This is a genomic window from Streptomyces sp. NPDC029151, assembly GCF_055564315.1.
This window is the reverse complement of record NZ_JBVHWQ010000011.1, coordinates 1-57671: the sequence shown is the minus strand read 5'-3', so window position 1 is coordinate 57671 and position 57671 is coordinate 1. Positions and strand designations below refer to the sequence as shown.

44 protein-coding genes (1 of these 44 running past the window's edge) are annotated in these 57671 nt (G+C 72.3%); 30 read left to right on the top strand and 14 right to left on the bottom strand.

Annotated elements, in window-relative coordinates; genetic code table 11:
- Positions 1-502, top strand: the end of a protein-coding gene (locus ACZ4VF_RS32105; RefSeq protein ID WP_467930410.1) for a proline--tRNA ligase. The gene continues 1202 nt to the left of window position 1, outside the view; only the last 502 of its 1704 coding nucleotides appear in the window; the start codon falls outside the window, past its left edge; it ends in the stop codon at positions 500-502.
- A gap of 570 nt (positions 503-1072) precedes the next feature.
- Here ACZ4VF_RS32105 and ACZ4VF_RS32100 read toward each other — a convergent pair.
- From ACZ4VF_RS32100 to ACZ4VF_RS32090, 3 genes are all read right to left on the bottom strand, one after another.
- A complete protein-coding gene (locus tag ACZ4VF_RS32100) occupies positions 1073-1972 on the bottom strand; it encodes an aminoglycoside phosphotransferase family protein (RefSeq protein WP_467930408.1) in 900 nt (299 codons plus the stop codon).
- A gap of 427 nt (positions 1973-2399) precedes the next feature.
- Positions 2400-2924 carry a ferritin-like domain-containing protein gene (locus tag ACZ4VF_RS32095; RefSeq protein ID WP_467930407.1) on the bottom strand — a complete coding sequence of 175 codons (525 nt, stop codon included), beginning with the start codon at positions 2922-2924 and terminating at the stop codon, positions 2400-2402.
- Entirely contained in the window at positions 2921-3421 is a 501-nt protein-coding gene (locus ACZ4VF_RS32090) for a hypothetical protein (protein WP_467930406.1), read from the bottom strand. The genes ACZ4VF_RS32095 and ACZ4VF_RS32090 overlap by 4 nt, the downstream gene beginning before the upstream one ends.
- A gap of 220 nt (positions 3422-3641) precedes the next feature.
- Here ACZ4VF_RS32090 and rimP point away from each other — a divergent pair, with 220 nt between their 5' ends.
- From rimP to ACZ4VF_RS32045, 9 genes are all read left to right on the top strand, one after another.
- Entirely contained in the window at positions 3642-4172 is a 531-nt protein-coding gene (gene rimP, locus ACZ4VF_RS32085) for a ribosome maturation factor RimP (protein ID WP_467930405.1), read from the top strand.
- Between the two features lie 2 nt (positions 4173-4174).
- Positions 4175-5161 carry a transcription termination factor NusA gene (gene nusA / locus ACZ4VF_RS32080; protein WP_467930403.1) on the top strand — a complete coding sequence of 329 codons (987 nt, stop codon included), beginning with the start codon at positions 4175-4177 and terminating at the stop codon, positions 5159-5161.
- A gap of 121 nt (positions 5162-5282) precedes the next feature.
- A complete protein-coding gene (locus tag ACZ4VF_RS32075) occupies positions 5283-5579 on the top strand; it encodes a YlxR family protein (RefSeq protein ID WP_467930402.1) in 297 nt (98 codons plus the stop codon).
- A 145-nt stretch (positions 5580-5724) separates the two neighbouring features.
- Positions 5725-8805, top strand: a complete 3081-nt coding sequence (infB, locus tag ACZ4VF_RS32070; RefSeq protein ID WP_467930401.1) for a translation initiation factor IF-2 — start codon at positions 5725-5727, stop codon at positions 8803-8805.
- Positions 8806-8969: 164 nt separating this feature from the next.
- The gene (locus ACZ4VF_RS32065; protein WP_069778419.1) at positions 8970-9263 is read left to right on the top strand and encodes a DUF503 domain-containing protein; all 294 of its coding nucleotides are present in this window, start codon (positions 8970-8972) and stop codon (positions 9261-9263) included.
- 54 nt (positions 9264-9317) lie between these two features.
- Positions 9318-9773 (top strand): 30S ribosome-binding factor RbfA, encoded by a 456-nt coding sequence (gene rbfA, locus ACZ4VF_RS32060; protein WP_467930400.1) that lies wholly within the window; start codon positions 9318-9320, stop codon positions 9771-9773.
- Positions 9770-10675, top strand: a complete 906-nt coding sequence (truB, locus tag ACZ4VF_RS32055; protein WP_467930398.1) for a tRNA pseudouridine(55) synthase TruB — start codon at positions 9770-9772, stop codon at positions 10673-10675. Before rbfA ends, truB begins: the two co-directional genes overlap by 4 nt.
- A 254-nt stretch (positions 10676-10929) precedes the next feature.
- Positions 10930-15399, top strand: a complete 4470-nt coding sequence (locus ACZ4VF_RS32050) for a trypsin-like peptidase domain-containing protein (protein ID WP_467930397.1) — start codon at positions 10930-10932, stop codon at positions 15397-15399.
- Positions 15400-15529: 130 nt separating this feature from the next.
- Complete coding sequence (locus ACZ4VF_RS32045; RefSeq protein ID WP_467930396.1) at positions 15530-16477, top strand: bifunctional riboflavin kinase/FAD synthetase; 948 nt, start codon at positions 15530-15532, stop codon at positions 16475-16477.
- Between the two features lie 91 nt (positions 16478-16568).
- Here ACZ4VF_RS32045 and ACZ4VF_RS32040 read toward each other — a convergent pair whose 3' ends face one another.
- The 3 genes from ACZ4VF_RS32040 to eccE form a co-directional block, all read right to left on the bottom strand.
- A complete protein-coding gene (locus tag ACZ4VF_RS32040) occupies positions 16569-19997 on the bottom strand; it encodes an SCO5717 family growth-regulating ATPase (RefSeq protein ID WP_467930395.1) in 3429 nt (1142 codons plus the stop codon).
- Positions 19998-20298: 301 nt separating this feature from the next.
- The gene (locus ACZ4VF_RS32035; protein ID WP_467930599.1) at positions 20299-21069 is read right to left on the bottom strand and encodes a hypothetical protein; all 771 of its coding nucleotides are present in this window, start codon (positions 21067-21069) and stop codon (positions 20299-20301) included.
- A 14-nt stretch (positions 21070-21083) separates the two neighbouring features.
- The gene (gene eccE / locus ACZ4VF_RS32030) at positions 21084-22421 is read right to left on the bottom strand and encodes a type VII secretion protein EccE (RefSeq protein WP_467930393.1); all 1338 of its coding nucleotides are present in this window, start codon (positions 22419-22421) and stop codon (positions 21084-21086) included.
- A 197-nt stretch (positions 22422-22618) separates the two neighbouring features.
- Between eccE and eccB the strand changes: the two genes are divergently transcribed.
- The 3 genes from eccB to ACZ4VF_RS32015 are packed head-to-tail and all read left to right on the top strand — an operon-like array spanning position 22619 to position 26033.
- On the top strand, positions 22619-24148 hold the full coding sequence (gene eccB, locus ACZ4VF_RS32025) for a type VII secretion protein EccB (RefSeq protein WP_467930392.1): 1530 nt from the start codon (positions 22619-22621) through the stop codon (positions 24146-24148).
- An 11-nt stretch (positions 24149-24159) separates the two neighbouring features.
- Complete coding sequence (gene mycP / locus ACZ4VF_RS32020; RefSeq protein WP_467930391.1) at positions 24160-25428, top strand: type VII secretion-associated serine protease mycosin; 1269 nt, start codon at positions 24160-24162, stop codon at positions 25426-25428.
- The gene (locus ACZ4VF_RS32015) at positions 25428-26033 is read left to right on the top strand and encodes a hypothetical protein (RefSeq protein WP_467930390.1); all 606 of its coding nucleotides are present in this window, start codon (positions 25428-25430) and stop codon (positions 26031-26033) included. Before mycP ends, ACZ4VF_RS32015 begins: the two co-directional genes overlap by 1 nt.
- 78 nt (positions 26034-26111) lie before the next feature.
- On the opposite strand, the gene ACZ4VF_RS32010 is transcribed toward ACZ4VF_RS32015, so the two are convergent.
- From ACZ4VF_RS32010 to ACZ4VF_RS31995, 4 genes are all read right to left on the bottom strand, one after another.
- Positions 26112-26744: a hypothetical protein gene (locus ACZ4VF_RS32010; protein WP_467930388.1), complete on the bottom strand. Its 633-nt coding sequence runs from the start codon at positions 26742-26744 to the stop codon at positions 26112-26114.
- Positions 26731-27039 (bottom strand): hypothetical protein, encoded by a 309-nt coding sequence (locus ACZ4VF_RS32005; RefSeq protein ID WP_467930387.1) that lies wholly within the window; start codon positions 27037-27039, stop codon positions 26731-26733. The genes ACZ4VF_RS32010 and ACZ4VF_RS32005 overlap by 14 nt, the downstream gene beginning before the upstream one ends.
- Before the next feature lie 251 nt (positions 27040-27290).
- On the bottom strand, positions 27291-29588 hold the full coding sequence (locus tag ACZ4VF_RS32000) for a DUF6571 family protein (protein ID WP_467930386.1): 2298 nt from the start codon (positions 29586-29588) through the stop codon (positions 27291-27293).
- Between the two features lie 66 nt (positions 29589-29654).
- Positions 29655-30170 (bottom strand): hypothetical protein, encoded by a 516-nt coding sequence (locus ACZ4VF_RS31995; protein ID WP_467930385.1) that lies wholly within the window; start codon positions 30168-30170, stop codon positions 29655-29657.
- Between the two features lie 473 nt (positions 30171-30643).
- Here ACZ4VF_RS31995 and ACZ4VF_RS31990 point away from each other — a divergent pair, with 473 nt between their 5' ends.
- The 8 genes from ACZ4VF_RS31990 to ACZ4VF_RS31955 all read left to right on the top strand — a co-directional run bounded on the left by ACZ4VF_RS31990 (position 30644) and on the right by ACZ4VF_RS31955 (position 40497).
- Positions 30644-31111 carry a hypothetical protein gene (locus ACZ4VF_RS31990; protein WP_467930383.1) on the top strand — a complete coding sequence of 156 codons (468 nt, stop codon included), beginning with the start codon at positions 30644-30646 and terminating at the stop codon, positions 31109-31111.
- Complete coding sequence (locus tag ACZ4VF_RS31985; protein WP_467930382.1) at positions 31104-32918, top strand: WXG100 family type VII secretion target; 1815 nt, start codon at positions 31104-31106, stop codon at positions 32916-32918. The genes ACZ4VF_RS31990 and ACZ4VF_RS31985 overlap by 8 nt, the downstream gene beginning before the upstream one ends.
- A gap of 67 nt (positions 32919-32985) precedes the next feature.
- Positions 32986-34251 carry a S8 family serine peptidase gene (locus tag ACZ4VF_RS31980; RefSeq protein ID WP_467930381.1) on the top strand — a complete coding sequence of 422 codons (1266 nt, stop codon included), beginning with the start codon at positions 32986-32988 and terminating at the stop codon, positions 34249-34251.
- 113 nt (positions 34252-34364) lie between these two features.
- Positions 34365-34706 carry a WXG100 family type VII secretion target gene (locus ACZ4VF_RS31975; protein WP_356150413.1) on the top strand — a complete coding sequence of 114 codons (342 nt, stop codon included), beginning with the start codon at positions 34365-34367 and terminating at the stop codon, positions 34704-34706.
- 38 nt (positions 34707-34744) lie between these two features.
- Positions 34745-35047, top strand: a complete 303-nt coding sequence (locus ACZ4VF_RS31970) for a WXG100 family type VII secretion target (protein ID WP_356150410.1) — start codon at positions 34745-34747, stop codon at positions 35045-35047.
- 107 nt (positions 35048-35154) lie between these two features.
- Entirely contained in the window at positions 35155-36099 is a 945-nt protein-coding gene (locus tag ACZ4VF_RS31965) for a protein kinase family protein (RefSeq protein WP_467930379.1), read from the top strand.
- Between the two features lie 8 nt (positions 36100-36107).
- Positions 36108-38321, top strand: coding sequence for a protein kinase domain-containing protein (locus tag ACZ4VF_RS31960; protein WP_467930377.1), 2214 nt, complete (start codon positions 36108-36110; stop codon positions 38319-38321).
- A 52-nt stretch (positions 38322-38373) separates the two neighbouring features.
- On the top strand, positions 38374-40497 hold the full coding sequence (locus tag ACZ4VF_RS31955; protein WP_467930375.1) for a serine/threonine-protein kinase: 2124 nt from the start codon (positions 38374-38376) through the stop codon (positions 40495-40497).
- 105 nt (positions 40498-40602) lie between these two features.
- On the opposite strand, the gene eccCa is transcribed toward ACZ4VF_RS31955, so the two are convergent.
- The gene (gene eccCa / locus ACZ4VF_RS31950) at positions 40603-44568 is read right to left on the bottom strand and encodes a type VII secretion protein EccCa (protein ID WP_467930374.1); all 3966 of its coding nucleotides are present in this window, start codon (positions 44566-44568) and stop codon (positions 40603-40605) included.
- A 303-nt stretch (positions 44569-44871) separates the two neighbouring features.
- Between eccCa and eccD the strand changes: the two genes are divergently transcribed.
- Entirely contained in the window at positions 44872-46374 is a 1503-nt protein-coding gene (gene eccD / locus ACZ4VF_RS31945; protein WP_467930598.1) for a type VII secretion integral membrane protein EccD, read from the top strand.
- A 90-nt stretch (positions 46375-46464) separates the two neighbouring features.
- Here eccD and ACZ4VF_RS31940 read toward each other — a convergent pair whose 3' ends face one another.
- Positions 46465-46758 (bottom strand): DUF397 domain-containing protein, encoded by a 294-nt coding sequence (locus ACZ4VF_RS31940; protein WP_467930373.1) that lies wholly within the window; start codon positions 46756-46758, stop codon positions 46465-46467.
- Positions 46759-47024: 266 nt separating this feature from the next.
- Between ACZ4VF_RS31940 and rpsO the strand changes: the two genes are divergently transcribed.
- The 5 genes from rpsO (at position 47025) to ACZ4VF_RS31915 (ending at position 52521) form a co-directional block, all read left to right on the top strand.
- The gene (gene rpsO / locus ACZ4VF_RS31935) at positions 47025-47312 is read left to right on the top strand and encodes a 30S ribosomal protein S15 (RefSeq protein ID WP_030177470.1); all 288 of its coding nucleotides are present in this window, start codon (positions 47025-47027) and stop codon (positions 47310-47312) included.
- A gap of 365 nt (positions 47313-47677) precedes the next feature.
- Entirely contained in the window at positions 47678-49900 is a 2223-nt protein-coding gene (locus tag ACZ4VF_RS31930; protein WP_467930371.1) for a polyribonucleotide nucleotidyltransferase, read from the top strand.
- Positions 49897-51276 (top strand): M16 family metallopeptidase, encoded by a 1380-nt coding sequence (locus ACZ4VF_RS31925; protein WP_467930370.1) that lies wholly within the window; start codon positions 49897-49899, stop codon positions 51274-51276. The genes ACZ4VF_RS31930 and ACZ4VF_RS31925 overlap by 4 nt, the downstream gene beginning before the upstream one ends.
- A 26-nt stretch (positions 51277-51302) precedes the next feature.
- Entirely contained in the window at positions 51303-52055 is a 753-nt protein-coding gene (gene dapB, locus ACZ4VF_RS31920; RefSeq protein ID WP_467930369.1) for a 4-hydroxy-tetrahydrodipicolinate reductase, read from the top strand.
- Positions 52056-52068: 13 nt separating this feature from the next.
- Positions 52069-52521, top strand: coding sequence for a hypothetical protein (locus tag ACZ4VF_RS31915; protein WP_467930368.1), 453 nt, complete (start codon positions 52069-52071; stop codon positions 52519-52521).
- 81 nt (positions 52522-52602) lie between these two features.
- Here ACZ4VF_RS31915 and ACZ4VF_RS31910 read toward each other — a convergent pair whose 3' ends face one another.
- Both ACZ4VF_RS31910 and ACZ4VF_RS31905 read right to left on the bottom strand, forming a co-directional pair.
- Complete coding sequence (locus tag ACZ4VF_RS31910) at positions 52603-53157, bottom strand: hypothetical protein (RefSeq protein ID WP_467930367.1); 555 nt, start codon at positions 53155-53157, stop codon at positions 52603-52605.
- Positions 53158-53270: 113 nt separating this feature from the next.
- The gene (locus tag ACZ4VF_RS31905) at positions 53271-53507 is read right to left on the bottom strand and encodes a hypothetical protein (protein WP_467930365.1); all 237 of its coding nucleotides are present in this window, start codon (positions 53505-53507) and stop codon (positions 53271-53273) included.
- Between the two features lie 185 nt (positions 53508-53692).
- Between ACZ4VF_RS31905 and thyX the strand changes: the two genes are divergently transcribed.
- The 3 genes from thyX (at position 53693) to ACZ4VF_RS31890 (ending at position 57417) form a co-directional block, all read left to right on the top strand.
- Positions 53693-54442, top strand: coding sequence for an FAD-dependent thymidylate synthase (thyX, locus tag ACZ4VF_RS31900; protein WP_467930363.1), 750 nt, complete (start codon positions 53693-53695; stop codon positions 54440-54442).
- Positions 54443-54651: 209 nt separating this feature from the next.
- Positions 54652-55551: a 4-hydroxy-tetrahydrodipicolinate synthase gene (gene dapA, locus ACZ4VF_RS31895; protein ID WP_467930362.1), complete on the top strand. Its 900-nt coding sequence runs from the start codon at positions 54652-54654 to the stop codon at positions 55549-55551.
- 180 nt (positions 55552-55731) lie between these two features.
- On the top strand, positions 55732-57417 hold the full coding sequence (locus tag ACZ4VF_RS31890) for a ribonuclease J (protein ID WP_467930361.1): 1686 nt from the start codon (positions 55732-55734) through the stop codon (positions 57415-57417).
- Positions 57418-57671 lie beyond the last annotated feature (254 nt).

Here is a 57671-nt window from a genome sequence, read left to right as displayed (position 1 = left end):
CGGCACCGGCCTGAGGATGGACCGCGCCATCGAGATCGGCCACATCTTCCAGCTGGGCCGCAAGTACGCCGACGCCCTGAAGCTGGACGTCCTCGGCCAGAACGGCAAGCCGGTCCGCGTCACCATGGGCTCCTACGGCATCGGCGTCTCCCGCGCCGTCGCCGCGCTCGCCGAGCAGACCGCCGACGAGCACGGTCTGGTCTGGCCCAAGGAGGTCGCCCCGGCCGACGTGCACGTGGTGGCCGCCGGCAAGGCGCTCCAGACCGAGCTGGCGCTGGACGTCGCCGAGAAGCTCGCCGCCGCGGGCGTCCGCGTCCTGGTGGACGACCGGGCCGGCGTCTCCCCGGGCGTGAAGTTCACGGACGCCGAGCTGATCGGTGTCCCGCAGATCCTGGTGGCCGGCCGCCGCGCCGGCGAGGGCGTCCTGGAACTGAAGGACCGCAAGACCGGCGAGCGCGAGGAACTGACCGTCGAGGACGCGATCACCCGCCTGACGGCGTAGCCCCGGTCCGACCGACGACGAGCCGACGCCCCCGGGAACCTCCCGGGGGCGTCGCCGCGCCCGGCCGGCAGCCGCGCCCGGCCGGCAGCCGCGCCCGGCCGGCCCGCGGCGTCTCGGCGAGCCGCTCGACCCGTCGAGGGTGGTGGCCGGGAGGCGGGCGGCGCTGTCGGGGGTTCCGGGCGGAGGATTCGGTCGGGGGCTCCCGAGGGCGTCGTCACGGCCGGCCGGCAGCCGTGCCTGGCCGGCCCGCGGCGTCTCGGCGAGCCGCTCGACCCGTCGAGGGTGATGGCCGGGAGGCGGGCGGCGCTGTCGGGGATTCCGGGCGGAGGATTCGGTCGGGGGCTCCCGAGGGTGTCGTCACGGCCGGCCGGTGAACTCCGGCAGGAGTGGTGTGTCCCGGGCGACCCGTCGAGGGTGGTGGCCGGGGCGGCCGACGGCGCTGTCGGGGGCTTCGGTCGGGGCGTCCGGTCGGGGGCTTCCGCCGACGAGGCCTCAGCGGAGGCTTCCGGTCGGGGGTCTCGGGTCGGGGGCTTCCGCCGGAGGCCCCAGCGGAGGCCTCCGAGGGCGTCGTTACAGCCAGCCCGCGAACTCCAGCAGGAGTTCCGCGTCCTTGGGCCGGCCCACGCGCAGCGCGCGCACGCCGGATTCCACGGCGCGGAAGAGGGTCCAGCCCCGCAGGCGCTCCTGGTCGACCTCCAGCGACTCGGCGAGCCGCTTGATGCGGCGCCGGGTGGTGGACGGGCCGGAAGGGGTCGCGATCAGGTCCTCCACCCGGTCCCGGACCAGCCGGGCCAGGTCGAAGGCGCTCTCGCCGACCACCGGGTCGGGGCCGACCGCGAGCCAGGGCATCCGCTCCCCGGCGAGGACCTTGCTCTGCCGGAACGTGCCATGCAGCAGCAGCTGCTCGGGCGGCGCGGCCAGCAGCTCCTCGCGGGCGGCCAGCGCCGCGTCCACCAGGGGAGCCGTCTCGGGGTCGGCCTCGGCACTCGCCCGCATCGCCGCCGCCTGCCGTCCGGTGCGCTCGGCGACCGTCTCGAAGGCGTGCCCCGCCGGCGGCGCCACCCACAGCCGGCGCAGCGTCCCCGCCGCCTCCAGCAGGGCCTTCGCCTCCGGCAGCGACCGCACCGACACATCCGGGTGCAGCCGCTCCAGCAGCAGCGCCCCGTCCTCCGCCGCGGCCTCCAGCAGCTGTACGGCGCCCAGCCCGCCCCAGTGCGCCAGAGCCGCGCGCTCGCTCTCCGGGCGGGCCCGGGGCGGCGCGAGCTTCAGCACGGCCGGGGTGCCGTCCGCCCGTCGTACCAGCACCACCAGGCTGCTGCGCCCGCCGGGTACCTGCACCCGCTCGACGGTCAACTCGCGCCGGGCGACGGCTCCCTCGGCCGTCGCGGGCAGCCGCGCCAGCCAGTCGTCCCCGGCCGGTGCCGTCTCACCGAGCGCCCGCTCCAGTCGCCGCGGCGCTTCGAAAGCCATGCGCGAGTCGTTCCCTTCCTGTCGCCTGCTGCCGGGCCTGCCCGTCCCGGGTTCCCCGTTCGGGCCATGTCGGCGCGGTCCCCTCCGGGTCCCGTCCCCTCCGGGTCCCGTCCCGTCCGGTGCCGTCCTGCGGCCCCGCCGTCAGCGGCTGCCGCCGTCGTCCTGGCCGCCGGCGCCTGCCCGCCGTTCTTGCCGTAACCCGCCGTTCTTGCCGTACCTGCCGTTCTGCCGTGCCTGCCGTTCTGCCGTGCCCACCGTCCTTGCCGCCGGGCGCCTGCCCGCGTTTCTGCCCGTGCACGCCGTGCTCGCCGTGCTCGCCGTTCTCGTCGCGCTCGCCGTGCTCCCCGCGCGCCGTCGTCGCCGTACGCGCCTGCCCGGCGGCCGCCGGACCGGCGCCGGTCCGCGCCGCCCCCGTGGCCGGCCGCGGCTAGCGACTCGCGGGCGCGGACGCCGACGGGGTCGTACCGGCCGCCCCCGCCTGCTCACCTGCCTGGTCGCCCGCCTGTTCACCGGACCGCTCGGCGAGCCCAGGGAAGGCTACGCTCCCCCCGCTCCAGCGCACCGCCCGCACCGCGGCCTCCCGCAGCGCCCCGGCCGCGTCCGCCCGACGCGCGCCGCTCGCCGCCCGCACCAGGTCCGAGTACACCCCCGCCACCCGCTCCTCCAGCCGCGCGGCCAGCCGCACCGCCGCCGCCCCGTCCTGGACCGGGAACGGCAGCGCGTACCCGGCGCTCGCCGCGACCGGGGTGCCGCCCAGGTCCCGCACGGCGCGCACCAGCGTGTCCCGGCGCGCCCGGTGGGCGTCGTACGCCGACCGCGCCTCGGCCCGGCGCCGCTCGCCGATCCGGCCGCCGACGACGCCGTAGCCGTACACCGCCGCGTGCTCCGCGGCCAGCGCCGCCTGCAGCGCGGTCAGCTCCGCCTTCGCAGCCCGCTCCGTGCCCTCGCTCACCTGGCTCCCTCCGTCAGCAGGTACGCGTGCGCGGCCCCGGCCGCCGCGACCGACGCCAGCAGCCGCGCCAGTTCGCCCGGCACCTCCAGCAGTTCCTCGGCGCGCCGGTCGGCCAGCGCGCGCTCGGCGGCGGCCAGCCCGGCCACGGCGTCCCTCTCACCGGCCGGCACGGGATCCGGCGCGGACGAGGACCTCGCCGCCGCCGGCGTCGGCGTGCCGTCCTCGAAGGCCGCCGCGTGCGCGGCGACCTGCTCCCGCAGCGGGCGCAGCCGCCCCGCCAGCCCGGGATGCGCGGCGAGCACGGCGTCGTAGCGCTCCAGCAGCCCCCGGCTGTCCCGCGCCGCACGCGCGCGTGCCCGCGTCGTGGCCGACGGGCCGTCGTCGCCGGACCCCGCCCCGTCCGAACAGCCCGCCAGCAGGGCGACACCGGCGGCCGAGACGAGCAGGGATCTTCTGCGCGGCCCCGAGGGCGAGCGCGGGGGCGGGGGGTACGGCACGGCTGACGTCCTCGGGGGCTCGTACGAACACACAGGCGGGAACGCCACCCGCCGCTGATCACGGTACCCGCGCATCCGCTCGCCTCATGTCACCGGCTCGGTGGACCCGCCCAAGGGGCGCGGGGAGTCTCCTGCGAACCGCCCACCTCCGGAGGCAGTACCCTTTGACCAGACACGCGACCCATCCCACAACAGCACACGCGGCCGAGGAGTCACCCGGATGAGCACCACCCAGAGCGAGAGGCTGCGAGAGCTGCTCGAACCGCTCGTCACCTCCCAGGGGCTGGATCTCGAAGAGATCGCCGTGGACTCCGTCGGACGCAAGCGGGTGCTGCGCGTGGTCGTGGACTCCGACACCGGAGCCGACCTGGACGCCATCGCCGATGTGAGCCGCGCGCTCTCGGCGAAGCTGGACGAGACCGACGCGATGGGTGACGCGGCTTACGACCTGGAGGTCGGAACCCCCGGCGCGGAGCGCCTCCTCACCGAGCACCGGCACTTCGTGCGCGCCACCGACCGGCTCGTGAAGTTCCAGCTCACCGAGGGCGGCGAGCTGGTCGCGCGGATCCTGGAGGTCGACGACGAGGGCATCGACGTCGAGGTGCCCGGGGTGAAGGGCCGCAAGGCCACCGCCCGCAGACTGGGCTTCCCCGAGATCGCCAGGGCGCGCGTGCAGGTCGAGTTCAACCGTAAGGACAGCGCCGGCGGCACGGCCGGCACGAAGGACAAGAAGGAAGCGGAGGAGGCGTAGCCGTGGACATCGACATGAGCGCCCTGCGGGGCTTGGTTCGGGAGAAGGAGATCTCCTTCGACCTGCTGGTCGAGGCGATCGAGTCGGCCCTCCTCATCGCCTACCACCGCACCGAGGGAAGCCGCCGACACGCGCGCGTGGAGCTCAACCGGGAGACCGGACATGTGACCGTGTGGGCGAAGGAGGACCCCGACGACCTCGCGGACGGCCAGGAGCCCCGTGAGTTCGACGACACCCCGTCCGGCTTCGGCCGCATCGCCGCCACCACCGCCAAGCAGGTGATCCTGCAGCGGCTGCGCGACGCCGAGGACGACGCGACGCTCGGCGAGTACGCCGGCCGCGAGGGAGACATCGTCACCGGCGTGGTCCAGCAGGGCCGCGACCCGAAGAACGTGCTCGTGGACATCGGCAAGCTGGAGGCCATCCTGCCGGTGCAGGAGCAGGTGCCCGGCGAGACCTACCCGCACGGCATGCGCCTGAGGTCGTACGTCGTCCGGGTCGCCAAGGGCGTGCGCGGGCCGTCCGTCACGCTCTCCCGTACGCACCCCAACCTGGTGAAGAAGCTCTTCGCCCTGGAGGTGCCGGAGATCGCCGACGGCTCGGTCGAGATCGCGGCGATCGCCCGTGAGGCAGGTCACCGCACCAAGATCGCCGTGAGGTCCACCCGTTCGGGCCTGAACGCCAAGGGCGCCTGCATCGGCCCCATGGGCGGCCGGGTGCGCAACGTCATGGGCGAGCTGAACGGCGAGAAGATCGACATCGTCGACTGGTCGGACGACCCGGCCGAGATGGTGGCGAACGCGCTGTCACCCGCTCGGGTGAGCAAGGTGGAGGTCGTGGACCTGGCCTCCCGCTCCGCACGGGTGACCGTGCCGGACTACCAGCTGTCGCTGGCGATCGGCAAGGAAGGCCAGAACGCCCGCCTCGCCGCCCGGCTCACCGGGTGGCGCATCGACATCCGGCCCGACACCGAGCAGGCCGGGGAGTAGACCGGAGCAGATCCGGTGGGCCGGGGAATAGATCCAAGCCGCCCGGCGCTGAGATCACGACAACAGCCGTTCGATTTTTGCCCCAAAGGGGTGAGGTCGGTACGGGGAGGTAGACTTAGCTGTGTCTGGCCGGACGCACACCCGAGCACGCCCTGAACGCACCTGTGTGGGGTGTCGGGAGCGGGCGGCCAAGAACGATCTCCTGCGGATCGTGAGGAGTGAGGACGCATGCGTCCCCGATCCTCGCGGTACGCTGCCCGGCCGGGGTGCCTACGTGCACCCCGCCCTGGTCTGTCTCGACCAGGCGGTACGCCGCCGGGCGTTCCCGCGGGCACTGCGCGTCCCGGGAGCGCTCGACACAAAGGCGTTGCGCCAGTACGTCGAGCAGACGACAGTTGCCGAGCAGGCAACGCTGTAAGACATGCCGTACGGAACCCCGTGCGGCTTGGTACCTCGCGAGTCGAAAGCAGGTCGAGATTGCGATGAGCACTCGATGAGTACGCGATGAGTACGCCCATGAACTAGCGACGGTCCGGCTTCAACCCGGACCTCAAAGGAGCGAAGTGGCTAAGGTCCGGGTCTACGAACTCGCCAAGGAGTTCGGTGTCGAGAGCAAGGTCGTCATGGCCAAGCTCCAGGAACTCGGTGAATTCGTCCGTTCGGCGTCTTCGACCATCGAAGCGCCGGTTGTACGCAAGCTGACCGACGCCTTCCAGGGCGGTGGCAGCGGCAAGTCCGCGAAGCCCGCCCCGCGCAAGGCCGCCCCCAAGCCCGCCGCGCCCTCCCCGGCGCAGGCGGCACGTCCGGCTGCCCCGGCCCCCAGGCCGGCTGCCCCCAAGCCTCCGACGGCGCCCGCTGCCCAGCAGCCGGCCGCCCCGTCGGCCCCCTCGGCGCCCGCGCCGGCCGCTCCCGGCCCGCGTCCGGTGCCGGGTCCCAAGCCCGCGCCGCGCCCGGCACCGGCCGCCCCGGAGTTCACCGCTCCGCCGGCCCCCCCGGCCGCGCAGACCCCGCAGGCTCCGGCCGCCCAGGGTCAGCGCCCCGGCGGCGGTCGTCCCGGTGCCCCGAAGCCCGGCGGCTCCCGTCCGGCTCCCGGCCAGGGCCAGGCGCCCCGTCCGGGTCAGGGCGGTCAGCGTCCCGGCGGCCAGGCCGCGCGTCCGGGCGCCCGTCCGGCCGGTCCGCGTCCGGGCAACAACCCCTTCACCTCCGGCGGCAACGCCGGCATGGCCCGTCCGCAGGCCCCGCGCCCGCAGGGCGGCGCGCGTCCCGGCCCCGGCGGTGCCCCCGGCGCCGGTCCCCGTCCGCAGGCGCCCGGCGCCCAGGGCGGCGGTCCGCGTCCGCAGGCTCCGGGCGGTCCCCGTCCGACCCCGGGCTCGATGCCGCGTCCGCAGGGCGGTCCCCGTCCCGGCGGCGGCCCCGGCGGCCCGCGTCCGAACCCCGGCATGATGCCGCAGCGTCCCGCTGCGGGTCCGCGTCCGGGCGGTGGCCCCGGCGGCCGTGGCCCCGGTGGCGGCGGTCGTCCCGGTGGCGGCGGCGGTCGTCCGGGTGGCGGCGGCTTCGCCGGCCGTCCGGGTGGCGGTGGCGGCGGCTTCGCCGGTCGTCCCGCCGGTCCCGGTGGCGGTGGCGGCGGTTTCGCCGGCCGTCCGGGTGGTCCCGGCGGTGGCGGCGGTGGCCGTCCCGGCTTCGGTGGCCGTCCCGGTGGTCCGGGTGGCCGCGGTGGCACGCAGGGCGCCTTCGGCCGTCCCGGTGGTCCCGCGCGTCGTGGCCGCAAGTCGAAGCGGCAGAGGCGCCAGGAGTACGAGGCCATGCAGGCCCCGAGCGTCGGCGGCGTGATGCTGCCGCGCGGCAACGGCGAGACCATCCGTCTCTCCCGCGGCGCGTCGCTCACCGACTTCGCGGAGAAGATCAACGCCAACCCGGCGTCCCTCGTCGCGGTCATGATGAACCTCGGCGAGATGGTCACGGCCACGCAGTCCGTCTCCGACGAGACGCTGCAGCTCCTCGCCGGCGAGATGAACTACGCGGTTCAGATCGTCAGCCCCGAGGAGGAGGACCGCGAGCTGCTCGAGTCCTTCGACATCGAGTTCGGCGAGGACGAGGGCGACGAGGAGGACCTGGTGGTCCGTCCGCCGGTCGTCACCGTCATGGGCCACGTCGACCACGGTAAGACCCGACTGCTCGACGCGATCCGCAAGACGAACGTCATCGCGGGCGAGGCCGGCGGCATCACCCAGCACATCGGTGCCTACCAGGTCGCGACCGAGGTCAACGACGAAGAGCGCAAGATCACCTTCATCGACACCCCGGGTCACGAGGCGTTCACCGCCATGCGTGCCCGTGGTGCGAAGTCGACCGACATCGCGATCCTGGTCGTCGCGGCCAACGACGGCGTCATGCCGCAGACGGTCGAGGCGCTCAACCACGCCAAGGCGGCCGACGTCCCGATCGTCGTCGCGGTCAACAAGATCGACGTCGAGGGTGCCGACCCGACCAAGGTGCGCGGTCAGCTGACCGAGTACGGCCTGGTGGCCGAGGAGTACGGCGGCGACACGATGTTCGTCGACATCTCCGCCAAGCAGGGTCTGCACATCGACTCGCTGCTGGAGGCCGTGATCCTCACGGCCGACGCCTCGCTCGACCTGCGGGCCAACCCGAACCAGGACGCGCAGGGCATCTCGATCGAGTCCCGTCTCGACCGCGGCCGTGGTGCCGTGGCGACGGTCCTCGTCCAGCGAGGCACGCTGCGGGTCGGCGACACGATGGTGGTCGGCGACGCCTACGGCCGAGTCCGCGCCATGCTCGACGACAACGGCAACAACGTCGCCGAGGCCGGCCCGTCGACGCCGGTCCAGGTCCTGGGCCTGACCAACGTCCCGGGTGCGGGCGACAACTTCCTGGTGGTCGACGAGGACCGTACGGCCCGTCAGATCGCCGAGAAGCGCGCCGCCCGGGAGCGGAACGCCGCGTTCGCCAAGCGCACGCGCCGCGTGTCGCTGGAGGACCTGGACAAGGTGCTCAAGGCCGGCGAGGTCCAGCAGCTGAACCTGATCATCAAGGGTGACGCTTCCGGCTCCGTCGAGGCCCTGGAGTCCTCCCTGCTCCAGCTGGACGTCGGCGAAGAGGTCGACATCCGCGTCCTGCACCGCGGCGTCGGTGCGGTCACGGAGTCCGACATCGACCTGGCGATGGGCTCCGACGCCATCGTGATCGGCTTCAACGTCCGCGCGGCCGGCCGCGCGGCGCAGATGGCCGAGCGCGAGGGTGTGGACGTCCGGTACTACTCGGTCATCTACCAGGCGATCGAGGAGATCGAGGCGGCCCTCAAGGGCATGCTCAAGCCGGAGTACGAGGAGGTCGAGCTCGGTACGGCGGAGATCCGCGAGGTCTTCAAGTCGTCCAAGCTGGGCAACATCGCGGGTGTTCTCATCCGCTCCGGCGAGGTCAAGCGCAACACCAAGGCCCGCCTCATCCGCGACGGCAAGGTGGTCGCGGAGAACCTCAACATCGAGGGTCTGCGTCGCTTCAAGGACGACGTCACCGAGATCCGCGAAGGCTACGAGGGTGGTATCAACCTCGGAAACTTCAACGACATCAAGGTCGACGACGTCATCGCGACGTACGAGATGCGGGAGAAGCCGCGGGCGTAACGCCTGAGGTTCGTGCTGGCCGGCGGGACTGCGGTCCTGCCGGCCAGCGCGCCGTTTTCCGCCCCCGGCCGCGGCGCCGGGAAACCCGGTCGAGCCGCCGACGGGCAAGGGGTACGGTGGCTCCAGGCCATCGATCCCGTACCGGCGGGTAAACCGGCATCGACATGTACGTGGGGACTCTGTCCTTCGACCTCCTCCTCGGCGACGTCCACTCGCTGAAGGAGAAGCGCTCCGTCGTCCGCCCGATCGTCGCCGAGCTCCAGCGCAAGTACGCGGTGAGCGCGGCCGAGGTGGACCACATGGACCTCCACCGGCGAGCGGTCATCGGCCTCGCCCTGGTCTCCGGCGACGCGGCGCACCTCACCGACGTACTGGACCGGTGTGAACGACTGGTCGCCGCCCGCCCGGAGGTGGAGCTGCTGTCGGTCCGACGCCGCTTCCACGGCGAAGACGACTGACCACGACCAGACCACAGAACGACACGAGCAAGAGAAAGAACGGGAGACGGACCAGTGGCCGACAACGCGCGGGCGAAAAGGCTGGCGGACCTCATCCGAGAGGTGGTGGCCCAGAAGCTGCAGCGCGGGATCAAGGACCCGCGGCTCGGCTCACACGTCACCATCACGGACACCCGGGTCACGGGTGACCTGCGGGAGGCGACCGTCTTCTACACGGTCTACGGCGACGACGAGGAGCGGAAGGCCGCGGCCGCCGGCCTGGAGAGCGCCAAGGGCATCCTGCGCTCCGAGGTGGGCCGTGCGGCCGGGGTGAAGTTCACCCCGACCCTGACCTTCGTCGCGGACGCCCTGCCGGACACCGCCCGGACCATCGAGGACCTCCTCGACAAGGCCCGGCAGTCCGACGAGAAGGTGCGCGAGGCGGCCACGGGCGCCACGTACGCCGCCGGCGCCGACCCCTACAAGAAGCCGGCCGACGACACCGACACGGACGGCGACGCCACCGAATGACCCAGAAGCACACCACGCCCGACGGCCTCGTCATCGTCGACAAGCCGTCGGGCTTCACTTCGCACGACGTGGTCGCCAAGATGCGCGGGATCGCCAGGACCCGCCGCGTCGGCCACGCCGGCACCCTCGACCCCATGGCGACCGGCGTCCTGGTCCTCGGCATCGAGCGCGCCACCAAGCTCCTCGGGCACCTCGCGCTCACCGAGAAGGAGTACCTGGGCACCATCCGCCTGGGCCAGAACACCCTCACCGACGACGCCGAGGGCGAGATCACCTCGTCCACCGACGCCTCCAAGGTGACCCGGGACGCCATCGACGCCGGCATCGCCAAGCTCACCGGCGACATCATGCAGGTGCCGTCCAAGGTCAGCGCCATCAAGATCGACGGCGTGCGCTCGTACAAGCGGGCCCGCGAGGGCGAGGAGTTCGAGATCCCCGCCCGGCCCGTGACGATCACGTCCTTCGCGGTGTACGACGTCCGCGACGCGGTCGCCGAGGACGGCACGCCCGTGCTCGACCTGGTGGTGTCGGTGGTCTGCTCCTCCGGCACCTACATCCGCGCCCTCGCCCGCGACCTGGGCGCCGGCCTCGGCGTCGGCGGCCACCTCACCGCGCTGCGCCGGACGCGCGTCGGGCCGTACAAGCTGGACGCGGCCAGGACGCTGGACCAGCTCCAGCAGGAGCTGACCGTGATGCCGATCGCCGAGGCGGCCGCCGCCGCGTTCCCGCAGTGGCAGGTCGACACCCGGCGCGCCCGGCTGCTGCTCAACGGCGTCCGGCTGGACATGCCCGACGAGTACGCGGGCGCGGGCCCCGTGGCCGTCATCGACACCGACGGCCGCTTCCTCGCGCTCGTCGAGCAGCACCGGGGCAAGGCGAAGAGCCTGGCCGTCTTCGGCTGAGCCGGAGCGGGGCCGTCCGCCATGAAGCGGCGGCCGGTCACGGGGTCGTGCCCCTGCCGCCGCTCCACGGTCCCCCTCGGTTCCCCCACCCCTAGGCTTATCCAGCGGCCCCCGCCCATTCACCCGACCGGGCAGGCGCTCGGAGTGAACCGGGGGAGCGGAAGGGGGCGCGTTCCGTACCCGTCCTGTCCCGCCGATCATCCCGCGCCTACCGTCGAGGACAGGTTCACGGGGACGGGCGGGGAGGTACGGCCATGGAGGGACGGGGCCCGCGCAGCGGAGGCGGGCACCGGGAGCGGGAGCGCGCGTACGGCGGACCGGGTGCCGGCGGCACCGACGCCGGCCGCGCCGAGGCCGCGCTCGTGCGGATCCGGGACACGGCCGGGCGCCCCCGCGGGGTCGGCTTCCTCGCCGACCACGAGGGCACCCTGCTGACCAGCCACGAATCGGTCGACGGCCTGTCCCGGCTGGTGCTGCACGTCCCCGGGGACGGTCCGCGCGGTGACCGCACCTGCGTGGTCCCCGCCGACGCGGTCACCCCGCTGCCCGCCCTCGACCTCGCCCTGGTGCGCACCGAGGGCCTGGGCGTGGACCCGCTGCCGCTGACCGTGCGGGAGCGGATCCCCGCCGGCACGTACGTCCGGGTCGCCGCCGGCTGCCTGCGCGAGGCACGGGTGCTGGCCGCCACCGAGGTGACGTACACGGCCACGGACGGTTCCCGCCTGCTGGACGACGTCCTGGAGCTGGCCATCGGCACGGCCGGCCGGGACGCGCTCCGGCCCGGCGGCGGAGCGGCCGGCGGACCGGTGCTCGACGCCCGCACCGGCGCGGTCCTCGGCGTCCTCGGCACCGCCCTGCACACCGCCGAGCGCGACGCGGCCTTCGCGGTGCCCCTGCGTCCCGCCGACGGCGCCCTCGCCGCGCTGCTCGCCCGCAACGCGGCCACCGTGCCCGCCTACGGCGCCGACCTCAACCTCGCCGGCATCCTCCAGCTGACCTCCACCTCGCTGGGCCAGGACGGCCCGGGTGTCCGCGAGCCGCTCGAACGCGCGGGCGTCACCGGGGAGCTGGCCGCCTTCACCACCGGCGACCGGCCGGTGCTGGGCCTCGTCGGCGCCCCGGGCAGCGGCCGTACGACGGAACTCGCGGCCCTCGCCGACCGCCGAGCCCGTGGCGAGTGCCCCGCCCCCACCCTGTGGCTGCGCGGTGCCGACCTCAAGGACACCGACGACTCGCTGGCGGACGCCGCCCGCCGTGCCCTGGAGCGTGCCGCCCGGATCGTCGCCGCGTCCCGCCGCGTCCAGCCCGAGGACCTCGGCGACATCACCCCCGGCCACCTGGCCCGCCTCGCCGCCCGGGCCGGCCGCCCGCTCCTGCTCCTCCTCGACGCCCCCGAGGAGATGCCCCCCGCCCTGGCCCACCGCCTCCCCGCCTGGACCCGGGCCACGACCACCTGGCTGAGCGAGACCGGCACCCGCCTGGCGACGGCCTGCCGCGAGGAACACTGGGAGCGCGCGGGCAGGGCGTTCCCCGAGCACCTGCTCCACGTCCCGGGCGCCCTCGCGGCTCCGGTGGCCGGTTCCGTGGGCTTGCCGTACGAGTCGGCGGGGGCGCCGGGAGCGGCCGGGGAGGGGGAGCCCCGCGGCGGCCCGACCGGCTCCGCCGCCCCGGCGGGCAGCGGTACCGAGGCGAAGCGCACGCCGAGCGGTCCTCGCGTCCCGGCCGCCGGCGCGTGCAGGGGCCGGGTGGGCCGGGGTGTCCCCGCGGCTCCGGCGGCCGGTGACGAGCCGGTCGGTGGGCCGGCCGGTGAGCCGGACCGGGTGCCGGGCGGCCTTGTCGCCGGGGTGAACGCGGATCGCGGGGCCGGCCTGGCTGCCGATCCTGCCGTCCCCGCCGTCCCCGCCGACCCTGCCGACCCTGCCAACTCCGCCCGCTCTGCCGCCTCCGCCTCGGTGGAGGGACGCGGGTCTGTGCGCGCCCCGGTCACCCTCGACGACCTCGCCGGTGCCGCGGGTCCTGCCGGCCCTGCCGGTCCTGCCGGTCCGGGGGGTGCCGCCGGTTCTGTGGGTCCTGCGGGTGCCGCCGGTGCCGTGGGTCCTGCCGGTCCGGGGGGTGCCGCCGGTTCTGTGGGTCCTGCGGGTGCCGCCGGTTCCGTGGGTCCTGTCGGTCCTGCCGGTTCCGTGGGTCCTGCCGGTCCCGTGGGTCCTGCCGGTCCCGTGGGTCCTGTCGGTCCCGCGGGTGCCGCCGGTCCCGCCGGTGCCGTGGGTCCTGCCGGTCCCGCCGACTTCGCCGGTCCCCCCGCAGTCTCCGGCGCCCCCAGCGACGGTCACCCCGGCGTACCCCATCGCCCCATGGCCCCCCGTACCCCCGCCCCCCGCACCCCCGGCGACCGCCTGCCCCCCTGTCTGCGGATCGGTGACTTCACCGGCGAGGAGGCGTGGCGGGCTCGGGAGCGGTACGGGATCCCGGAGGGGGTGCTCGGCGACCGGGACGCGGGGCATCCGCTCGCGCTGCGGTTGCTGGGCGAGGTGCGGGCGGCCGCCCCCGACGCGCCGGTGGCCGGGACGCTCGGCCGGGACGACGTGTTCGCGGCGTACCTCGACCTGATGTGCCTGCGCATCGCGGTCCGGCTCGCCGCCGCCGGCGGACTGCGCGGCACGGCCGTACGGCGGCTGGCCGCGCGGGTGGCCGGGCAGGTGCACGAGGCCGCCCGGCGCAGCCTCTGCCCGGGGCAGGGGCTGCTGGACCGGGAGTCGTTCGAGGCGCTGTTCCCCTGGGGGCCCGCCCCCGCCCGGCTCGGCGGCGGCACCGGCTGGGCCTCCGCCGTACTCACCGAGGGCCTCCTCGTGCCGGCCGGCGGCGGCTACCGGTTCGCCCACGAGGAACTGGCCGACTGGATCCAGGGCATGCACCTGGACCTGGACGAGGCCCTGCGCGCCCTGGTGCCCCACCCCGGCGAGCCGCACCCGACCCACCGTCCCGCCCCCGTGCCCCACCACCGCGTCGGCCCCGTCGTCCAGGCCCTGCTGCTCCTCGACCGCCAGCACGGCCCACGGCGACTGTCCCTGCGCCTGCGGGAACTGGTCGAGGCCCTGGACCGCGACACCGGCTCCTGGTGGGCCGCCCGGCTGCTCGCCCGCACCCTGCTCCAGGTCCCGGACGCCACGCCGTACACCGAGGTCCTGCGCCTCCTCGCCGACCGTGTCGTCGCCTGGCACCGCGACCGCCGACCCGTACCGGCCGACTTCCGCCCCGCCTTCTGGACCGCCCTGCCCGTCTCCGACGCCGAGCGTCTGGAGCTGCTGCGCCGCCTCGTGCTGGCCGACCCGGCGCCGCCCACGGCCGGCGACCGCTACCTGGACGCCGTGGCCGGTCTGCTCGCCGCCGCCCCCAGTGCCGTACAGCCCCTGCTCACCGGATGGTTCGCCGACGAGCAGCCGCTCCCCGCGACCCCGCACGCCACTGTCGCCACCGCCGCGCAGGCGCTGCTGCACACGCACCGGCACGCCGCCCTGGACGGCCTCGTCGAGGCGCTGGTCGCCTGCGCGCACCCCCGTGCCGGCGAACTGCTCGCCGTCCTCGCCGAGGAGGAGCCGGCGGCCGTCTGCCGGGCCGTCGACCGCTGGGCGCACGACGAGCGCCCCGCCCGCAGAATGCCGGCGGTGACTTTCGGGCTGCTCGCCGCCCCCCACGTCCGTTCGGGCCCGGACCGCGAGCTGCTGCGCCACGCCGCCCTCACTGTCCTCGCCCGCCCCGCCGACCGCGCCCTGCACGGCGGCGCCCTCGCCCTCCTGGTCCGCGACCCGCTCACCCGCGACCGCCACCTGCCCGCGGCGCTGCGCCACTTCGCCGACGGCGACCCTCAGCTCCCGCCGACCGCCCTGCTCCCGGCCCTGACCACGCACCCGGAGCCGGTCCTGGAGGCCGTCCGGGACCGGCTGTGCGCGCCGGACGCCGGCGGGCCGCGCACCGACGCGGTCCTGCGCGGTCTCGTCGAGGCCACCACCCCGGCCCTGGCCCGCCGGGTCGCCGCCCTCGTCCAGGAGGCGGTGCGGCTGCGCCCGGACACCGCCGGGCCCCTCGCCGGCGCCATCGACCGCCGTCTGGCCCAGGGCCCCACCGCCCGCCCCGTCCTGCTGCCCCTCGTCACCGGCCTGCTCCACGGCGGCCCGCAGCCCCTGCGGGCGGCCCTCGCCACCGTCCTCGCCGCCCCCGGTGCGGCCGCCTCCGGCCCGCTCCGCCGCGAGCTGCTGGAGGTGCTGCTCGCGGTGGAGCGGGACCCGGCCGTCCTGGAGGCCGTCCTGTACGCGGCGGTGGGGCGGGGTACGGCGGGGGAGGAGGCCGCGGGAGAGGACGGGGAAGAGGCCGCGAACGAGGAAGCGGAAGGGGAACTGGGGGAGGAAACGGGGGAGAAGACGGGGGAGGAAGCGAAAGGGGCCGCGGGAGGGGGGCCCGAAGACGACACCGGGGCGGAGCTCCGGGAGGAGGCCGGGGAGGCGGAGGTCCGGGGGCTGGTGCACCGTACCGGGCTGCTCCTCGTCCGCACGCCCGAGGGCGCCACCCGCTTCGACCGCGGCCTGGTCGACCTCGGGCGCCGCGTGCCCGGCTTCGCCGCCCGCCTGGCCCGCTGGCTGACCGACGCACCGGACGACTGGGCCGTCGTGGTCGGCCCCAGCACCCGCCGCATGATCGAGAACCTGGCGGGCGTCCGCGTACCGGCCTGAGCGGCGCCGGGAACGTGCGCCCCGTCACAGCCCCCATGCCGATGCTGGCGCCGGGCACCCGGCATGGCACCCTTAGACCTGCACAAGAGGTCATCGATAGACACGGACACGGGTTCGAGGAGCGGTCACAGTGCAGCGCTGGCGTGGCTTGGAGGACATCCCCCAGGACTGGGGGCGCAGCGTCGTCACCATCGGTTCCTACGACGGCGTCCACCGCGGCCACCAGCTGATCATCAAGCACGCCGTCGACCGCGCCCGCGAGCTGGGCGTCCCCGCCGTCGTGGTCACCTTCGACCCGCACCCCAGCGAGGTCGTCCGTCCCGGCAGCCACCCGCCGCTGCTCGCCCCGCACCACCGCCGTGCCGAACTCATGGGCGAGCTGGGCGTGGACGCGGTCCTCATCCTCCCCTTCACCACCGAGTTCTCCAAGCTCTCGCCCGCCGAGTTCGTGGTGAAGGTCCTGGTGGACAAGCTGCACGCCAAGGCGGTCGTGGAGGGCCCGAACTTCCGCTTCGGCCACAGGGCGGCCGGGAACGTCGAGTTCCTCGCCGAGCAGGGCAAGGTCTACGACTTCGAGGTCGAGATCGTCGACCTGTACGTCACCGGTGAGGCGGGCGGCGGCGAGCCGTTCTCCTCCACGCTGACCCGCCGCCTGGTCGCCGAGGGCGACGTCGAGGGCGCCCGCGAGATCCTGGGCCGTCCGCACCGTGTGGAGGGCGTCGTCGTCCGCGGCGCCCAGCGGGGCCGGGAACTGGGCTTCCCGACGGCCAACGTCGAGACGCTCCCGCACACCGCGATCCCCGCCGACGGCGTGTACGCCGGGTATCTGCACGCCCAGGACGAGATCATGCCGGCCGCGATCTCCGTCGGCACCAACCCGCAGTTCGACGGCACCGAGCGCACGGTGGAGGCGTACGCCATCGACCGCGTCGGCCTCGACCTGTACGGCCTCCACGTCGCCGTCGACTTCCTCGCGTACGTGCGCGGCCAGGCGAAGTTCGATTCGCTGGAGGCCCTGCTGGAGCAGATGGCCGCGGATGTGCAGCGGTGCCGGGAGATCGTGGCGGCGGACAGGTAGCGTCCCGCCGAACGGTTCTGTCGCTCCACGACACGACACGACGCGAAAGGGCGGCCGGTGCGAGAAGCACCGGCCGCCCTTTGCCGTGGCCCTACTGCTGGGGCGGAGCCTGCGGGGGCTGCTGCTGCGGCTGCTGCTGCGGAGCCTCCTGGCCCTGCTGAGGCTGCGGTTGCTGCGGATACGGCTGCGGCTGCGGCTGCGGGTAGCCGGGCTGCTGGGGCTGTGCCGGGTACGGCTGCGGCTGGCCCTGCTGCGGCGGGTACGGCTGCTGCGCCGGGGCGTACGGCTGGCCGGGAGCCTGCGGGTACGGCTGCCCGTACAACTGCTGGCCGGGCACGGGCTGACCGGGCATCGGCTGGCCGGGGAGGGGCTGGCCCGGCATGGGCTGGCCGGGCACCGACTGACCGGGCATGGGCGGCGCGGCCACCGGAGGCGGGTTGCCGTCGCTCGTCCACAGGCCGTGCGCCTGCTGGTGGCGGGTGAAGTCCTCGGCGACCATCGCGGCGAGGTTGAAGTACGCCTCGCGCGTCTTCGGCCGCATCATGTCGAGGTCGACCTCGGCACCGGCGGCCAGATGCTCGTCGAAGGGCACGACGACGACCCCGCGGGTGCGGGTCTCGAAGTGCGCCACGATGTCCTCGACCTTGATCATCTTGCCGGTCTCGCGGACCCCGGAGATCACGGTGAGGGACCGGGAGACCAGGTCGGCGTACCCGTGCGCGGACAGCCAGTCCAGCGTCGTACTGGCACTGCTCGCGCCGTCCACGGACGGCGTGGAGATGATGATGAGCTGGTCGGCGAGGTCCAGCACCCCGCGCATGGCGCTGTACAGCAGGCCGGTGCCCGAGTCGGTCAGGATGACCGGGTACTGCCGGCCGAGCACGTCGATCGCGCGCCGGTAGTCCTCGTCGTTGAACGTGGTCGAGACGGCCGGGTCCACGTCGTTGGCGATGATCTCCAGACCGGAGGGGGCCTGGGAGGTGAACCGCCGGATGTCCATGTACGAGTTCAGGAACGGGATGGCCTGGACGAGGTCACGGATGGTGGCCCCGGTCTCCCGGCGCACCCGCCGCCCGAGCGTACCGGCGTCCGGGTTGGCGTCGATGGCGAGGATCTTGTCCTGCCGCTCGGTGGCCAGGGTGGAACCGAGCGCGGTGGTGGTCGTGGTCTTCCCGACACCGCCCTTGAGGCTGATGACCGCGATCCGGTAGCAGGACAGCACCGGCGTCCGGATCAGCTCCAGCTTGCGCTGCCGCTCGGCCTCCTCCTTCTTGCCGCCGAGCTTGAACCGGCCGGCCGCCGCCGTGGGCCGCCCGCTCTTCGCCTTCTGCCTCTTGTTGTTGAGCAGCCGGTCCGCGGACAGCTCGACGGCCGCGGTGTAACCGAGCGGCGCGGCACCGGGGTTGGTGGGCTGCCGCTGGTCGTGCTGGACGGGCTGCGGCCAGGCGGCCCCGGCCCGGGGGTCGACCGGGGCCTGGGGCGCCTGGGGCGCGTGCGGGGCCTGAGGAGGCTGCGGGGCGCCGGGGGCGGAGGGCGGGGCCTGCGAGGGCTGCGTGGTGTGCGGGGTCTGGGGGAAGCCGTAACCGCCCGGCTGGGCAGGGATGTTGGGCGCGCCGGGCTGCGGGAAGCCGTAACCGCCCTGCTGGGCCTGCGGGGCGGGGCCGCCCTGCTGGGGGAAGCCGTAACCGCTCGGCGGAGTCGGCCCGTTGGGGGCCGGCTGGGGTCCCGGGGACTGCGGGAAGCCGTAACCACCGGGGGCCGGCTGCGGGACCGGTGCCGGTGCGGCGGGCGCACCCGGCTGGTTGGGCAGGTGCGGATGACTGCCCTGGTGGGGCTGGTGGGGCTGGTTCCATGCGGCGGGTGCCGGCTGCGGAGCCTGCGGCTGGAACGGCGGCTGCTGACCGGGCACACCGCCCGGGACCTGGCCGCCCGCCTGCTGCGGCTGCTCGCCCGGCATCGGCCCGGGCTGCTGCGGGACACCCTGCGGCGTTCCGGGCTGCGCGGGCCACTGGGCCGCGGGAGCCGGCGCGGCGGGCTGGTACGACGGCGGCAGCGGCGGCAGCCCGTTCTGCGGAGGGGGCGGCGGGGTCCAGCCGGGCTGAGCACCCTGGGGGACCGGGCCGGCGGACGGTACGCCGGGCCGGCCGGGGTAGGGCTGTCCCGGGGCGGGCTGCTGTGCGTCGGCGTGGGCCGGGGCGGGCTGAGGTGCGCCGGCGCCGGGCTGCGGCGAGCCCGCACCGGGCGGGAAGCCGTAGCCGCCGGGCTGTCCGGGGCCGGGCTGTCCGGGGACGGGCTGCGGGGCGTCCGCGGTGGGCGAAGTGGGCTGCGGGGCGGTGGTGTCCGAGGGACCGCCGTCCGAGGGGGCGTTGCCCGAGGGGGCGCCCGGGGCGCTGTCCTCCGGTGTGCCCTGCCGAGGAGCGCTGCCCTGGACCTCGGCGCCCGCGGGGACGGCGTCCGTCACGTCGGCCTCCGCGGAGACGGCGTCTCCCGCACCGGCGCCCGGAGCCTCCGCCGCGTCGGTCTGCGCGGCAGCGTCGGCGGCACTTTCCTCGCCGATGCCCTGCCCGGCACCGCCGTCCTCCACCGAAGCCACAGCGTCGGCGTCGGCGTCGGCCGGAGCCTTCTCGGCGTCGGCAGCGTCGGCGGCACCCGGTGCGACCGGGCCCTCGGCCCGCGCCTCCTGCCCGTCGGAAGCGGAGCCCTCGGCAGCGGAGCCGTCGGGCGCGCCGGTCTCCGCCACCGCGCCCTGCTGCGCGGCAGCCTCGCCGCCGGACGCGTCGGCACGGTCCGCGGCGCCCTCGGCACCGGACGAGGCCTCCGTGGCCGCCGTACCCGCCGTACCCTCCGCTGAGCCCTCGCTCCCGGACTCGGCCGGCGTCCCGGCCGGGGCTGCCGCGCGCTCGGCGATCTCGTCCATCTGGCGCTTCAGGGCGACCGCGGAGAACCGCATGGTCGCCCCGCTCTCCAGGTCGCCGTTGTCGGTCTCCGGCACCGCGGGGGAGGCGGCCGGCGTCTCCTGCGGAGCGGGCCGGGACTGCTGCGGCTCGAACCCCTCGGGCAGCCGCGGCACGGGAACGGGGTCGCCGGCCGGCGGCGCGGCGGGGGGAGCCGGGGGAGCCGGGGGAGCCGGGGGAGCCGGGGGAGCGTACGGGGTGCCCTGCGGCGGAGTGAACGGCGCGTCCGGCGCCGGGGCGTACGCAGTCCCCTGGGGCGGGGTGCCCGTCGGCTGGGCGGCCGGCGGGGGCGGCGTCGGACTGGGCGTGCCCGTGGGGAACGGCACCGCGGGAGCGGCCGGGGCGCCCGTGTCACCGCCGGAGCCGGAGCCGCCGGCCCCGGTGAACCCGCCCGCTCCGCCCACTCCGCCCTGGCCCCCCGCCGTACCGGACGCGTTCTGCGTGTACCAGGCGGGCGGAGCGTAGTCGATGGTGAACTCGCCGGTGGTCTCGACGGCCTCCGCGTCGGGCTGGTCATCGCCGGGTGTGTCCCAGCCCCCGCGCATCCCGTCCCGATCGCTGCTCACAGTTCCTCCTGGTGTGGTCGAGCACCCTCATGCCGTGCCGGGGCGACCATGTCGTGTCGTACGAGTCGTCCGTAGTCGTTCGGGGCGGTCCGATGCACCGGCCCTCCCCCCGGGACACCGACGCCCGGTCCACGGGTCCTGCCATCGCGCCCGCTCCCAGCCTAATCACCAGGAGCCACACCTCGGCAGGCCCGTCCACCCCTCCGCGCCCGCCCACCAGGTCACGGCGGGCCCGGAAGCGCCCCGATCGCCCCGCGCGGCCACTGCCACACGTCGAACAAAAGGGACGGGCGGGGGCAGTTCAGTCCATCCGTCGGGGCGTGCCCAACAATCCGATCTCGGCGTCGGTGGGTTGGGTCAGCACATACTGCCGGTCACGGTCGGTGCACCACAGGGTGACACCGTCGGGCAGCGCCGGCAGCGACTCCACCTCGGTCCGCGACAGCCCCATCGTGCGCCCCAGTTCGGCCGCCTCGTCCGGCGAGACGCGCTGGATGCCGGCGAGCCGCGCCTGCCGCAGCAGCCGGGGCGCGACCGGGCTGAGATACGGCAGCAGCGTCAGCACCGACTGCCAGGGCCCGGACACCACCCGCCCACGCGGGGGCCGCATACCGCAGTCCCGCACCACCAGCACCGGCGTTCCCGCAGAGGCGCCCTGCGGCGGCACCCGCCCCACGTCGTACACGGACAGCCCGTTCTGCCCGCCGCCCATGGCGTGCACCATCTGCATCCACGCCTGCGGCCGCCCGGTCTCCACCGCGACCCGGGCGCCGGTGGCGGCGGAGCGCAGCGCGAGGACCTGGGCCGTCCACAGACCGCCGATGAGGACGACGTCGTACGGCGTGGGCCGGTTGATGCCCAGGACGGCCGGCTGCCCCTCGGCGTCGACACCGGCCACCACCCCGTCGTCCCCGATGGGCAGCGCGAGCGCGTCCAACTGCTGCACGGGCAGCCCGTGCCGGCCGTGCCGGGGCCCGATCAGGCCGAGCCCGTTCCGCAGTCGCTCGCCCATCCGCCGCGGCCCCGACGGCTCCCGCGTACCCCGCGTGGTCCTGCCCGGTGCCGGGGCCATGGTCGGACTCGTCGTCACCGCGTACCTCCGAGGGGAAGAGTGGCCAGCATGCCGGGCAGTTGCTCACGGTCGAGGCGGGTCAGCCCGGCCCCGGACTGGCGGGCCGCGGCCTGCAGCGCGCGGCGCGCCGCCACGAGTTCGTCGTCGCTGCGTCCGGTCACCCGCAGGTGCCCGCACAACGACGCCTCCTGCCGCTCGCCCTGCGCGAGGGTGAGACTGAAGGTGGTGGCCAGGGCCGGCACGGCGGTGACCCGGGCGATGAACTGGGGCAGCGACTCGGCCCGTTCGCCGCCCAGCTGGGGCCAGCGCCGGATCCAGTACGTGGTGTGCCGCCGGTTGTCGCAGCGCCAGCTGCGCCCCGACTCCTCGGTGCGCCGCTCCCGGGTCTCGCTGCGCCCCGCCTCCGCGGTGACCAGCGGATTGGCGCAGGCCGAGGTCGCGAGCGCGGCGACCAGTTCCTCCTCGTCCAGCAGCCGGGCCCGGAATCCGGCGCCGGTCAGCCGGCTCGCGAGGTGGTCCGCCGCCCGTACCACGCACTTCTGCGCGCCCGTCAGCCCGCTGCCGCGGGCGGCCACGGCCTCCGCGCACAGCTCCGGGTCCAGTTTCAGCGCGATCCACGTGATGCGCACGGCCGGGGCGCCGGTCTGCTCCTGGAGCGGGAGGTAGTTGGCCACGGCCACGGACTGCTGGGGCAGGTGCAGCGCGGGCGCCGGCTGGGTGTGCAGCACGATCTGCGCCGACTCCAGGCGGATCTCGTCCACCTCCAGCGCGTCGCGCACCAGCCCCAGCGGCAGCGGCTGCCGGGTCCGCTCGGCCCGCAGCGCGGTCGCGTCGGCCTCCACCTGGAGGACGGCCGTGACGAACGTGCCGTCGCCGACGATCCCCACCGGCCGCCGGTCACGCGCCTGGTAGGAGTACGTCCGCAGGGCGGGCTCGCACTCCACCGCCGGAACCAGGCCCGGCTCCGTGCCCGGCGGTATCGGGGTGCTGCCGGCCAGTTTCTGCCGCGCCCGCAGCTCCCGGGCGGTGGCCAGCCACTCCGGCAGGGAGCGCCCCCGCCGCCGTACGAAGGCCAGCAGGACCAGGGCCAGGGCGACCACCGCGGCCGGCACCAGGGCCGCCATCCCCACGGCCCAGCCGACGAGCAGTACGGCCGCCGCCAGCTCCACCAGCATGAGCCGTTGCAAACGGAACGACCCGGCCTGGCCCGGCCGTTGCCTGAGGCCGAGCGTGACCTGCGGCCGCTCCGCGCCGCGCCGGGCGGCCGCTCCGCGCGGCGGCGCCTCGGACCCGGCCGTGCGGCCTCGCGCCGCCGACCGGCCGCGCGCTCGCGTCCGCGTACCGGAAGCCATCACTCCATCCCCCCGTTTTGCTCACAACTCGCTGGAACCAGGCCACTGAACAAGGCCCTTGAGGGCCCAGGTACCCTACCCGCTCCACGAGACCCGCTCCGTACCAGGCATAGTAGGGGCCGGGTCCGACAACGGAGGGCGGGGGAGCCAGATCCCCGGGCGCGCTCCGCGTGAGACACGGGGAGAAACGGGCACAGATGGCATCTCGGCGGGATCAACTCAACGCCTACACCTTCGCGAAGCGACGCATGCTCGCGTCCTTCGTGCAGTCGTCACCGGATGCCTCCGACGAGGGGGCACCCCGGCCGCTGCGCGCCGTCCTGCCCAGCGCCGTCGTCGGTGTCGTCGTCCTCGCGGCGTTCGGCGCCTGGGGCATGTTCAAGCCGACGGCCCCGCAGGGCTGGGACGCCCCCGGACAGAAGGTGATCATCGCCAGCAAGTCCACCACCCGGTACGTGGTCCTGAAGACCAAGGGCAAGGTCCAGCTCCACCCGGTGTTGAACATGGCGTCCGCCAAGCTCGTCCTCGACACCCAGAGCGACGTCGACGTCGTCACCGTCGACGAGTCGATCCTCGACAACGGCAGGATCCCGCACGGCGTCACCATCGGCATCCCCTACGCCCCCGACCGGCTGCCCTCCGGCAAGGAGGCCGGCACCGCCAAGGAATGGGCCGTCTGCGAGCGCCCGAGCGGGAGCGGCGACTCCCTCCAGAAGGCCGCCTTCGTGCTGGCCGAGCGCGACCAGGACAAGCTGGCCGCCACCAAGGAGAAGCTGCACGGAGGCGAACTCCTCTACGTCGCCACCCCGGACAAGAAGCAGTACGTGGTCGACGCGCACGGCCGGGCCTACCCGGTGGACGCCTCCGACCGCCTGCTGCTGGAGACCATCGTGGGTCCCGACCGCACCCCGCAGCGGGTGACGAACGAATGGATCGAGACCCTGCACCCGGGTGACCCGATCAGCTTCCCGCGGATCGACGGCGTCCCGGGCGCCGCCGCGGGCGCCCCCGGCCAGCTGGACGCCCGGGCCAACCGGGTGGGCATGGTGCTCACGGCGCCGGTCAACGGGCAGGAGCAGTACTTCGTCGTCCTGCCCGGCCGGGTCGCCCCCGTCTCCGACTTCGTCGCCCAGCTCCTCCTCGTCAGCGAGCCCCTGGTCAAACTCGGCCAGGCCGGACACCCGCAGGAGGTCAGCGCGGGTGCCATCAAACGGGGTGAGCCGTTCGCCGCCGACCACGAGTGGCCCACCGAGAAGCCCCGCGCGGTCAACAACCCCTCACCGGGCGACGGCAGCCGCAACACCGTCTGCACCGTCCTGAACCACGTCGACCCCGACAACGGCGCCACCACGCTGAGCACGTGGGCCGGCACCGACTTCCCGGCCGTCCTGCCCACCGGCTCCTCCAGCGCCTACGTCACCGCGGGCTCCGGCCAGCTCTACCGCCAGTTCCAGGGCAGGGAGACCAAGGCCGGTCCGCTCTTCCTGGTCACCGACACCGGTCTGCGGTACGCCCTGCAGTCCAACGACGACAGCGCCGGCGACGACAAGGGGATCGGGCTCTCCGACAAGCAGCGCAAGCAGCTCCAGCAGGAGGCCAAGCTGGCGCAGACCCGCCTCGGCTACGCCGAAGTGACCCCCGCGCCCATCCCCGTCGCCTGGTCGAAGTTCCTGCCGACCGGACCCCGCCTGTCCACCGCGGCGGCCCGCCAGCCGCAGGGCTCGTGAGGGGTACGCCGATGACGCCCGCCCTCCGGACCCGCACGGCCCCGGCGACGGCCCTCACCACGGTCCTCACCACGGCCGCCACCCTGCTGGCGACCGCCCTTCCGGCCGCGCCGGCGGCCGCCGCGGACTCCGCCTCCGACCAGTGCACGTTCTCGAAGACCAACCACAAGTACTCCGGCACGCCCTGGGCCCTGCAGCGCGTGAACCTCGATCAGCTGTGGAGCGAGTCGAAGGGCAGGAACGTCCGGGTCGCCGTCATCGACACGGGCGTCGACACGGCCAACCCGCAGCTCACCCACGCCGTCGACGCCGCCGACGGCGCGAACTTCCTCCCCGCCAAGGACGACAAGGGTCAGGAGATCGACCGCGGCAACCGCCAGGGCACGACGGACACGGTCGGCCACGGCACGCGCGTGGCGGGCATCATCGCCGCCCGCCCCATGAAGGGCACCGGTTTCGTCGGACTCGCCCCCGAGGCCACGATCATCCCGATCAAGCAGAACGACGCGGAGGGACACGGCACGGCGGGCACCCTCGCGCAGGCCATCCGGCACGCGATCAAGGCCAAGGCCGACGTCATCAACATCTCCCAGGACACCGCCAACGCCATCCCGCCGGCCGACGACCTGCACCGGGCGGTCGACGAGGCACTGGCGGCGAAGATCGTCGTGGTCGCCTCGGCGGGCAACGACGGCCTGGGCGGCAACGTGAAGCCGACGTACCCGGCGTCGTACCCGGGAGTCCTCGCGGTGGCGGCGTCGGACCGCAACAACGAACGCGCGGCCTTCTCCCAGTCGGGCGACTTCGTCGGCGTGGCGGCCCCCGGAGTCGACATGATCTCCACGGTCCCGAAGGGCGGCCACTGCCCGGACAACGGGACGAGTTTCTCCGCGCCCTACGTCGCCGGTGTGGCGGCGCTCATCAAGGCCAAGCACAAGGCCTGGACGGCCCGCCAGGTCGTGGCCCAGATCGAGCAGACCGCCGAACGCTCCATCGCCGGCTACGACATCCGGGTCGGCTGGGGCGTGGTCGACCCGGTCCGCGCCGTCACGGAGGACGACCACCCGATCGAGTCCCCCCACCCGGACGCGGGCCTCACCCACGCGGAGGCCCCCACCCCCGCCAAGCTCACCCTCGGCGAGACCCCGCAGGAACGCACGGCCCGCATCGCGACCTACGTCGCGATCGGCGTCGCGGTCCTGGTGGCGGCCCTCGGCGGCGGAGCGGTGGCCCTGCGCGACGCCCGCCGCAGGCGCCGTGGACACGTGGGAACCCGCTGATGGACGCACTGACCCGACTGAACGTGCTGGGCCTGGCCCTGTCCGCCGTCATGGTGGCCATGGCCTGCGTGAAGGCGGACCGGGTACGCGCCTGGCGCACCAGCGTCAACCCCTCGGCCCCGGACCTCCCCGACTCCGCCTTCGTCGCCGCCCGCGTCGTCTTCCTCACCCTCGCGGGCATCGGCGTCTACACGGCCGTCCACGGCTTCGGCGTCTCCGACGACGTCTCCTGGAGCGACGACGAGCTGACCAGCGCGGTCCGGCAGGCAACCGACGACCTCGACGGCTCCACCTTCCAGGCCGACGACTCGGGCCCCCTCTCCTTCACCGACTACGAGTCCCTGATCAAGGACAAGGTGACCGAGTACGGCGGCGGCGACGCACCGGGGTACGGGGTGACGGTGGAACCCGCCGACGGCAACACGCAGGACACCGCCTCCTTCACAGTCACCGCGGACGGCGCGGGCAACGCCTTCTGCACCCACATCGAACGAACCCGCTCGAAGAAGGACGACTACACCCCACCGGGCATCGCCGGCGGCGAGGGGACGCTGACGTACCTGGGGTACCGGATGAAGGCTCGGGAGGAGGAGGGGGAGTGCTGACCGGTTGCCGCGGACGCGTCACGTCCCCCTGACGGCAAGCCGGCAGCGGGCTCCCTGCGGCCGGCTCACCGGACCGGCTCAGGAGGTCACCTTGGACGGCACGTCGCACTTCGCTTCGTCGTGGGCGAAGACCGCGGCGTTGCGGGCGAGGGAGATCAGCCCCTCCCGCAGTTGATCGCCGGGAGCACTGCCGCGCTGCTTGAGCTGTACGACGACACTCAGATGCCGGCCGAAGCCGCGGGCAGTACACGGAAGGTAGACGGCGGCGACCCTGTCGGACGCGACCGCCTTGTCACCAGCGGGGAACGGCTTGACCGAGGAAGCCGGTGCGTGGTTCTCGACCACGTCCTTCTCCCAGTCGTCGGCTTTGTCGTACCGCAGCATCTCAGTGGTGGCCGCGACGAGTTGCCTACCGTCGCCGTCGACGAAGCAGGACGTCGTGTAGCTGAAGTCCGTGTCGCCGTAACGCCTGTCGGTGATGTCGTCGTCGAAGGAGTACGACGACTTGTCCGGCAGGATGCGCCTCAACGCGGCGGCGCTGCCGGCCGGCGATCCCAGCGTCCGGCACACCTCGGAGGCCTTGATCTCGCCTTTCTTCTCTTGGAAGGGCGAAATTCCCAGTACGTAGAGGACACCCCCGACGAGGCAGAGCAGCACGAGCGCCGCTCCACCGGCGAGCAGGGGTCTCCGGGCCGCGTCACGTACATTCATCAGAGCGTTCCACGGCCTTGGTGTACGCGGTCGCCAGCCTCTTCATGGCGGAGATGTCGCCGAGGTCCGAGTTGTGCACCTGCAACGAGGTGTATAGCAGATGCCGGTCGTGGTCGGGGTTCTTGCAGTTCTTGACCAGTTTCACGGCTCCCGTGCCGGTGTAGAAGAAGTCGTCGTCGGACGACCGTGCGGACTTGTCCGTTTCAGGGTTGGCAATCACGACCATGGCGATGGACACGTCCTCCTCCCACCACTGGAGATTCGCCATCAGCGCCCACCGGCCGTCTACGTCCACCCGGCAGAGTTTCCTGGAAGGCACGGGACGCGTCTCCAGGACTCTGATCTTTTCGCCCGCCGGAAGGAAGGAGGAGAGAAGGCGACTGTCCACCGGCACCCCACACAGCGCTCTGGGGACGTCGTACTCTCTCTTCGCCGTCGGCTCCGAACACCCGGCGACCAGGCCGAACACCGCAGCGGCCACCGCGGCTGCCTTTACTGGCCGAGCCATCGCGTACCCACAATCCTTCGGTCGGCTCGATGCTGACATCAGATGTCCGTGACGAGTTCGGGCCCGACTTGCTGCATGTAGTTGCCGCCTTCCATGAACCCCTGGGAGGAGGAGTCCTCTGCCCACGTGGATACGTCACCGCTGTTCGAGAGGTGGTAGGCCCTGGCTGCGTCGAAGGCAGCCTTCCTGGTGTACCTCATGTTGTTCTCATTGCCGAGCTGCCAGTTCTTGCCCATCTCGCTGCCGGCATCGTCCTTGGCGCTGCCCTCGGCGTCCTTGAAGAGTTCCTCCAGCATCATGCTGGTGGCGGTACCAGCGGCACCTCCCACCCCGGCGCCGACTGCGGGAGACGCGATATACGAGGTGCCGACACCGATGCCGGTGCCGACAGCCCCGGACAGCAGGTTCTTCCACTGGGCAACCGAGTGGTCGAAATCCTTGTCCTTGACATCGGCGGGGCCCGCGACTGCTTCGTTCCGCCCCATGGCCAAGGTGCCTGAAATCTGGCCCGAGTGTCGCGCGATGTCCCGCACCGTGAGTTCCAGGTCGTGGCTGGGGCGTTGACTCTCGGGCAGGTCCGAATTCAGGTGGTACTCCATCAGCTTGCCCATGTAATTCTTCTGTCCCACTTCGACGGCTGCATAGCCTTTCGGGTCCTGCCCGACGGCGAAGAGGAAACGCGTCACTTCCCGACGGTCCAGTTCGGCATCCGTGCCCTGAACGGGGTAGAGCTTCTGGATACGGTCCCATGCCGCCTGACCGTCCGCGTCGTTCTTGTCCGGATGCGGGTCGACGTCGGTCGTCGCTCGGTCGATGTCCGGAAGGTATTCGGAGGCGATCTGGCCGATGCTGTCAGACATATAACCGTGATCCGTCAGTCGCCCATTGTCGTCGGAGATCGAAGACACGATGCTCTCGAACAGCTTGGCCTGGCCCGGATTGTGAGCGGGGGTGTCATCGGTGGGCAGTTCACCCGCAGGGTGCCCCGTGGCGGCTGCCTCGAGGGCGGACGCCAGGTTGTTGCGCCCGTCGTTGCTCGCATCGCCGCTGATGTCGCTCTTGACCTCGTGCGGCCAGTGACGGTCTTCGAACAGGTACTTGAAGTTGGAGACGGCGTGCTTGTGGTCGCCGTCCTTCGGGATGAAGTCGTCGTTGAAGAAATCGGTGGCGGCATCCGGGTTGTTGGAGAGCCCCTTCAGGTACCCGCTCAGCGGGTCCCACCCGGAGTCGCCGTCCATCCGGTTCAGGTAGGGATCGGAAGCCATCCGCCCCCAGGCGGCATAGTTCCCGTCATGCGTCAGCCTCCGCTCTGTCGCCATCAGCTTCTTGCCATAGTCAGTCATGAATGCGTCGTCATAGTCGCCTGCGCGCATGAGACTGCTCATGACCTGGAAGCCGATGACGTGCTGTCGGTGCCCGACTCGCTGATCGCCCAGATCGATGACGTCGCGCTTCCACTGGTCCATACCCGGTGTGTCGCTCTGACTCGCCGTGGCCAGGGTCAGCCCCAGACTCTTCTGCAACTCGTCGAACTGATCCCGCCGCTCACGAGTGAGGTCGGGTGACACCTGTGGGTCTGCGACACCGGCCCAGAACTCCAGGGTCTTCCTCGCTCCGAGCCTGGTCGTGAAGCGCTCGGCGAACAAGGGGTCGTCGTGGTACTTCTTCAGCCCGGCGTTCAGGAGGTCGAACTCCTTGACCGTGAGGTCTTCCGGGTCCTTCTTCGCCAGCTTCGCCAGCTCGTCGGCCTCCTTGACGGCGGCCGCCGCAGCATCGCGGTCCTTATAACTGACGTCCGAGAAGCCCACCTTGGTCTGGTCGACGAGCGCCATGAGGACGGTCTTGGCCGTGTTGTCGCTCTCGGTGGCCTTGCTGAGGATGCCCTGGATCTCGTCGCGGAGGTCGTCGACGTCCTTCTGGTTGGTGGTGCTCGTCTTGCCGCTGGGGTCGGAGGCCCAGTCCGGCCGGGTGTTGCCCATGACCGTGAAGCCGCCCTTGCCGGTGTCCGTGACCGTCAGGTTCTTCTTCTGCCCGCGCGAGACGGCGTCGGTCAACTGCCGGTGGTACGTCTTCAGCTCGTTCCGGGTGTCACGCAGGATGTTGCGGATCGAGGTCGCCTGCGTGTGGGCGTCGCCGAACTCACCAGCGGTCTTGCCGATGAACTCCTTGGAGACCTGGGCGTTCACGCCTGCCCAGTCGGCCGCGTTGGCTGCCTTGTGCAGGCCGTCCTCCGCGTCCTTCTTCAGGTCTTCGAGGTGCTTCACGAGCGTCGACCAGTCGGTGACGGCGTCGTCGAGCAGCTTGAAGTTGGCGTGGTAGAGGGCGTTGAAGTCCATGGGTGGTTCCCGGGGGTAGCAGTACCGGATGGTGTGATCGTCTGGCTCGCCGACAACCCGGCTCCGCTACTCCTTCTTCTTGGCCTTGCCTTCGCTTCCGTAGTGGTTCTTCTCGCCCGGCGCCCCCGCCCTGTCGTCGAACCCGTCGTCCAGCACGTCGATGCTGCTCATCTGCCGCTGGATGTAGTTCTCGTCGTTCTGGTGCACGGTCTTGGTGACCTGCATGTGGTTGGAGATCTGGGCGCAGGCGTCCATCAGGGACTTCAGCTGCTCCTCCCAGCGGTTGGAGACGTGCTGCAGCCCGGCGCCGAGCGCGAAGCCCTGCTGGGAGAGGTCGCCGGCCGCGCTGTCGCTGCCGGGGGTCGCCACACGGGCCTTGTCCCAGAGCTGGTCGTACAGGTGGTGGGCGGCGCCGCCGATCTTCACCAGGTCGCCGTGGCCCACCTTGAGGTCACCGGTCTTGCCGGGGAGGACATAGGGGCCGTAGGTGCCGCCGCCCCCGTCGACATGGTTGAGCTGCATGTGTGCCGACTGCCCGTCGGCGGCCTGCGCCTTGAGCTGCTCCCACTCGTCCCATGCCATGGAAGGGCCCCTTCCCCCGTGGTGACTCCGATTCCGGGTCAAGTTAGCAACCGATGCTGGGGAAAATTTGCACCATGTCCACTATGTGCGGTGTGTCGGGTGTGAAAATTCGGCGGAGGTGCGCCCCTGCCGAGTACCGGCCCGAACTGTTCGGCAAGCCCGAACCGCCCCCCGCGGGTGAGCTTTTGTGGTTGCAAAGCCCTGTTCCGGGCTACCTCCCATGCCCTCTCGCTCCCCCCGCGTGTGAATCTTCTGCGCAGATACCCGCCTGCTTCTGTCGTTATTGACCGCATTGCCGGTCTTGGGCGGTCGTGAGTCGGTCACTTCGGGACACCTTTGCAACTGAACCGTCGCAGAGTTCAGTTGGCCGCCATGTGTGCAGTGACTACAGTGGTCAGGGATGGATCGGGGGTACGAACTGTGCTGCCCGGTCTCTCTGGCTCTACCAACGGGGAAACGGGGAAGGGGTCGCGGTGAGCGGCGGTGGCGGCTCGGGCATGCGGCGCGGTATCGATGCGCTGGCGAAGTTCAAGACGAAGGTGGACAAGGCGCTGACCGCCTTCGAAGGGGCTCCCGGCAGTCCCTCCAGGCTGGCGGAACACAAGCTCAGCGCCGGTTCGTTCAGCGGCTCGAACATCCCGTTCCACGAGGCGACCGAGCTGCACGGCAATTACGAGCAGGTGCACGAACGCCTCACCACGCTGTCGCAGAACCTGGGCATGCAGATCGAGGCGCTGAGGCTCGCGGCGCACGCCGCCGATGTCACGTACGACGGTACGGAGGACGAGGTGCGCCGGCGGTTCCATCAGATCCGCTCGCACCTCGCCGAGCAGCATCGTGAGGCGACACAGCCGAAGGGCGAGCACGCCGACGCCAAGCATGCCAAGGCCGGTGAGCACAGCGGCGACGACAAGTCCGCGGGGGCGGGTTCCATTGACTGACAACTGGCAGCAGAAGCCCGAGTACAAGGCCGACGTCGAGCAGGCCAACCGCCAGGTCGGGTTCGTCAACACGCTCAGCCGTCTGCAGAACGGGTTCAGGGGCACGCCGATGGGGGCGGCCCTGTCCGCGGGGCGGACCGACTTCGAGGGCCACAAGCTCAACGCGATGCTCGACCTGGTCCACCACGCCAATCCCGAGCACCTGGAGACGGCCAGCAAGGCCCTGTGGGACGCCCGTACGGCCATCCACGACGCGGCGACGGACCTGGAGGCCGACCTCAAGGACGTCGACTGGGAGGGCGACGGCGCGGACCAGTTCCACGTCTGGACCAAGGGCCTGATCGACTGGACCAAGGGACTCGCGACGTTCGCCGACGTCGCCGCCACCGAGATCTCCGCCGCCGCCACGGGGCTGGCCTCGGTGCGCAGCTCCATGCCGAAGGAACGGGACCCCCGCCCCGCGAGCGAGCAGAAACACCCCGAGGACCTGCCCAAGTCCAAGCAGGTCGACGGTGACCCCGACTACGCCGTCGCCCTGAAGGTCGAGAAGAACCGGCAAGAGGCGATCAACCAGATGAACCGGTTGGCGTCGTTCTACTCGGTGTCCGCGACCGCGCTGGGCATGGCGATGCAGACCGACCCGAAGCCGTACACGCCCATTCCGGATCTGGGGGTGCCCAAGCCGTGGGGCCAGGAGGGAAGCTGGGGGACGGGCGGCTCGGGAACGTCCGCACCCTCCTCGATGCGACAGGGTGTGGCGAGGAGCCACGGAAGCTCGACCGCCGGCCACGCCGAGCCGGCTGCCTCCCACGCGACAGGGGCCGGTGGTCACGTGCCGCCCCTGAAGGAAGCCCACGAGCCGAGCGCACCTTCCGGCCACGAGGTCGGCACGGAAATCAACACCACAACCACGCTGCCGCCTCAGACGCCCACGACGCCGCCCAATTCGCCGACTCCTACTGTGCCGACCACCAGTGGCGGCGGCCCGACGCCCCCGCTGCCCACCGGGCCGATGGCACCTCCCGTCGTGCCGACCACCGGTCGCACCCCCGGTTATGGCCCGAGCGGCCGACTGCCCGTCTCCGCGCAGGGGCGCACCGGTCCGTCGGGTACCGCCGGCGGTCGAGTGCCGCAGGGCTCCACCGGCCAGCCGGGTCGCCCCGTCGCCGGTGGCCGCGTGCCCCAGGGCCCGGTCGGACAGGCAGGTCGTTCCGTCACCGGTGGCCGGGTGCCGCAGGGCCCGATGGGACAGCCCGCGCGTGCCACGGGCCGTGCGACCCCGGCGGGCCAGCCGGGTGCGCGGGGGCCCGTGCAGTCCGGCCGCACTCCGGTGGGGCGTCCCGTCACCGGCGGAACGCCGAGGACGACCAACACGTCCGGCGGACGTACGGGAGCAACCGGTCCCAACGCTCCGGCGCGCAACGGTGTCGTGGGCGGGAAGCCCGTCACGGGTCGTGGCTCCGGAGGGACGGCCAACCCTCGTGTGCCGCGCGGTACGGTCGTCGGCGCCGAGGAACCGGTCTCGTCCTCGCCCACCAAGGGCACGCTCGGCCAGCGAGGAGTCGTCGGTGCCCCGACGGCGAAGCCGGAACCCGGTGCGGGTCAGGCGGTCCTGCGCTCGGCGAGCAACCCGGAGGGTGTGATCGGCGCGCCCCGCAACACGGCTGGTTCCCCGCTCAACGGCTCCGAGGCGGGCTCCAAGGGGCTCGGCCGCGGAACGGTGGGGGGACGCGCCGGTGGGACTGCCGAGACACGCCAGCAGCGCCCGTCGCAGCAGCGGCGTGACGTGCCCGAGAAGAGCGACTGAACGAGCGAGGACGTACACAGGCATGAAGCCAGGGACCGGCCGGCGCGGTACGAGGACTGCCCTCCTGATGAGGCGCAACGCGAGGCGGCTGTCTGCTGTCTGCTCGGTACTGGGCGCGCTGGCCATCGCATCGGCAGGGCTGGCCCCCGGGGCCGTGGCCGCGGACGGCGTTCAGTCCAAGCAGTGGTATCTCGACGCGATGGGCGCCAAGGAGATATGGAAGTACAGCACCGGCAAGGGGGTGAAGGTCGCTGTCATCGATACCGGAGTGAACCCGGACACGCCTTCACTCAAGGGCCAGGTGCTCGTCGACGAGGTACCCAGAGTCGCTAAGTACCACGTCACCCATGACTTCGCTGGCCATGGCACGACGATCGCGGAACTCATTGCAGGTACCGGAGCTGGCGGAGGTATCAAGGGTCTTGCTCCGGAGGCGAAGATCATTCCGATTCGGGTCGGGCTCGATGCTCTGAAAGATGAGGACGAGCGGGCAAAATCCCTCGACTCGGCTGAGGCGATCAGGGCCGCCGCCGACAGCGACGCCAAGATCATCAACATGTCTTACGGAAGCGAGTTCTACGACGAAGAGGAAGAGGCGGCACTGAAGTACGCCGCTTCCAAAGGAAAGCTGCTCTTCGCGTCGACCGGTAACACCGGAGACAAGGGAAACAAGCGGAACTATCCTTCCATGGATCCGTATGCTGTCGGTATCGGGGCCATTGACAGGAACGGAACCGTAGGTAATTTCTCCTCCTACGGGAACCAGGTCGACCTCGCGGCACCAGGCATAGACATCCAGGGCTGGTGCGACAACACGTTCACGAAATACTGCAACGGGAAAGGCACGAGTGCCGCCTCCGCCGTAGCCTCAGCCTCCGCAGCCCTCGTCTGGTCCGCCCACCCCGACTGGACGGCCAACCAGGTCCTCCGTTCCCTCATCGACACCGCCGGCCGCACCTGGGCCAAGAACAAGCCCAGCAAGTACCTCGGCTACGGCATCATCCGTCCGCGCCGTGTGCTGATCGACAAGGACATCGATCCGGGGCCGGCCAACAGGGACCCCCTCGCCGCCGAGAACGGGGCGGATCCCGACGAGGACATCACGGCCGGAAAGGGCTCCCAGGCCGCGGGCTCCTCGGCCGCACCCTCCGAAGGAGCCTCGGCGAAGCCGGCCGAGAAGGCCGGTTCCGCCGACGGCTCCACCCCCGCCGCCGCCAAGGACACCGACTCCGGCAGCGGCACCCAGACCTGGGTGATCATCGGCGCCGTGGCAGCCGTACTCATCATCGGAGGCGCCGGTTTCGCCGTGCTGCGCGCACGCCGTAACGCCTGAGCGGTCTCCCGCCTGCCTGCTCACTCACCGAGTGAGCAGAAGTCCGCTTGCCGGCCGCGCCGAAGCCTGAGTGCGGCGCCCGGCAAGGTAGTTCACAAAAGAAGGGCACGAAAATGGCGACGCAGCGCCAGAAGGTAAGCGACAAAGACATCATCATCCTCGAAAAGGAGCTGCTGCACCGCTTCGAGGGCATCAAGGGCCAGCTCAAGGAACTGCAGGCCATCATCGACAGCCTTGAGGGCCACTGGAAGGGCATCGGCGCCGGCGCGTTCAACGCCAAGCAGACCGAGATCAACGAGCGCATGGTGAAGATCGGCAACATCCTCACCAAGTTCATCGAGGCCATGAGCAGCACCCGCAAGATCAAGGACGGCACGGAGGACGAGATCCGCTCGCAGGTCCAGAGCATCGACGTCGACTTCGGCGGCTCGCACTCGGCGCTGTCCAGCTACTGATCCACCCCAGCCCAAACCTTTTCAGCAACGGAGCATCCATGAGCGTCAACAACAGCGGCGAGCTGGAAGTCACTTACGGCAGCCTCGACGACACCGCCACCCAGCTGGCCAACCACGCGCAGCGGCTCGAGGAGAGCCTGGACGCCATCAAGCGGAAGGTCGCCGGCGTCGCCAGCATGTGGGAGGGCGAGGCCCACAACACGTACACCGAGCAGCAGGCCGCCTGGGACCGTGAGGCCAACGGCATCCACGAGGCCCTGAAGGCCATCGGCCGGGTCGTGCACGCGGCCGGCGGTGACTACCAGGGCGGCGACCGGAAGGCCGCCAGCTACTTCATGTAAGCGGCCGGACGACCGGCACATCACGACAGCGGGTGGGCACGCACGGGAGGTGCCCACCCCCTGTCGTGCCGGACGACCACGGCGGCACGGACACACCAGGACAGGGAATGCAGGCCAACGAGGGCGCCACGGGGGTGGCCGCCGGGCGGGAACCGGACCGGGCCGCCGGGTCGCGGCGGCAGGTCGGCCCGTACCGCGTCATCACGGCGCTGGACGACCCGCGGACCCGGGTCCCCGTCCCCGAGCGCCGGTACATCGCCCGCAGCGCCGACGGCCGGCACACCGTTCTGCTCTCCCTCCCGCGCTCCGGTGGCGATCCCCGGCGCTTCCTCGCGGAGGCCGAGGACTCCCGCTACCTCCTGGGCCCGGCCGCGGCACCGGCGACGGCCCTCGCCGCCCCCGGCGAGCCCGCCTGGTGCGCCCGGCCCTACCTGCCCGTCCTCCCGCTTCCGACCGCCCTCGCCGTGCACGGCGGTCCGCTGCCCGAGCGGACGGTACGCGCGCTCGGCGTGACCCTCGCCGAGACCCTGGCCGTCCTGCACGGACAGGGCCTGGCCTTCGCGGGTGTGTCTCCCGCGGCTGTCCTGCTCGCCGCCGACGGCCCCCGCCTCTCCTGCTACGGCGCCGTACGGGCCGCCGCCCCGGACGGCACCCCCCGGTCCGGGCTGCCCGGCCTGGAACCCGGCAGTCTGCCGCCGGAGCAGGCCTCCGGCGGGCGCCCGCGCCCCCTGGGGGACGTCTACGCCCTCGGAGCGACGCTCGCGTACGCCGCCACGGGCCACACGACCCCGGAGCGGGACGAACTCCCGGACGCGTTCCGTACCGTCATCAGCCGGTGTCTCACCCGCGACCCCGGTGCCCGCCCCCCGCTCGCCGACGTGGTCGACACGCTGGCCGGCGGGAACCCGTCGGGCTCCGCCGCGCTGCTCGCCCCCGGCTGGCTCCCCGGACGGGTGATAGCGGCCCTCGCGCACCAGTCGGCGGCCGTCCTCGCGGCGGAGATCCCCGTGGGGGCCGCGCCCGTCATCCCTCCCGTCCCCCAGCCGAACTGACGACCGCCATGTCCTCCCCCCTCACACACGACGACCCGGAGACGATCGGCCCGTACCGGCTCGTCGCCCGCCTCGGCAGCGGCGGTATGGGCACCGTCTACCTGGCCCGTACCGCGGGCGGCCGTACCGTCGCGCTCAAGACGATGCACGCCCACATCGCCTCCGACCCGGCCTCCCGCAGCCGCTTCCGGCTGGAGACCGACGCGGCCCGGGTGGTGGGGGAGCGCTTCGGCGCCGGCGTCGTGGACGCGGATCCACGGGCCGGGACGCCCTGGTTCGCCACCGAGTACGTGCTCGGGCCGCCCCTCGACGAGGCCGTGGAGTCGTGCGGTCCGCTGCCCGAGGCCTCCGTACGGGCGCTCGGTGCGGCGCTGTGCGGGGCACTGGGGCAGTTGCACGCGTCGGACGTCGTCCACCGCGACCTCAAGCCCTCCAACGTCCTCGTCACCGCCTACGGCCCGAAGGTCATCGACTTCGGCATCGCCCGCGCGGCCGGTGACGCGCACCTCACCCGGGTCGGGGTCGCGGTCGGCACGCCCGCCTTCATGTCACCGGAACAGGCGGGCGGACAGGAGCACTCGGCGGCGGGTGACGTGTTCGCCCTCGCCGGCCTGCTCGTCTTCGCCGCGACCGGGCGTCCGCCGTTCGGCCACGGTCAGGCGGCGGACCTGATCTACCGGGTGCAGTACGCCGAGCCCGATCTGACCGGCGTACCCGACAGCCTGGTGCCCGTCCTCGCGCGGTGCCTGGACAAGAACCCCTTCCGGCGACCCACGACCGACTGGCTCGCCGCCCGACTGCACGACGGCACCGGGGAGTTCGCCGACCATCTGCCGGACGTGTTGCTGGCCGACATCGCCCGGCGGGCGAGCCAGGTCTGGCAGATCACACCGCGGCGGCTGCCGCGTCCGCCGGAGGAGGAGCACACGGCCGCGCCGGCCGCCGTCGCACGCGTCTCCCGCCGGCGCCTGCTGCTCTCCGGCGGGACCGCCCTGGCCGTCGCGGGCGCCGGGGCCGCGGCCTGGGCCTGGAGCGGGCGGGCCGGTACGGGGCCCGCGCCGCGGCCCACGACCGGGTCCGGCGGCAGCCGGTTGCCGAGGAAGAAGCTCGACTCCGACTGGCAGATCCAGGTCGCCGGTCCGCCCGACGACATGTTCCCGGCGCAGCCCCTCGTCGTCGGCGACCTCGTGGCACTGGTGGCGGGCAAGGGCCTGGGCGGCATCGTCGCCGGGACCGGGCACGTCCGGTTCGCCTCGGACCAGATGGAGAACACCTGGCAGGTGGCCACCGACGGCAAACGCCTCATCCGGCTGGTGCGGGCGGAGGGTTCCGAGAACAACGCCGGAAAACCGGGCGGTTTCCCGCTGCTGCTCGCCTCCGTCGACCTGTCCACCGGCAAGGCGGCGGAACCCTTCGCCGAGTTCACCGACGTCAACGGCGTCATCGACCAGAACCAGCTGGTGTGCACCGCGGAGGGGGTCGCCTACGTGGCGGCCGGCCGCGGCACGTACTCCATCGACGGCTTCCTCGCCTCGCAGGCCTGGTACCTGTTCGCCGTCGACATCTCCTCCGGCAAGCGCCTGTGGACGGCCCCCCTGCCCGCGCGGCGCGACGGGTCCAGGCGGCTGTACTTCCTCGCCGCCGCGGTGGTCGGCGGCCGGCTGGTGACCCTTCAGGAGACGAACGACGGATCCGTACGAGCGGTCGTACGCGACACCCGTTCGGGCGCCGTCCGCTGGGACCGACCGCTCGACGGCGTGGAACCGGACCGAGTCCGCCTGCCTCCGGCCGTCGACGAGGACCATCTGTACATCGGTACCGGGCCGCTGCGTGCCCTGCGGCTCGCCGACGGCAAGGTCGCCTGGGACACCACGTCGGAGCACCCGGGGGCGACGTACGGCCCGCCGGTGGTGAAGGACGACTTCGTGTACGCGGCCCGGAAGGGGCACGGGCTCGTCGGCTTCGCCGGTGCGGGCGGACCCGCCATGTGGGAGGAGCGGGGCGGGCAGGGGGCCGCGGCCGACGTCACCGCCCCGCCGGTGATCGGCCCCAAGTACATGTACAACCGGCGTGGATCGGAGCTGTGGGCCATCGCCTGGAGTTCCACCGGTGCCCCGGTCCGGTCCTTCAGGACCACGGGCGACCGGTTCGTGGCCCACGAGGCATCCGCACGGGTCATCGCGCTGGGCGGCAGGTTCCTCGCCGCGTTCCCCCTGCAGTGAGCCGTCCGGTGCGGGACGGGAAACGTGTGGCGAGAGAAGAAAGAGAAGCGCGATGAGACCCCTGGGGACCGGTGACCCGATCCGTCTGGGACCGTACCGGCTGCTCGGTGTGCTGGGTGAGGGCGGCATGGGCAAGGTCTATGTCGGACAGGACCACGCGGGCGCCGTCGCCGCGGTGAAGGTGCTCCGGCCCGAACTCTCCCAGGACGCCGGTCTCGCCCGGCGGTTCGTGCGCGAGGCGCTGGCGGCCCAGGCCGTGCGGAGTCCGGGTGTCGCGGCGGTGCTGGGGGCACAGACCGAGGGCGGGCGGCCGTGGATCGCCACCGAGTTCCTCGCCGGGCCGACCCTGGACCAGGTCATCGAGCGGTACGGCCCCCTGGACGACGCGAGTCTGCGCGCCCTGGCCGCCTCCGTGGCCCGCACGCTGCGCGACATCCACGCCTCCGGTTTCGTCCACCGCGACCTCAAGCCGCCGAACATCGTGATCACCTCGGACGGTCCGAGGATCATCGACTTCGGCATCGCCCGCCCCGAGCACGGCCTGACCCTCACCACCACCGGGCAGATCCCGGTCACTCCCGGGTACGGCGCGCCCGAGCAGGTGCTCGGGCACCGGGTCACCCCGGCGGCCGACGTCTTCTCCCTCGGTGCCGTCCTCGTCCTCGCGGCCACCGGGCACCGCGCGTTCGAGGGTGCCCACGTGGCCGCCGTCCAGTACGAGGTCGTCCACGGCGAACCGCGCTGGCAGGGCCTGTCGCCCGAGCAGTACGCGCTGATCGCGCCCTGCCTGGCGAAGGACGCGGCGGCCCGGCCCGGCCCCGAGCAGATCGCCGCCGCCTTCGCCCCTCCCCGCAAGGCGGGCGTGGCGTGGAAGCGCGGGCCCGTCACCGAGGCGATCAGGGAGCGCGAGCGCGCGATGCGGAGTCTCAGCGCCCCGCTGCTGCCCACGACGGAGACCGGGAGACCGGGCCGGCGCCGCCTGCTGACCGGGCTCGCGGCCGGGGGAGCCGTGCTCGCGGCGGGCGGCACCGGGACGGGCTGGTGGCTGCTGCGGGACCGTGGCAGCGAGAGACGACGCAAGGGCCCGTTCGACTACCCGCCCGCCGCGCGGACACCGGCGGAACGTCTCCTCTCCGCCGACCAGGGCGACTACATCGTCGGAGGCTCTCCCAAGTCGCTGTGGGAGGTGGACGACGTGACGGATCCCGGGTCCCCGGTGCCGTTGCCGGTACGGGACGTCGTGATCGTCGGCCACCCCGTGCGCGGTGTGGTGGCTCTGGACGTCGTCGACGGCAAGCGCCGCTGGAGCGCTCCGACGATGCGGATGGCCTGCCGTTACCTGTCGCTGTCCGACCGGTTGGTGGTGGCCGCCGACGAGCACGGCACGCTGCACACCTTCGTCCCGGCGACGGGAGAGCGCAAGTGGACGGCGCGGGCCGACGCCGCGACGCTCCTGACGGCCGACGAGAAGTGCGTCTACCTCCTCACCAGGGACCACCGGCTGCGCGCCGTGGGCCGCTCGGACGCCCGTGTCCGCTGGACGGCACCGATACCCGAGGACTTCCGCAAGACGCTCCTGCCCCGGCCGGTCGCCCACCAGGGGCGGCTCGTCGTCACCACCTCCACCGGACACGTCATGGCGGTGAACACGGAGAGCGGGCGCACGGAGTGGACGGCTCGCGGTCTGGCGAAGGAGCGGTACCTCTTCCCGGCCGTCCACGACGGCCTCGTCGTCCTGAACGGCAGGACGCTGTCGGCGCGCCGCGTCTCCGACGGGAAGCAGGTGTGGGCGTACACGGAGGAGGCGTACTACGACCACAGCAAGAAGGAGTGGGGCCGCCCCAGCGTCTACGGCGACGTGGTGTACTCGCTCGGCTGCGACACCCAGGGGTACGGATTCCCCATGGCGTTCGACGCCCGGAGCGGGAAGAAGCGGTGGGAGGCCGGGGTGGCGGTCACCAGCAACGACCACCCCGTCGTCCGCCAGGGCCACGGTGTCTGGTTCCTGGACCCCGAACCCGTCCCCACGGTCACGACCACGGGCACGGAGAAGGACGCGCGGGAGACCTGGTCCTGCAAACTCGGCTCCACGGACGACTCCACGGCCTTCTCCGCCGCCGGCAACCGCGTCTTCGTGGCGAGCGGCAGCTCCCTGCGCGCCCTGCCGGTCTTCTGACGCGGCCACCCCGCCGCGTGGGGGCCCGGCCTCGTGGAACACCGGATCCGGCGGCCGTACGACCGCCGGATCCGAAGGGCGTGCGTCAGGTGAGCCGGGCGCCTCTCAGTACTCCACGTCCACCAGTCCCGTCTGGACCAACGGCTTGCCCCGCTTCCGCGACACGAAGACGCCCCGGCCCGCGGGCATCGGCCGCGGCCGGACCCCGGCGAGGATGTCGCCTTCGGCCGGGTCGCCGGCCAGGATGACGCCCTGGGCGCCGAGTTCCTTCATGCGCTGCATGAACGGCTCGTAGGAGGCGCGCCCCGCGCCCGCGGAGGAGCGGGCGATGATGAAGCGGACGCCGACGTCGCGGGCGAACGGCAGCATCTCCGTCAGTCCGCTCAGCGGGTTGCCGCTGGAGGTGGAGACGAGGTCGTAGTCGTCGATGACGACGAAGACCTGCGGGCCGCGCCACCAGCTCCGCTCCCGCAGCTGCTGCGGGGTGACGTCGGCCGTCGGGGTGCGGCGCTGCATGAGGTCGGCCAGGGCCGCCATGTGGTGGTCCATCTGGCTGGACATCGGGATGTACTCGGCCAGGTGGGACGAGGGCGTGATGTCCAGCAGCGCACGGCGGTTGTCCACCACGAAGAACTTCGCCTCGTCGCCGCCGTACCGCAGCGACAGCTGCTTGATCAGCAGCCGCAGCAGGTTGGACTTGCCGGACTCGCTCTCGCCGAAGACGAGGAAGAACGGGTCCTGGTCGAAGTCGACGAACACCGGCTCCAGGTTCTCCTCGTCCAGGCCGAAGGCGATGCCCCGCTGCGGGAAGCGGTCGCCCGGCGGCAGCTTGACCGCCTCCAGCTGGCGCGGCAGCAACCGCACCTTGGGGGCGCCCGGCGCCTGCCAGTGACGCCCGACGTCGGTGGTCAGCGCGGCCGTGGCCTCGGCCAGGTCCGTGTCGGAGGTCAGGCCGTCGATGCGCGGGACGGCCGCCATGAAGTGCAGCTTCTGCGGGGACAGGCCGCGGCCGGGGACGCCCGCGGGGACGTTCGCCGCCACCTTGCGGTCGACCTCCGAGTCCATCACGTCGCCCAGGCGCAGCTCCAGGCGGTTCATGAGGTGGTCCTTGAGGTTCGCCCGGACCTCCATCGAGCGCGACGCCGTGATGACGAGGTGGACGCCGTAGCCGAGGCCGCGGGCGGCGATGTCCAGGACGGCCGACTCCAGGCCCTCGTAGTCCGTGCGGAAGTTGCCCCAGCCGTCGACGACCAGGAACACGTCGCCCCACGGCTGGTCGGTGACCGAGATCTCGCCGCGGGCGCGCCGGGCACGGTAGTCGGCGATCGAGGCGATGCCGGCCGTGCGGAAGTACTCCTCGCGGCGGGTCAGGACGCCGTACACCTCGGAGACCGTACGGCGCACCCGCTCCGGGTCCAGGCGCGAGGCGATGCCGCCGACGTGCGGCAGGCCGTCCACCGCGGCCATACCGCCACCACCGAAGTCGAGGCCGTAGAACTGCACCTCGTACGGCGTGTGGGTGAGCGCGAACGAGCAGATCAGGGACCGCAGCAGCGTGGACTTGCCGGACTGGGGGCCGCCGATGATCTGCATGTGGCCCGCCGCGCCCGAGAAGTCGAGCATCAGACGGTCACGGCGCTGCTCGTACGGCTTGTCGACCAGGCCGACCGGGACGACCAGGCGCCCCGCTTCCTCGTAGTTCGGCTGGGTCAGGCCGCGGCCCTGCACCGGCGCCAGGCCCGGCAGCAGCGCGTCCAGCGACGGCGGGCTCTCCAGCGGCGGCAGCCACACCTGGTGCGCCGCCGGGCCCTGCGCCTCCAGCCGGCGCACGATCACGTCCAGGACGGTGTCGGCCAGCGCCTCGTCCACCTCCGGCGCGGACCGCGTGCGCTGCTGCGGGACGGCGGTGTAGTGCACCGGCACCTCGGTGGCCGTGAACAGCACCGGCCGCCGGTCCACCGGCAGCTGTCCGCCGGGCAGGGCGGAGCGCTGCGGCCCCGAGCGGTACACGCCGGAGACGTACGCCGCCTTGAAGCGGACCATCTCGTCCGTGCCGTACTTCAGGAAGCCCGAACCGGGGACGTTCGGCAGCTCGTAGGCGTCGGGCACGCCGAGGGCCGCCCGGGACTCGGCCGCGGAGAAGGTGCGCAGACCGATCCGGTAGGAGAGGTACGTCTCCAGGCCCCGCAGGCGGCCCTCCTCCAGGCGCTGCGAGGCCAGCAGCAGGTGCACGCCCAGCGAGCGGCCGATACGGCCGATCTGCACGAACATCTCGATGAAGTCCGGCTTGGCGGTCAGCAGCTCGCTGAACTCGTCGATGACCAGGACGAGGGAGGGGATCGGCTGCAGCGGGGCGCCCGCCGCGCGCGCCTTCTCGTAGTCGTGGATGTTGGCGTAGTTGCCCGCGTCGCGCAGCAGCTCCTGGCGGCGGTTCAGCTCGCCGCGGATCGAGTCGCCCATGCGGTCGACCAGGGTCAGGTCGTCCGCGAGGTTGGTGATGACCGCCGCGACGTGCGGCATCTGGGCCATGCCGGCGAAGGTCGCGCCGCCCTTGAAGTCGGCGAGGACGAAGTTCAGGGTCTCCGAGGAGTGGGTGACCGCGAGGCCCAGGACCAGGGTGCGCAGCAGCTCCGACTTGCCGGAACCGGTGGCGCCGACACACAGGCCGTGCGGGCCCATGCCCTCCTGCGCGGCCTCCTTGAGGTCGAGCATCACGGGCCGGCCGTCCTCGCCGAGACCGATCGGCACCCGCAGCCGTTCCGCGAGCGCGCGGGGGCGCCAGGTCCGCTTGGTGTCGACGGACGCCGCGTCGCCGAGGCCCAGCAGGTCGGTGAACTCCAGGTTGGCGAGGAGCGGTTCGTCGTCGTCCCCGCCCGACGCCATGCGCAGCGGCGCCAGTTGCCGGGACAGCGCCTCGGCTGACTCGTAGGAGAGGGCGTCGGGGCTGCCCTCGTACACCTCGCCGTGTCCGGACTCCAGGCGGAGCAGACCGGGCTGTACGACGACGGACAGGTCGCCGCCCGCCGCCGTCAGGTCGCCCGGCACCACCTCGACCACCGTGACGCCCTGCAGACCCTCCGGGTTGGCGAGCACCGAGTCCGGCAGCAGGGACAGGTCGTCCAGGACGAGCACGATGTGCGGCTCGTCCATCAGCGGCGCGGCGCCGGGGTGGAAGCGCGGCCGGCCGGTCAGCCGGTCGGCCAGCAGGTCCTCCAGCTCGCGCGGGTCGGTGCCGATCAGCCGGCGCGACCCCGCGCCGTCCACCGCGCCGGGCGCCTGCACGTGCGGCAGCCACTTCGCCCACTCCCAGTGCGGCAGGGACTCGCGTCCCGCGGCCACCGCGATGATCAGGTCCTCGGGGGAGTGCAGGGAGGCGAGCGAGCCGACCAGCGCGCGGGCCGAGGCCCGTACGGACTGCGGTTCGCCGCTGACCGTGACGTGGTAGAAGGCGCGCAGCGACACCGCCATCGGCAGGTCGCCGACGGTGCTGTGGGCAGCGAGGAAGCGCTGCATCGCGCCCGCGGTCAGCGGCTCCAGCTGTTCGACGGGGCCGGTCTCCGGGGGGACGAGCGGGGTCGCCAGCGGCTGCGGGCCCAGACCGACGCGCACGTGGGCGAAGTCCTCGTCGCCGGGCCGCCGTTCCCAGACCCGGCTGCCCTCGGCGACCAGCGCCCAGAGCTGCTCGGGGGAGGGGTGCAGGTAGTACTGCGCGTCCCGCTGCGCCTTCGCCGCCGTCACCGCGGACTTGCGCGCCTGGGACAGGTAACTGAGGTAGTCGCGGCGCATGTCGGCCAGCTGGCCCTGGGAGCCGCGGCGGAAGCGGACCACCATCGCGATGGACATGGCCACCGTCGAGGCGATCATGATCATGCCCATGATCTTCATGAACGGCTGGCCGTTCGTGAAGAAGAAGACCACCGAGCCGCCCATGCCCAGCGTGGGCAGCAGCTGCATCAGGACGCTCTCCTGATGCCCGCGCGGCAATTCGGGCGGCGGTTGGACAATGACCTCTTCCGCGGGCACTTCGGACGGCAGCGCCCTAGGGGGGCGCTTCACGACAATCTGGCTCACTGCTCACCAATTCCCTTGCCCGACCCAGGCGTTCCGCCCGCCGCCCCGTGTCCGGCGAGCGCAGGCCGCCGCGTGATCCTACTGAGTTCACGCGACACGGGTGAGCGGTAGGGTGCCGAATGTTCGCGTGAGCACACGCCGAGCAGCCCGGACAAAGCGGGGCAACCCCCTCGATGCCGAGGCGGGAACACCCCGCAATCCCGGCGCACGGCACGTCTGCCGCCACGCAGGGGGCAAACGGGCACCGGACCTTCACGACATAGACGCACCACCACCACCACTGAGGGGGAGCAGCAGGTGAGCATGACGGCCGCCGCCACCGGCGGACCCGGGACGGGAGCCCCTTCCGGGTCCGGCACCGGACTCGGCTTCTGCCGGGTCACCATCGTCGCGCCGGACAGCCGCATCGACGTGGCACTGCCCGACGACGTCCCGGTCGCCGACCTCTACCCGGAGATCCTCCGGCTGTCCCAGCAGAGCCCCGCGGCGGGCGCCCCGGTCGGCTACCACCTCGTCCGCACCGACGGCACCGTGCTGGACAGCGCCCGCTCCTTCGCCGCCCAGCGCATCCTCGACGGCGAACTCCTCACCCTGCGCCCGTTCGCGGAGTCCCTGCCGCCGGCGGTCTTCGACGACGTCGCCGAGGCGGTCGCCTCCGCCGTCACCCGGCAGCACCGGCTGTGGAGCGGCGACCTGACCCGGGCCGCGGGCCTCGTCGGCGGGGGCGTCCTGCCCGCGCTGCTCGCGTTCGTCGCCTGGACCTCCGACCCGCGCCACGACATGCACGGCCTGGCCGGCATCCTCGCCGCCGTCACCGGCGTCCTCCTGGTCGTGCTCTCCGCGGTCCGCGCCCGCGTCTACGACGACCGCGGCTCGTCCGTCGCCCTCGGCCTCGGCGCGCTGCCCAACATCGGTGTCGCCGGCAGCGGACTGCTCCCGCTGAGCGGTGGAGAGGGCATCGGCAGACTCCAGTTCCTGCTGGCGTGCGCGGCCGTCCTCGTCGCCGCCCTGATCCTCACCCTGTGCGCACCGCACGGCGACGGCCCCTTCGTCGCCTTCGTGTTCGCCTCGACGGTCGCCCTGGTCGTCGTCTTCGTCGCGACCCTCACCGACTGGGCCCCCACCGAGACGGCCGGCCTGTGCGCACCCGTCGCCGTCGGTGCCCTCGCCTTCCTGCCCGGCATGTCCATGCGTTTCGCCCGGCTGCCGATCGGCTTCGAGAACCCGAGCAGCGGCGCCCCCCGCCCCGCCTACGGCACCGACACCGCCGCGCAGGAACCGGTGGACACCGAGCGCATCGAGGCACAGGCCCGGCGCGGCCACGAACTCCTCGTGGGCCTCGTCGGCGGCTGCGCCCTGGTCGCCGTGGGCGCCTCGGCCGTGCTCGGCTTCTCCGACGACGTCTGGGCCCAGCTGCTCGCGCTCGCCACCGGCGTCGCCCTGCTCATGCGCGCGAGCCTCTTCCGCTACACCGCCCAGGTCGCCTCCGTGCTGGCGGCCGGCCTGGCCTCGCTGGTCCTGCTGGGCCTCGGACTCGCCCTCAACCCGCCGCAGCACATCATGCGCGCGGCGCTGGCCGGCGACCGGACCGACCTCGACATCCGCACCATCTGGCTGATCGCGGTGATCGCCCTGGCCGCCGCCCTGGTGACGGCCCTGGGCCTGATCCTGCCCCGCGGCGGGCTGACCCCGTTCTGGGGCCGCTTCCTGGAGATCTGCGAGGGCTTCGTCCTGCTCACCCTGATCCCGCTGACCCTGGCGGTCTTCGACGTGTACGCCACCGCGCGCGCGATGACCAGCAAGTAGCCCCGGGCAGGACACCGGGCCCCGGCTCCGCACGGAGCCGGGGCCCGGTTCGTCGTCACCGGCGCCCTGATCGACGCGCGCCGGTGCGGCTCACTGCACGTCCAGCCCCCCGTTGTGGGCCATGGGCTTCAGATCGAACTCGCCGTCCCGGGCCCCCAGCACGAACGCCCGCCACTCCGCCTCGGTGTAGCGCAGCACGGTGCCGGGGTCGAGGGAGGAACGCATCGCGACCGCCCCGCCGGGCAGGTACGCGATCTCGACCCGCTCCTCGTGCTCCTCCGTGCCCGGCGCGCAGTGCCACTCCACGCCCGAGATGTCGAGCGCGTACAGCTCGTCCCGCTCCCGCTCCTTGCGCGCCCTGATCTCCGCTTCCGTCTCCGCCATCGTGCAGCGAACCCCTTCCCGAGCTAGGTACGGTCCCGCGCTCACCCTAGTGGCCGGTGCGGCCGCACCAGGCGGGTTCGGCCACCGGGCGTAAGACCCCCGCCATCTCCTGGTACCCTGAGTGACGGCCGTTTGTGTACGCGCCCCCGGAACCGCGTGTTCTGGAGGCCGCGCCCAGCGGATCCCCGCCTCCCGAGTAACGGAAGCTCCCCCGAGATGTAGACCGGGGGCACTCGGTGGCACTCAACAGACTATGAGGAGTACGCGTGTCGCTCGACGCCGCTACGAAGAAGCAGATCATCGGCGAGTTCGGTACCAAGGAGGGTGACACCGGCTCCCCCGAGGTCCAGGTCGCTCTGCTCTCCCGTCGGATCTCCGACCTGACGGAGCACCTCAAGACCCACAAGCACGACCACCACTCCCGCCGTGGCCTGCTGATCCTCGTCGGTCAGCGCCGCCGCCTTCTCCAGTACCTGGCGAAGAAGGACATCCAGCGCTTCCGTGCGCTGGTCGACCGCCTCGGCATCCGCCGCGGTGCGGCGGGCGCCAAGTAAGACTGGTGAGGGGAGCGGTTCCCGGGAGGACTCGGGGACCGCTCCCTTCGTCGTACGCGCGGAACGTGCGGAGTGTCCCTCACGCTTTGTAGTGTGGTAGCACAACGCAGTACGCACGACACGGAACGACGTACGGCGCAGCACGGCGTCGTACGGCACAGCACGAAGAGCACGACAGAACGACACCACGAGGAGGAGCGCACCTAGCCGCCGCCGGTCCTCGGTAGTGGCCCCCGGGGGGAAGCGAGCCCCGGGTGCTTCGATCGAAGACCGGCCCGCACCGCACGGAGCGCTTCTCCGCCACCGTCCCCCTGCCACACGGGCAGCCAAGGGACGAAAGACGATAAGTAACGGAGAAAACGCTAGTGGAGAACGAGACCCACTACGCCGAGGCCGTCATCGACAACGGCCCCTTCGGCACCCGCACCATCCGCTTCGAGACGGGCCGCCTGGCCAAGCAGGCCGCCGGCTCCGCCGTGGCGTACCTGGACGACGACACCATGGTGCTGTCGGCCACCACCGCCTCGAAGAACCCCAAGGACCAGCTCGACTTCTTCCCCCTCACGGTGGACGTCGAGGAGCGGATGTACGCCGCCGGCAAGATCCCCGGCAGCTTCTTCCGCCGTGAGGGCCGGCCGTCCGAGGACGCCATCCTCACCTGCCGCCTCATCGACCGCCCGCTGCGCCCGTCCTTCAAGAAGGGCCTGCGCAACGAGATCCAGGTCGTCGCCACGATCATGGCCCTCAACCCCGACCACCTGTACGACGTCGTGGCGATCAACGCCGCGTCCGCGTCCACGCAGCTGGCCGGCCTGCCCTTCTCCGGCCCGATCGGCGGCGTCCGCGTCGCGCTGATCCGCGGCCAGTGGGTCGCCTTCCCGACCCACAGCGAGCTGGAGGACGCCGTCTTCGACATGGTCGTCGCCGGCCGTGTCCTGGAGGACGGCGACGTCGCGATCATGATGGTCGAGGCCGAGGCCACCGAGAAGACCATCAAGCTGGTCGAGGGCGGCGCCGAGGCGCCGACCGAGGAGGTCGTCGCCGCCGGTCTGGAGGCCGCCAAGCCCTTCATCAAGGTCCTGTGCCGCGCCCAGGCCGACCTCGCCGCCAAGGCCGCCAAGCCGACCGCCGAGTTCCCGATCTTCCTGGACTACCAGGACGACGTGTTCGAGGCCCTGACCGCGGCCGTCCGCACCGAGCTGGCCCAGGCGCTCACCATCGCCGGCAAGCAGGAGCGCGAGGCCGAGCTGGACCGCGTCAAGGCACTCGCCGCCGAGAAGCTCCTGCCGGAGTTCGAGGGCCGCGAGAAGGAGATCTCCGCCGCGTACCGCTCGCTCACCAAGCAGCTGGTCCGCGAGCGCGTGATCAAGGAGAAGAAGCGCATCGACGGCCGCGGTGTCACCGACATCCGCACCCTGGCCGCCGAGGTCGAGGCCATCCCGCGGGTGCACGGCTCCGCGGTGTTCGAGCGTGGCGAGACCCAGATCCTGGGCGTCACCACCCTCAACATGCTCCGCATGGAGCAGCAGCTGGACACCCTCTCCCCGGTGACCCGCAAGCGCTACATGCACAACTACAACTTCCCGCCGTACTCCACCGGTGAGACGGGCCGCGTCGGCTCCCCGAAGCGCCGCGAGATCGGCCACGGCGCCCTCGCCGAGCGCGCCCTCGTGCCGGTGCTGCCCGCGCGCGAGGAGTTCCCGTACGCGATCCGCCAGGTCTCCGAGGCGCTGAGCTCCAACGGCTCGACGTCCATGGGCTCGGTCTGCGCCTCCACCATGTCGCTGCTGAACGCCGGTGTGCCGCTGAAGGCCCCGGTCGCCGGCATCGCCATGGGCCTGATCTCCCAGGAGATCGACGGCGAGACGCACTACGTCACCCTCACCGACATCCTCGGTGCGGAGGACGCCTTCGGCGACATGGACTTCAAGGTCGCCGGCACCAAGGAGTTCGTGACCGCCCTCCAGCTCGACACCAAGCTGGACGGCATCCCGGCCTCCGTCCTGGCCGCGGCCCTCAAGCAGGCCCGCGACGCCCGTCTCCACATCCTCGACGTGATGATGGAGGCCATCGACCGGCCCGACGAGATGTCCCCGAACGCCCCGCGGATCATCACCGTCAAGATCCCGGTCGACAAGATCGGTGAGGTCATCGGCCCCAAGGGCAAGATGATCAACCAGATCCAGGAGGACACCGGCGCCGAGATCACCATCGAGGACGACGGCACGATCTACATCGGTGCCGCCGACGGTCCCTCGGCGGAGGCCGCCCGCGCCACGATCAACGGCATCGCCAACCCGACGATGCCGGAGGTCGGCGAGCGCTACCTGGGTACGGTCGTCAAGACGACCACCTTCGGCGCGTTCGTCTCCCTGCTGCCCGGCAAGGACGGTCTGCTGCACATCTCGCAGATCCGCAAGCTCGCCGGCGGCAAGCGCGTGGAGAACGTCGAGGACGTCCTCGGCGTGGGCGCGAAGGTCCAGGTCGAGATCGCCGAGATCGACTCCCGCGGCAAGCTCTCCCTCGTTCCGGTGATCGAGGGCGAGGAAGACTCCTCCGACGAGAACAAGGACGACGCCGAGCAGTGACGTCCCGTAGCTCGAAGGTGACGGCCCGCCCCTCCTCGGAGGCGCGGGCCGTCGCCCGTACCCAAACCCTCATCAAGGGCCGGAACGGCATCGGCACGGTCCGCAAGACCACCCTCCCGGGCGGCCTGCGCATCGTCACCGAGACCCTGCCCTCGGTCCGCTCCGCGACCTTCGGCATCTGGGCGCACGTCGGCTCCCGCGACGAGACCCGGGCCCTGAACGGCGCCACGCACTACCTGGAGCACCTGCTCTTCAAGGGGACCCGCAAGCGCAGCGCCCTGGACATCTCCTCCGCGCTCGACGCGGTCGGCGGCGAGATGAACGCGTTCACGGCCAAGGAGTACACGTGCTACTACGCGCGCGTGCTCGACGCCGACCTGCCCCTCGCCATCGACGTCGTCTGCGACATGCTGACCGGCTCGCTGATCCTCGAAGAGGACGTCGACGTCGAGCGGGGCGCGATCCTCGAAGAGATCGCCATGACCGAGGACGACCCCGGCGACTGCGTGCACGACCTGTTCGCGCACACCATGTTCGGCGACAACGCCCTCGGCCGCCCGGTCCTCGGCACGGTCGACACGGTCAACGCCCTCACGGCCGACCGCATCCGCCGCTTCTACAGGAAGCACTACGACCCCACCCACCTGGTGGTCGCCTGCGCCGGCAACATCGACCACAACAAGGTCGTACGACAGGTCCGAGCGGCCTTCGAGAAGGCGGGCGCCCTCACCGACCAGGACGCCCGGCCCATCGCCCCGCGCGACGGCAGCCGCAGGATCCGCACCTCCGGCAAGGTCGAGCTGCTGGGCCGCAAGACCGAGCAGGCGCACGTCGTCCTCGGCATGCCCGGCCTCGCCCGCACCGACGACCGCCGCTGGGCCATGGGCGTGCTCAACACCGCCCTCGGCGGTGGCATGTCCTCCCGCCTCTTCCAGGAGGTCCGGGAGAAGCGCGGCCTGGCCTACAGCGTGTACTCGTACACGTCCGCGTTCGCCGACTGCGGTCTGTTCGGCGTCTACGCCGGCTGCCGGCCCAGCCAGGTCCACGACGTGCTGCGGATCTGCCGCGACGAGCTCGACCAGGTCGCGCAGAACGGCCTGACCGACGACGAGATCGCCCGCGCCATCGGCCAGCTGAGGGGCTCCACGGTCCTGGGCCTGGAGGACACCGGCGCGCTGATGAACCGTATCGGCAAGAGCGAGCTGTGCTGGGGCGAGCAGATGTCCGTGGACGACATGCTGGGGAAGATAGCCGCGGTCACCCCCGACGAGGTCCGCTCCGTCGCCCGCGACATCCTGGGACAGCGTCCGTCGCTGTCGGTCATCGGCCCGCTCAAGGACAAGCAGGCCTCCCGGCTGCACGACGCGGTCGCCTGAAACACCACCGGTTAGGAAGCAGGAACATGAGCAAGCTGCGCGTGGCGGTCCTCGGTGCCAAGGGCCGGATCGGGGCCGAGGCGGTCAGGGCGGTCGAGGCCGCGGAGGACATGGAGCTGGTCGCCGCGCTCGGCCGCGGTGACAAGCTGGAGACGCTGGCGGACGCCGGCGCCCAGGTCGCCGTGGAGCTGACCACCCCCGCCTCGGTCATGGGCAACCTCGACTTCTGCGTGCGCCACGGCATCCACGCCGTGGTCGGCACGACGGGCTGGACCGACGACCGCCTCGCGCAGCTGAGGGGCTGGCTGGCCCAGTCCCCGGAGACCGGTGTGCTCATCGCGCCGAACTTCTCCATCGGGGCCGTGCTGACGATGAAGTTCGCGCAGATCGCCGCGCCGTACTTCGAATCGGTGGAGGTGATCGAGCTGCACCACCCGAACAAGGTGGACGCCCCCTCCGGCACCGCCTCGCGTACGGCCCAGCTCATCGCCGAGGCCCGCCGGACGGCCGGCTCGGCCCCGGCGCCGGACGCCACCGCGACCGCCCTGGACGGCGCCCGCGGCGCGAGCGTGGACGGTGTCCCCGTCCACTCTGTCCGCCTGCGCGGCCTCCTGGCCCACCAGGAGGTCCTGCTCGGCGGCGAGGGCGAGACCCTGACCGTCCGGCACGACTCGCTGCACCACAGCAGCTTCATGCCGGGCATCCTGCTCGGCGCGCGCCGCGTGGTGACCACTCCGGGCCTCACCTTCGGCCTGGAACACTTCCTGGACCTGAGCTGAGCCAGGGCACCTCATGCGCGCGAAGATCACCTACCTCGTCACGGCCGCCGTCCTGGTCTTCTACTTCGTCCTGGTCGGCAGCCGCGGCGTGATGCTCATCCAGTCCGGCACCCTCCTCACCGTCACCTTCGGGGTGGCGGTGCTGGTCCTGCCGGTCATCGGCCTGTGGTTCCTGTGGAAGAACACCCAGTTCGTCCGCCGGGCCAACGCCCTCGCCGCGGAACTGGAGGCCGAGGGGGGCCTGCCGGTCGACGAGCTGAAGCGCCTGCCCAGCGGCCGCGTCGACCGCGATTCGGCCGACGAGGTCTTCGCCAAGCGCAAGGCCGAGACGGAGGCGTCCCCCGACGACTGGCGCTGCTGGTTCCGCCTCGCCGTCGCCTACCACGACGCCCGGGACACCCCCCGCGCCCGCAAGGCGATGCAACGCGCCATCGCCCTGCACGACGGCCGCCCCGTCCGCACCTGACCGGACGGGCGTGCGTCCCGCTCCCGCGGGGCGCACGCCCGGTCGGCGGCGATGGGCACGCGCCCGGTCAGCCGCGGTGGTTCAGCCGCGGTGGTTCTCCGCGGCCCACGCCTCCACCGTGTCCGCCGCCCGGTCGAAGGCCGCCGGCCGGCCCAGGAAGTCCAGGCCGTGCGTGGTGAGCAGCGGCGGGGTGTCCTCGGCGGGCCGGTCCTCGCGTACGAGGGCCAGCGCCTGCCCCTGCACCGTCCGCGGCAGCCCCAGCCAGCGCACGGGCTGCTGCACCGTCCGCACCGAGACGACCCGCGCCCACGGCACCGTCCGCGTCACCAGGAAGCCGGTGCGGCGCAGCCCGCGCCCGCTCACCCACACCCCCGCGCGCAGCAGCCGCAGCGCGGCGGCCACGATCGCCAGACCCGCGCCGAGCACCACCACGGCGGCGGGCGCGGAGTCGGTCAGCGCGGTGAGCACCGCGGCGAACAGCATGAACGAGGCGAGCAGCAGCACCAGCGCCGCCGCCCCCACCCGCCAGGGACCGGGCCGGTAGGGGCGGCGCCAGCGGTCCGGGTCGTCGTACGGCAGCGCACTCTCGGCCGCCGAATCAAAGGTGCGGTCGGCCGTCAGGAAGGGCAGGGGCACGGCTGGTCCTCACTCGGTCCTCACGGGAGCTGTGCCGTGAGGCTATCCGGCCCCGTTCCCGCCCACCAGCCGTGGGCGTCCGGAAGAGTAAGCGCCCGCGAAGGACCCGCGCTTCAGTGCCCCTGGGACGCCTGGGACTGCTGAGCCGGTGTACCGGACTGCGTGGAGAGCGCCGGCATCCCGAGGACCAGGGCCCCCACGAGCCCGGCGACGAGGGTGAGGCCCAGCAGCCAGCGCCCGGCCATCTCGCCGGTGGAGGCCCGCCGACGGGGCGGGGGAGTGACATTGCTGCGGAACCTTTCCGCCTCGGCCAGGAAGGCGAAGGGTACGGGCTCGCGCCGACGGAACATCGTGGTCGCCGCTCCTCTCGGGGTCGAAGATCGAACGTGCATGCCTCACCGGTACAGACGCGTGAGTGACACAAAAGGTGCCCATGTCCGAAAGAATCTCGGGTGTGTTTTTTGGGGTGAGGCGCCGAGGCCGCGCCCCGGGCCGCGCCGGGTGCCCCGTAAGGTGGTCGGCAACCACAGCAGTGATGGGAAGGACCCCTACCCCCGTGACCACCCCCGAGTCGCTCACGTTCCGCAGTGACGTCACCGTCGAGCTGGTGAAGTCCAGCGCTTCGGACGCGGACGTGCTCTTCGCCGCCCGTGTCTCCACCGCCGGCGAGCAGTCCCTGGACGAGCTGAAGAAGGACCCCGAGCGCTCCAAGGGCCTGATCAACTTCCTGATGCGCGACCGGCACGGCAGCCCGTTCGAGCACAACTCGATGACGTTCTTCATCAGCGCCCCGATCTTCGTCTTCCGCGAGTTCATGCGGCACCGCGTCGGCTGGTCGTACAACGAGGAGTCCGGCCGCTACCGGGAGCTGGAGCCCGTCTTCTACGTCCCCGGCGCCGACCGCAAGCTCGTCCAGGAGGGCCGCCCGGGCAAGTACGTCTTCGTCGAGGGCACCCCGGCCCAGCACGAGGCGGTCAGCGGGGCCCTGCGCGAGTCGTACGAGCAGTCGTACACGGCCTACCAGAAGATGCTCGCCGACGGCGTCGCCCGCGAGGTCGCCCGCGCCGCCCTCCCCGTCGGCCTCTACTCCTCGATGTACGCCACCTGCAACGCGCGCTCCCTGATGCACTTCCTCGGCCTGCGCACCCAGCACGAGCTGGCCAAGGTGCCGTCCTTCCCGCAGCGGGAGATCGAGATGGTCGGCGAGAAGATGGAGGCGGAGTGGGCGAAGCTCATGCCGCTCACGTACGCCGCCTTCAACGCCAACGGGCGGGTGGCCCCGTAGCGAAGCCTTGTTCCCCTGGCGGAACGGATGTACGGGTCAGCCTCGCGAAGTGTCCGTATTGCGGCATTTAGAGAAGTTCATCTAGCCTGATCAAACGGACCCGGCACTGCTTGAACCCCCGAGCAGGCAGTGCCGGGCTCCACTTTGTCCTGACTTTCCCGGCACCCCAAGGGCACACCCCGCGTCGAGCACCGAGTAGCGTGTTACCCATGGCTCCGACCTCCACTCCGCAGACCCCCTTCGGGCGGGTCCTCACCGCCATGGTCACGCCCTTCACGGCGGACGGCGCACTCGACCTCGACGGCGCGCAGCGGCTCGCCGCCCACCTGGTGGACGCAGGCAACGACGGCCTGATCGTCAACGGCACCACCGGCGAGTCCCCCACCACCAGCGACGCGGAGAAATCGGACCTCGTACGAGCCGTCCTGGAGGCCGTCGGCGACCGCGCCCACGTCGTCGCCGGCGTCGGCACCAACGACACCCACCACAGCATCGAGCTGGCCCGCCAGGCCGAGCGCGACGGAGCCCACGGCCTCCTGGTCGTCACGCCGTACTACAACAAGCCCCCGCAGGAGGGCCTGTACCGGCACTTCACGGCCGTCGCCGACGCCACCGGCCTGCCCGTCATGCTCTACGACATCCCCGGCCGCAGCGGCGTCCCGATCAACACCGAGACCCTCGTCCGGCTCGCCGAGCACCCCCGGATCGTCGCCAACAAGGACGCCAAGGGCGACCTCGGCCGCGCCAGCTGGGCCATCGCCCAGTCCGGCCTCGCCTGGTACTCCGGCGACGACATGCTCAACCTCCCGCTGCTCTCCGTCGGCGCGGTCGGCTTCGTCTCGGTCGTCGGCCACCTCGTCACCCCCGACCTGCGCGCCCTGGTCGACGCGTACGTCTCCGGTGACGTCGTCAAGGCCACCGAGATCCACCAGAAGCTGCTCCCGGTCTACACCGGCGTGTTCCGCACCCAGGGCGTCATGACCACCAAGGCCGCCCTCGCGCTCCAGGGTCTGCCCGCCGGACCGCTGCGCTCGCCCATGGTCGAGTGCTCGCCCGAGGAGATCGCCCAGCTCAAGAGCGATCTTGCTGCCGGTGGGGTACAGCTCTGACTAAAGACTTCGCACCACAGGGGCTTCACACCTGAAGAACAACAGAACACACAACACAAGACACAACAGAAGACGCAGGCCACCGGTGCCTGCACCCCACAACGACAACTGCTTCCGCACGAAACGTCATGCGCGCCACGTGCCGTACCGGTACGTGGCGCGCGTGCTGAGGAGAGTCTTTTGAGTCATCCGCATCCTGAACTCGGCCCGCCGCCGCCACTCCCCAAGGGCGGCCTGCGGGTCACCCCGCTCGGCGGCCTCGGTGAGATCGGCCGCAACATGACGGTCTTCGAGTACGGCGGCCGTCTGCTGATCGTCGACTGCGGAGTGCTCTTCCCGGAGGAGGAGCAGCCCGGCATCGACCTGATCCTGCCGGACTTCTCGTCCATCCGGGACCGTCTGGACGACATCGAGGGCATCGTCCTCACCCACGGTCACGAGGACCACATCGGCGGTGTCCCCTTCCTGCTCCGCGAGAAGCCGGACATCCCGCTGATCGGCTCCAAGCTCACGCTGGCCCTCATCGAGGCCAAGCTGCAGGAGCACCGGATCCGGCCGTACACCCTCGAGGTGGCGGAGGGGAACCGCGAGCGCATCGGCCCCTTCGACTGCGAGTTCGTCGCCGTCAACCACTCCATCCCGGACGCCCTGGCCGTCGCCATCCGCACCCCCGCCGGCATGGTGGTGCACACCGGTGACTTCAAGATGGACCAGCTCCCGCTGGACAACCGTCTCACCGACCTGCACGCCTTCGCGCGGCTGAGCGAGGAGGGCATCGACCTCCTCCTCTCCGACTCCACGAACGCCGAGGTCCCGGGGTTCACCCCGCACGAGCGCGACATCTCCAACGTCCTGCGGCAGGTCTTCGCCGGCGCCCGCAAGCGGATCATCGTGGCGAGCTTCGCCAGCCACGTCCACCGGATCCAGCAGATCCTGGACGCGGCCCACGAGTACGGCCGCCGGGTCGCCTTCGTCGGCCGGTCCATGGTCCGCAACATGGGCATCGCCCGGGACCTCGGCTACCTGAAGGTCCCGCCGGGCCTGGTGGTCGACGTCAAGACGCTGGACGACCTGCCCGACCACGAGGTGGTCCTGGTCTGCACGGGCTCCCAGGGCGAACCGATGGCGGCCCTGTCCCGCATGGCCAACAGGGACCACCAGATCCGGATCGTCGACGGCGACACGGTCATCCTGGCCTCCTCCCTCATCCCGGGGAACGAGAACGCGGTCTACCGCGTGATCAACGGCCTGACCCGCTGGGGCGCCAACGTCGTCCACAAGGGCAACGCCAAGGTCCACGTCTCCGGCCACGCCTCGGCGGGCGAGCTGCTGTACTTCTACAACATCTGCCGCCCGAAGAACCTCATGCCGGTCCACGGCGAATGGCGCCACCTGCGGGCCAACGCCGAGCTGGGCGCCCTGACCGGCGTCCCGCACGACCGGATCGTCATCGCCGAGGACGGCGTGGCGGTGGACCTGGTCGAGGGCAAGGCCAGGATCTCCGGCAAGGTCCAGGCCGGTTACGTCTACGTCGACGGCCTCTCGGTCGGCGACGTGGGCGAGCCGGCACTGAAGGACCGCAAGATCCTCGGCGACGAGGGCATCATCTCGGTCTTCGTCGTCATGGACGCCTCGACCGGCAAGATCACCGGAGGTCCGCACGTCCAGGCGCGCGGTTCCGGCATCGAGGACTCGGCCTTCACCGACGTCATCCCGAAGATCACCGAGGTACTGGAGCGGTCCGCGCAGGACGGCGTGGTGGAGCCCCACCAGCTCCAGCAACTGGTCCGCCGGACCCTTGGCAAGTGGGTCTCTGACACCTATCGCCGCAGACCGATGATCCTCCCGGTGGTCGTGGAGGTCTGACGCACCGTCGGTGTACGTCCGGAGCGGGGCGCCTCGATTTGCATCGAGGCACCCCGCTCCAGTACGTTTACGGCTCCGCCCACCGGGAAACCCAGCACTTCATGCGCTGGACACGGATGCCCGGAGCGGGCGGGAAAACCGGCTCAGAACTTCTGATAAAGTCGGAACCGCCGGAAAGGGAAACGCGAGAGCGGGAACCTGGAAAGCGCCGAGGAAATCGGATCGAGAAAAGATCTGATAGAGTCGGAAACGCA

Coding starts and splice junctions, on each gene's coding strand:
- ACZ4VF_RS31915 (WP_467930368.1), top strand. CDS start 52,069: ATGCGCGCGAAGATCACCTACCTCGTCACGGCCGCCGTCCTGGTCTTC.
- thyX (WP_467930363.1), top strand. CDS start 53,693: ATGGGAAGGACCCCTACCCCCGTGACCACCCCCGAGTCGCTCACGTTC.
- truB (WP_467930398.1), top strand. CDS start 9,770: ATGACCCAGAAGCACACCACGCCCGACGGCCTCGTCATCGTCGACAAG.
- ACZ4VF_RS32010 (WP_467930388.1), bottom strand. CDS start 26,744: ATGAATGTACGTGACGCGGCCCGGAGACCCCTGCTCGCCGGTGGAGCG.
- ACZ4VF_RS31960 (WP_467930377.1), top strand. CDS start 36,108: ATGTCCTCCCCCCTCACACACGACGACCCGGAGACGATCGGCCCGTAC.
- dapA (WP_467930362.1), top strand. CDS start 54,652: ATGGCTCCGACCTCCACTCCGCAGACCCCCTTCGGGCGGGTCCTCACC.
- ACZ4VF_RS31970 (WP_356150410.1), top strand. CDS start 34,745: ATGAGCGTCAACAACAGCGGCGAGCTGGAAGTCACTTACGGCAGCCTC.
- eccB (WP_467930392.1), top strand. CDS start 22,619: ATGGCATCTCGGCGGGATCAACTCAACGCCTACACCTTCGCGAAGCGA.
- eccE (WP_467930393.1), bottom strand. CDS start 22,421: ATGGCTTCCGGTACGCGGACGCGAGCGCGCGGCCGGTCGGCGGCGCGA.
- rimP (WP_467930405.1), top strand. CDS start 3,642: ATGAGCACCACCCAGAGCGAGAGGCTGCGAGAGCTGCTCGAACCGCTC.
- ACZ4VF_RS31955 (WP_467930375.1), top strand. CDS start 38,374: ATGAGACCCCTGGGGACCGGTGACCCGATCCGTCTGGGACCGTACCGG.
- ACZ4VF_RS32000 (WP_467930386.1), bottom strand. CDS start 29,588: ATGGACTTCAACGCCCTCTACCACGCCAACTTCAAGCTGCTCGACGAC.
- ACZ4VF_RS32035 (WP_467930599.1), bottom strand. CDS start 21,069: ATGGCCCCGGCACCGGGCAGGACCACGCGGGGTACGCGGGAGCCGTCG.
- ACZ4VF_RS31905 (WP_467930365.1), bottom strand. CDS start 53,507: ATGTTCCGTCGGCGCGAGCCCGTACCCTTCGCCTTCCTGGCCGAGGCG.
- ACZ4VF_RS31980 (WP_467930381.1), top strand. CDS start 32,986: ATGAGGCGCAACGCGAGGCGGCTGTCTGCTGTCTGCTCGGTACTGGGC.
- ACZ4VF_RS32015 (WP_467930390.1), top strand. CDS start 25,428: ATGGACGCACTGACCCGACTGAACGTGCTGGGCCTGGCCCTGTCCGCC.
- mycP (WP_467930391.1), top strand. CDS start 24,160: ATGACGCCCGCCCTCCGGACCCGCACGGCCCCGGCGACGGCCCTCACC.
- ACZ4VF_RS31965 (WP_467930379.1), top strand. CDS start 35,155: ATGCAGGCCAACGAGGGCGCCACGGGGGTGGCCGCCGGGCGGGAACCG.
- eccD (WP_467930598.1), top strand. CDS start 44,872: ATGACGGCCGCCGCCACCGGCGGACCCGGGACGGGAGCCCCTTCCGGG.
- ACZ4VF_RS32100 (WP_467930408.1), bottom strand. CDS start 1,972: ATGGCTTTCGAAGCGCCGCGGCGACTGGAGCGGGCGCTCGGTGAGACG.
- dapB (WP_467930369.1), top strand. CDS start 51,303: ATGAGCAAGCTGCGCGTGGCGGTCCTCGGTGCCAAGGGCCGGATCGGG.
- ACZ4VF_RS31975 (WP_356150413.1), top strand. CDS start 34,365: ATGGCGACGCAGCGCCAGAAGGTAAGCGACAAAGACATCATCATCCTC.
- ACZ4VF_RS31940 (WP_467930373.1), bottom strand. CDS start 46,758: ATGGCGGAGACGGAAGCGGAGATCAGGGCGCGCAAGGAGCGGGAGCGG.
- ACZ4VF_RS31995 (WP_467930385.1), bottom strand. CDS start 30,170: ATGGCATGGGACGAGTGGGAGCAGCTCAAGGCGCAGGCCGCCGACGGG.
- ACZ4VF_RS32050 (WP_467930397.1), top strand. CDS start 10,930: ATGGAGGGACGGGGCCCGCGCAGCGGAGGCGGGCACCGGGAGCGGGAG.
- ACZ4VF_RS32065 (WP_069778419.1), top strand. CDS start 8,970: ATGTACGTGGGGACTCTGTCCTTCGACCTCCTCCTCGGCGACGTCCAC.